General features: G+C 60.1%; 48 protein-coding genes and 1 pseudogene. 32 read left to right on the top strand and 17 right to left on the bottom strand.

Translation table 11 applies throughout. From position 1 onward, the window contains the following. The 6 genes from Mhypo_RS06835 to Mhypo_RS06870 form a co-directional block, all read left to right on the top strand. Positions 1 to 542 (top strand): prepilin peptidase (locus Mhypo_RS06835; protein WP_147371342.1); only part of this gene is annotated, 542 nt, incomplete at its 5' end. Between the two features lie 736 nt (positions 543 to 1,278). Then, positions 1,279 to 2,538: an ABC transporter substrate-binding protein gene (locus Mhypo_RS06850; RefSeq protein ID WP_119340552.1), complete on the top strand. Its 1,260-nt coding sequence runs from the start codon at positions 1,279 to 1,281 to the stop codon at positions 2,536 to 2,538. Positions 2,539 to 2,800: 262 nt separating this feature from the next. Beyond that, complete coding sequence (gene gap / locus Mhypo_RS06855) at positions 2,801 to 3,793, top strand: type I glyceraldehyde-3-phosphate dehydrogenase (RefSeq protein WP_119340553.1); 993 nt, start codon at positions 2,801 to 2,803, stop codon at positions 3,791 to 3,793. Between the two features lie 95 nt (positions 3,794 to 3,888). Next, the gene (locus Mhypo_RS06860; protein WP_119340554.1) at positions 3,889 to 5,076 is read left to right on the top strand and encodes a phosphoglycerate kinase; all 1,188 of its coding nucleotides are present in this window, start codon (positions 3,889 to 3,891) and stop codon (positions 5,074 to 5,076) included. 3 nt (positions 5,077 to 5,079) lie between these two features. Continuing rightward, positions 5,080 to 5,598 carry a GNAT family N-acetyltransferase gene (locus tag Mhypo_RS06865; protein ID WP_119340555.1) on the top strand — a complete coding sequence of 173 codons (519 nt, stop codon included), beginning with the start codon at positions 5,080 to 5,082 and terminating at the stop codon, positions 5,596 to 5,598. Further along, positions 5,595 to 6,548: a nitroreductase family protein gene (locus Mhypo_RS06870; RefSeq protein WP_119340556.1), complete on the top strand. Its 954-nt coding sequence runs from the start codon at positions 5,595 to 5,597 to the stop codon at positions 6,546 to 6,548. The genes Mhypo_RS06865 and Mhypo_RS06870 overlap by 4 nt, the downstream gene beginning before the upstream one ends. Before the next feature lie 79 nt (positions 6,549 to 6,627). Here Mhypo_RS06870 and Mhypo_RS06875 read toward each other — a convergent pair whose 3' ends face one another. The 4 genes from Mhypo_RS06875 to Mhypo_RS06890 form a co-directional block, all read right to left on the bottom strand. Beyond that, positions 6,628 to 6,999 carry a VOC family protein gene (locus Mhypo_RS06875; protein ID WP_119340557.1) on the bottom strand — a complete coding sequence of 124 codons (372 nt, stop codon included), beginning with the start codon at positions 6,997 to 6,999 and terminating at the stop codon, positions 6,628 to 6,630. 60 nt (positions 7,000 to 7,059) lie between these two features. Then, positions 7,060 to 7,956, bottom strand: coding sequence for a VOC family protein (locus Mhypo_RS06880; protein ID WP_119340558.1), 897 nt, complete (start codon positions 7,954 to 7,956; stop codon positions 7,060 to 7,062). Between the two features lie 87 nt (positions 7,957 to 8,043). Next, on the bottom strand, positions 8,044 to 8,424 hold the full coding sequence (locus Mhypo_RS06885; RefSeq protein WP_119340559.1) for an Lrp/AsnC ligand binding domain-containing protein: 381 nt from the start codon (positions 8,422 to 8,424) through the stop codon (positions 8,044 to 8,046). Positions 8,425 to 8,476: 52 nt separating this feature from the next. Continuing rightward, complete coding sequence (locus tag Mhypo_RS06890; RefSeq protein ID WP_119340560.1) at positions 8,477 to 8,773, bottom strand: hypothetical protein; 297 nt, start codon at positions 8,771 to 8,773, stop codon at positions 8,477 to 8,479. A gap of 108 nt (positions 8,774 to 8,881) precedes the next feature. Here Mhypo_RS06890 and Mhypo_RS06895 point away from each other — a divergent pair, with 108 nt between their 5' ends. The 6 genes from Mhypo_RS06895 to folE2 all read left to right on the top strand — a co-directional run bounded on the left by Mhypo_RS06895 (position 8,882) and on the right by folE2 (position 13,103). Beyond that, on the top strand, positions 8,882 to 9,274 hold the full coding sequence (locus Mhypo_RS06895) for a helix-turn-helix domain-containing protein (protein ID WP_119340561.1): 393 nt from the start codon (positions 8,882 to 8,884) through the stop codon (positions 9,272 to 9,274). Positions 9,275 to 9,401: 127 nt separating this feature from the next. Continuing rightward, on the top strand, positions 9,402 to 9,866 hold the full coding sequence (locus tag Mhypo_RS06900; protein ID WP_119340562.1) for a GyrI-like domain-containing protein: 465 nt from the start codon (positions 9,402 to 9,404) through the stop codon (positions 9,864 to 9,866). Positions 9,867 to 9,880: 14 nt separating this feature from the next. Then, positions 9,881 to 10,600, top strand: coding sequence for an ImmA/IrrE family metallo-endopeptidase (locus tag Mhypo_RS06905; RefSeq protein ID WP_119340563.1), 720 nt, complete (start codon positions 9,881 to 9,883; stop codon positions 10,598 to 10,600). A gap of 95 nt (positions 10,601 to 10,695) precedes the next feature. Further along, entirely contained in the window at positions 10,696 to 11,109 is a 414-nt protein-coding gene (locus tag Mhypo_RS06910) for an NUDIX domain-containing protein (protein WP_119340564.1), read from the top strand. Next, positions 11,106 to 11,819: a bifunctional dihydropteridine reductase/dihydrofolate reductase TmpR gene (gene tmpR / locus Mhypo_RS06915; protein ID WP_119340565.1), complete on the top strand. Its 714-nt coding sequence runs from the start codon at positions 11,106 to 11,108 to the stop codon at positions 11,817 to 11,819. The genes Mhypo_RS06910 and tmpR overlap by 4 nt, the downstream gene beginning before the upstream one ends. A gap of 228 nt (positions 11,820 to 12,047) precedes the next feature. Continuing rightward, on the top strand, positions 12,048 to 13,103 hold the full coding sequence (gene folE2, locus Mhypo_RS06920; protein ID WP_119340566.1) for a GTP cyclohydrolase FolE2: 1,056 nt from the start codon (positions 12,048 to 12,050) through the stop codon (positions 13,101 to 13,103). 430 nt (positions 13,104 to 13,533) lie between these two features. Here the strand turns inward: folE2 and sufU are convergent, their stop codons facing one another. After that, the gene (gene sufU, locus Mhypo_RS06925) at positions 13,534 to 13,983 is read right to left on the bottom strand and encodes a Fe-S cluster assembly sulfur transfer protein SufU (protein ID WP_119340595.1); all 450 of its coding nucleotides are present in this window, start codon (positions 13,981 to 13,983) and stop codon (positions 13,534 to 13,536) included. Positions 13,984 to 14,069: 86 nt separating this feature from the next. On the opposite strand from sufU, the gene Mhypo_RS06930 reads away from it, so the two are divergent. Beyond that, entirely contained in the window at positions 14,070 to 15,854 is a 1,785-nt protein-coding gene (locus tag Mhypo_RS06930) for an ABC transporter ATP-binding protein (protein WP_119340567.1), read from the top strand. Between the two features lie 241 nt (positions 15,855 to 16,095). Here Mhypo_RS06930 and Mhypo_RS06935 read toward each other — a convergent pair whose 3' ends face one another. Next, positions 16,096 to 17,340 (bottom strand): cysteine desulfurase, encoded by a 1,245-nt coding sequence (locus Mhypo_RS06935; RefSeq protein WP_119340568.1) that lies wholly within the window; start codon positions 17,338 to 17,340, stop codon positions 16,096 to 16,098. 389 nt (positions 17,341 to 17,729) lie between these two features. Between Mhypo_RS06935 and Mhypo_RS06940 the strand changes: the two genes are divergently transcribed. Beyond that, entirely contained in the window at positions 17,730 to 18,944 is a 1,215-nt protein-coding gene (locus Mhypo_RS06940; protein WP_119340569.1) for a class I SAM-dependent methyltransferase, read from the top strand. 94 nt (positions 18,945 to 19,038) lie between these two features. On the opposite strand, the gene Mhypo_RS06945 is transcribed toward Mhypo_RS06940, so the two are convergent. The 6 genes from Mhypo_RS06945 to Mhypo_RS06970 form a co-directional block, all read right to left on the bottom strand. After that, on the bottom strand, positions 19,039 to 20,907 hold the full coding sequence (locus Mhypo_RS06945; RefSeq protein ID WP_119340570.1) for a LamG domain-containing protein: 1,869 nt from the start codon (positions 20,905 to 20,907) through the stop codon (positions 19,039 to 19,041). Between the two features lie 291 nt (positions 20,908 to 21,198). Beyond that, positions 21,199 to 22,116: a hypothetical protein gene (locus Mhypo_RS06950; RefSeq protein ID WP_147075572.1), complete on the bottom strand. Its 918-nt coding sequence runs from the start codon at positions 22,114 to 22,116 to the stop codon at positions 21,199 to 21,201. 559 nt (positions 22,117 to 22,675) lie between these two features. After that, entirely contained in the window at positions 22,676 to 22,900 is a 225-nt protein-coding gene (locus Mhypo_RS06955; RefSeq protein ID WP_119340572.1) for a hypothetical protein, read from the bottom strand. Between the two features lie 134 nt (positions 22,901 to 23,034). Beyond that, the gene (mgsA, locus tag Mhypo_RS06960) at positions 23,035 to 23,436 is read right to left on the bottom strand and encodes a methylglyoxal synthase (protein ID WP_119340573.1); all 402 of its coding nucleotides are present in this window, start codon (positions 23,434 to 23,436) and stop codon (positions 23,035 to 23,037) included. A 62-nt stretch (positions 23,437 to 23,498) separates the two neighbouring features. Then, entirely contained in the window at positions 23,499 to 24,413 is a 915-nt protein-coding gene (locus tag Mhypo_RS06965) for a sugar phosphate isomerase/epimerase family protein (protein WP_119340596.1), read from the bottom strand. Between the two features lie 188 nt (positions 24,414 to 24,601). Then, on the bottom strand, positions 24,602 to 25,759 hold the full coding sequence (locus Mhypo_RS06970; RefSeq protein WP_119340574.1) for a Gfo/Idh/MocA family protein: 1,158 nt from the start codon (positions 25,757 to 25,759) through the stop codon (positions 24,602 to 24,604). A 150-nt stretch (positions 25,760 to 25,909) separates the two neighbouring features. Here Mhypo_RS06970 and Mhypo_RS06975 point away from each other — a divergent pair, with 150 nt between their 5' ends. Continuing rightward, positions 25,910 to 26,629, top strand: a complete 720-nt coding sequence (locus Mhypo_RS06975; RefSeq protein ID WP_119340575.1) for a ThuA domain-containing protein — start codon at positions 25,910 to 25,912, stop codon at positions 26,627 to 26,629. After that, on the top strand, positions 26,626 to 27,645 hold the full coding sequence (locus tag Mhypo_RS06980) for a Gfo/Idh/MocA family protein (RefSeq protein WP_119340576.1): 1,020 nt from the start codon (positions 26,626 to 26,628) through the stop codon (positions 27,643 to 27,645). The genes Mhypo_RS06975 and Mhypo_RS06980 overlap by 4 nt, the downstream gene beginning before the upstream one ends. 9 nt (positions 27,646 to 27,654) lie before the next feature. Here the strand turns inward: Mhypo_RS06980 and Mhypo_RS06985 are convergent, their stop codons facing one another. After that, positions 27,655 to 29,019, bottom strand: a complete 1,365-nt coding sequence (locus Mhypo_RS06985; protein ID WP_119340577.1) for a tetratricopeptide repeat protein — start codon at positions 29,017 to 29,019, stop codon at positions 27,655 to 27,657. Between the two features lie 560 nt (positions 29,020 to 29,579). Here Mhypo_RS06985 and ftsH point away from each other — a divergent pair. Next, a complete protein-coding gene (gene ftsH, locus Mhypo_RS06990) occupies positions 29,580 to 31,448 on the top strand; it encodes an ATP-dependent zinc metalloprotease FtsH (RefSeq protein WP_119340578.1) in 1,869 nt (622 codons plus the stop codon). Positions 31,449 to 31,818: 370 nt separating this feature from the next. Here the strand turns inward: ftsH and Mhypo_RS06995 are convergent, their stop codons facing one another. Together Mhypo_RS06995 and Mhypo_RS07000 are read right to left on the bottom strand one after the other, a co-directional pair. Then, complete coding sequence (locus Mhypo_RS06995; protein WP_119340579.1) at positions 31,819 to 32,205, bottom strand: winged helix-turn-helix domain-containing protein; 387 nt, start codon at positions 32,203 to 32,205, stop codon at positions 31,819 to 31,821. Positions 32,206 to 32,252: 47 nt separating this feature from the next. Then, complete coding sequence (locus tag Mhypo_RS07000) at positions 32,253 to 32,711, bottom strand: DinB family protein (RefSeq protein WP_170148236.1); 459 nt, start codon at positions 32,709 to 32,711, stop codon at positions 32,253 to 32,255. Positions 32,712 to 33,013: 302 nt separating this feature from the next. On the opposite strand from Mhypo_RS07000, the gene Mhypo_RS07005 reads away from it, so the two are divergent. Then, entirely contained in the window at positions 33,014 to 35,311 is a 2,298-nt protein-coding gene (locus Mhypo_RS07005; protein WP_119340581.1) for a bifunctional acetate--CoA ligase family protein/GNAT family N-acetyltransferase, read from the top strand. 56 nt (positions 35,312 to 35,367) lie between these two features. On the opposite strand, the gene Mhypo_RS07010 is transcribed toward Mhypo_RS07005, so the two are convergent. Then, positions 35,368 to 36,366 (bottom strand): TRM11 family SAM-dependent methyltransferase, encoded by a 999-nt coding sequence (locus Mhypo_RS07010; protein ID WP_119340582.1) that lies wholly within the window; start codon positions 36,364 to 36,366, stop codon positions 35,368 to 35,370. Positions 36,367 to 36,536: 170 nt separating this feature from the next. Next, entirely contained in the window at positions 36,537 to 37,340 is an 804-nt protein-coding gene (locus tag Mhypo_RS07015) for an AMP/ADP-polyphosphate phosphotransferase (RefSeq protein WP_119340583.1), read from the bottom strand. A 157-nt stretch (positions 37,341 to 37,497) separates the two neighbouring features. On the opposite strand from Mhypo_RS07015, the gene Mhypo_RS07020 reads away from it, so the two are divergent. The 14 genes and pseudogenes from Mhypo_RS07020 to Mhypo_RS18520 form a co-directional block, all read left to right on the top strand. Then, the gene (locus Mhypo_RS07020; protein WP_119340584.1) at positions 37,498 to 38,697 is read left to right on the top strand and encodes a DUF1800 domain-containing protein; all 1,200 of its coding nucleotides are present in this window, start codon (positions 37,498 to 37,500) and stop codon (positions 38,695 to 38,697) included. Between the two features lie 31 nt (positions 38,698 to 38,728). Continuing rightward, a complete protein-coding gene (locus Mhypo_RS07025) occupies positions 38,729 to 39,901 on the top strand; it encodes a DUF1501 domain-containing protein (protein WP_119340585.1) in 1,173 nt (390 codons plus the stop codon). Positions 39,902 to 40,179: 278 nt separating this feature from the next. Next, positions 40,180 to 42,600, top strand: a complete 2,421-nt coding sequence (gene gyrA / locus Mhypo_RS07030; RefSeq protein WP_119340586.1) for a DNA gyrase subunit A — start codon at positions 40,180 to 40,182, stop codon at positions 42,598 to 42,600. A 109-nt stretch (positions 42,601 to 42,709) separates the two neighbouring features. Further along, positions 42,710 to 43,222 carry a MogA/MoaB family molybdenum cofactor biosynthesis protein gene (locus Mhypo_RS07035; RefSeq protein ID WP_119340587.1) on the top strand — a complete coding sequence of 171 codons (513 nt, stop codon included), beginning with the start codon at positions 42,710 to 42,712 and terminating at the stop codon, positions 43,220 to 43,222. 67 nt (positions 43,223 to 43,289) lie between these two features. After that, a complete protein-coding gene (gene mutS, locus Mhypo_RS07040; protein ID WP_119340597.1) occupies positions 43,290 to 45,833 on the top strand; it encodes a DNA mismatch repair protein MutS in 2,544 nt (847 codons plus the stop codon). Positions 45,834 to 45,838: 5 nt separating this feature from the next. Further along, entirely contained in the window at positions 45,839 to 47,470 is a 1,632-nt protein-coding gene (gene mutL, locus Mhypo_RS07045) for a DNA mismatch repair endonuclease MutL (protein ID WP_119340588.1), read from the top strand. A gap of 378 nt (positions 47,471 to 47,848) precedes the next feature. Further along, positions 47,849 to 49,105, top strand: coding sequence for a sulfite oxidase (locus Mhypo_RS07050; protein ID WP_240637152.1), 1,257 nt, complete (start codon positions 47,849 to 47,851; stop codon positions 49,103 to 49,105). A gap of 154 nt (positions 49,106 to 49,259) precedes the next feature. Further along, positions 49,260 to 49,964: a c-type cytochrome gene (locus tag Mhypo_RS18730; protein ID WP_119340589.1), complete on the top strand. Its 705-nt coding sequence runs from the start codon at positions 49,260 to 49,262 to the stop codon at positions 49,962 to 49,964. Then, entirely contained in the window at positions 49,961 to 50,404 is a 444-nt protein-coding gene (locus Mhypo_RS07060; protein ID WP_119340590.1) for an MOSC domain-containing protein, read from the top strand. Before Mhypo_RS18730 ends, Mhypo_RS07060 begins: the two co-directional genes overlap by 4 nt. A gap of 133 nt (positions 50,405 to 50,537) precedes the next feature. After that, positions 50,538 to 51,434 carry a delta(1)-pyrroline-2-carboxylate reductase family protein gene (locus Mhypo_RS07065; RefSeq protein ID WP_119340591.1) on the top strand — a complete coding sequence of 299 codons (897 nt, stop codon included), beginning with the start codon at positions 50,538 to 50,540 and terminating at the stop codon, positions 51,432 to 51,434. A gap of 10 nt (positions 51,435 to 51,444) precedes the next feature. Continuing rightward, positions 51,445 to 51,753 carry a divalent-cation tolerance protein CutA gene (cutA, locus tag Mhypo_RS07070; protein ID WP_119340592.1) on the top strand — a complete coding sequence of 103 codons (309 nt, stop codon included), beginning with the start codon at positions 51,445 to 51,447 and terminating at the stop codon, positions 51,751 to 51,753. A 52-nt stretch (positions 51,754 to 51,805) separates the two neighbouring features. Then, positions 51,806 to 52,714, top strand: coding sequence for a magnesium transporter CorA family protein (locus Mhypo_RS07075; protein ID WP_119340593.1), 909 nt, complete (start codon positions 51,806 to 51,808; stop codon positions 52,712 to 52,714). A gap of 179 nt (positions 52,715 to 52,893) precedes the next feature. Next, positions 52,894 to 53,502, top strand: a complete 609-nt coding sequence (locus Mhypo_RS07080) for a helix-turn-helix domain-containing protein (RefSeq protein WP_119340594.1) — start codon at positions 52,894 to 52,896, stop codon at positions 53,500 to 53,502. Positions 53,503 to 53,770: 268 nt separating this feature from the next. Beyond that, positions 53,771 to 53,858, top strand: a pseudogene (locus tag Mhypo_RS18520) (transposase); the annotation flags it as partial.

Raw genomic sequence — 53,858 nt, forward strand, 5'->3', positions numbered from 1 at the left:
GTACGGTGGGGGGCGTTTGGCTGGGTGGGTTGGGCATTGTGGTGGGGCTCTTAAATGCCTCGCTCAACGCCCGCAGCGGGAAGGTATTCGCCCTGCACGACGGCCTGACCCTGGGGCTCGCCGCACTGGCGCCCCTATTGGCCTGGGTGCTGGGCCTTTCACCCCTGGAGAGCCTGCGGGGCATGCTGGTGAGCGCGGGCGGTATGGCCCTGGCCGGTATGCTCTACTGGTGGTTGCGCAACCCCACCGACAAGGTTGAGCCCGAGCCCGAAGCCGAAAACCCCACCGGCTACGTGACCGTAATGGGCTATGGCGATGTGGTACTGGCTGGCTTTCTGGGGGTCTGGCTGGGCTTCACCAACTTACTTGTAGGAGTTTTTGTTGCGGTGTTCGCGGGCGCCATCATTGGCCTGATCATGCGGCGGTTTGGCGGCGACAACCAGATTCCCTTTGGGCCGTACCTGGCCATTGGGGGGTTAATTGCCATGTTCTACGGTACAGCCATTGTGCAGTGGTATTTGAGCTACATTGGCCTCTCCTGATCCTGCTTTTCTGGCCTTTCGCTCCTTTTTATCCCAGTGCCACCAACAGCCAGTACGCACCGACGCACCCCGCAACGCCATGACCCCCCAGCGCAAAGAGGGTGTAGGAGGCCCTGACATCCATTCTTGGCACATCGGCCAGATAGAGAAAAACCAGGATAGCCGTAAACGGGATGGAGCCGCTCCCTTGAAAGCGGTCTCGCTCGCAAACCCAAAAAAATACCACCAAGCCCCCACCCCTGCGAAAACCGAAGCATACAGGCCAGATGTGATACCAGATTCGGTTAGTTCGTCACCTTTGGTGACGAACTAACCCGACCGAAGGGAGTGCTCTAGGATTCAAAAAGACAGCCTCTAGTGTTTTTGGTTTTGTAAACTGTCTTTTTGAATCCGGTATGACCAGGCACCACCGCCAGAGGACAAAGGGGCATAACCCAGCATACTGGCTGAAAGCCCGCCAGCCAGGCGGTCAGCATACCCTTGCCCACCTCGAGCACCCCACCCCTTTCCCGGTTGGCGGAAACTCCCGAAGTACTGGCCAGGTCACGCTTGCGCATGTCCCAACCACGCAAATGTTCTGTCAAAATGGGCAAGCATGAGTAGGAAATCCATAGGGAGCGTCCGGTGCACGCTATCAAACTTGGGGTCTGGACTTCAAAGCCAGGGTATAAATTTGGAGTCAAGCGGGCTCACATAGCCCTGACATTGGGGTTCAAAAGTGTCGTAGGAGGATGAGATGAAACAGTGGTTGCTCGGAATGTTGGTGCTCGCCGCTGGCCTGGGGTTAGCTCAGCAAAGACCAGAAGATATCATCAAAGCGCAGTGCGAAAAAGCCGAAGTGGTAGCCGAACTCTGGCATGGCTTCCGGGGTGGAGCGCCCAAGGATGCCCTGGACAATCTGGCTGTAGAGTTCAATCGCACCCAGGGGGGTAAGGTTTGTGTGCGCCCGGTCAGCCAGGGCAACTACCGCGACCTCTCCACCAAGATCAAGGCTTCGTTTGCCTCGGGCAAAATCCCGGTGATGGCCCAGGCTTTTGAGAACAACATGGCGCTGTATCTGGAAAGCGACGCCCTGCTGCCGATTCCAAGCCTGGGGGTGGATCTGAAGGGGGTCAACCCGCTGTTTGCCAACGCGGTCAAGATCAACGGCCAAATCTATGGGGTGCCCTTCAATAAGAGCATCCAGCTGCTCTACGTCAACCGTGACCTCTTGAAGAAATACAACGCTCGAGTGCCTTTGAGCATCCCCGAGTTTGTGGAGACCGCCAAGAAAATTTCCGAAGGCGAAAAACAGCCGGTGTACTGGTTTGTGCCCGATGCCTCGACCTATGCCTACTGGTTCTTCACCCTGGGGGGCAACTACCTGCAGAACGGCAAACTGGTGCTCAACTCGGCCAAAGGGCTGGAGGCCCTCGAGTTCCTGGTCAAGGCCGTTAAGGATGGCTGGGCCAAGCCCATCACCAACGGCTTCATCAACGAGAACTTCGGGTCGGGGGTTTTTGGCTTCTCTACCGATTCCTCGGCGGGCTACAGCTTCTATGCCCGGGCGGCCAAGTTCGACGTGGGCGTGGCCACCCTGCCGGGCCGCACCGACAAACAACCCGGTTTTGGTTTGGTGCAGGGCACCAACATCGTGGTGTTCAAGGGAGCCGACGACAAAGAAAAACGGGTGGCCGCCGACTTCCTGCGCTTTATCATCTCCCCCAAAGCTCAGGCGGTGTTTGGAGTGGCGGCCAACTATGTGCCGGTTAACCAGGGCTCAGGCGTAGACCCAGTAGTAACCCGCTTTGTCAAGGAGAACCCCGCCTTTGGTGTGGCCATCAGCCAGGCCCGCTTTGCCCGCTTCGAACCGGCCCTCTCGCAGTGGGAGCAGATTCGCTTCGACATTCTGGGCCAGGCCATCAAGGAAGCCGTGCTGGGACAGGCCACCCCCAAAGCCGCCCTCGACAAGGCCCAGAAAGCCGCCGAGGATCTATTGGCCGGCCGCACCCGCTAAACCCGCAGGGCACCCGTCTCCGCCTGAGGTTGTTCGGGCGGAGTATTTCTGCATCCGGACATCTCACGCAAGCAACTTCTGTGGGGAGTGGCTCGGCAGATGATCCCAACGGGTATTCAGCCACAAACCGCCGTAGATAAACCTGAAGTATTACTTATTGCAAAGGGGTATTCTTGTAACTGGGCGTCTTGGGATGGAGGGGTTATAGTGTCCTGCGGAACGCGGAAGTAATCCGGCGTTTAGCTCAAGTAGGAGGAATCTTATGAAAGTAGGCATCAACGGTTTCGGGCGCATTGGCCGTCAGGTGTTCCGGATTCTGCAGGAGCGCGGGGTGGAAGTGGTCGGCATCAACGACCTGTCGGATAACTCCATTCTGGCCCACCTGTTCAAATACGACTCCAACTATGGCCGCTTTCCCGGAAGCGTCAGCTACGACGAGAAGAACATCACCGTCAACGGTAAGACCATCCGGGTCTACGAGGAAAAAGACCCGGCCAACCTGCCCTGGGGCGAGATTGGGGCCGACATCGTGATTGAGTCCACCGGGCGCTTTACCAAGCTCGAGGCCGCCGAGGCCCACCTCAAGGCCGGGGCCAAGAAGGTGATCATCAGCGCCCCTGGCAAGGGCGACATGCTCACGGTGGTGATGGGCGTCAACGAACACATGTACGACCCCGCCAAGCATCATGTAATTTCCAATGCCAGTTGCACCACCAACGGCCTGGCCCCGGTGGCCAAGGTGCTCAACGACCACTTTGGTATCGAGAAGGGCATCCTAACCACCGTACACGCCTACACCGCCAGCCAGAGCCTGGTAGACGCCGTAAAAGACGACCCCCGCGACGCCCGGGCGGCTGCCCTCAACATTGTGCCCAGCGAGACCGGTGCAGCCAAGGCCGTGGGGCTGGTCATCCCCGAGCTCAAGGGCAAGTTTGGCGGCATGGCCTTCCGCGTGCCGACCAGCACGGTCTCGGTGGTGGACTTCACCGCTGTTTTGAACAAAGAAGCCAGCAAAGAAGAAATCAACGCGGCCATGAAAGCCGCTGCCGAAGGCCCCATGAAGGGCATCCTGGCCTACACCGAGGAACCCCTGGTTAGCAGCGACCTCAAGGGCGACCCCCACTCCTCCATCTTCAGCGCCCTGGACACCCTGGTGGTGGGCAACATGGTCAAGGTGGTGAGCTGGTACGACAACGAGTGGGGCTATAGCTGCCGCGTGGCCGACCTGGCGCAGTACATCGGCAAGAAGCTCTAGATGCTCCTCCCTCCTGATGGGGGAGGTTGGGAAGGGGATTTCCCTTACCCCATCCCCTCTCCCACAAGGAGAGGGGATTCTACTTGAGGTGCAGTATGCGAACTCTAAAAGACTTCGACGCGGCCGGTAAGCGGGTGCTGGTACGGGTAGATTTCAATGTGCCCATCAAAGAAGGCAAAGTTAAAGACGAAACCCGGATAACGGCGGCCATTCCCACCCTGAAGCATCTGTTACAGCAAGGCGCCACACTGGTGTTGTTCTCGCATCTGGGGCGCCCCAAGGGCGGCTACGAAGAGGCCAGCAGCCTAGCCCCGGTGGCTCCAGTGCTGGAAAAACACCTGGGCAGGCCGGTGATTTTCATTGGGGGCTCGCCCGAACTCACCCCGGCCAGCGAGGCCACCCTGGAGCGCGTGAAGGCTGCCCCCGCTGGCTCGGTGATTTTACTCGACAACGTGCGCTTCGAGGCCGGCGAGGAAAAGAACGACGAAGCCCTGGCGAAAAATTTCGCTCGCCTGGCCGATGCCTTTGTGTTGGATGCGTTTGGTTCGGCCCACCGGGCGCACGCCTCGGTTACGGGTGTGGCCCGGTTCCTGCCGAGCTACGCGGGCTTCCTGATGGAAAAGGAGGTCGAGAGCATCGGTAAGGTACTCCACAACCCCGAGAAGCCCTACTGGGTGGTGCTGGGCGGGGCCAAGGTCTCGGACAAGATCGGGGTGATCGAGAACCTGTTGCCTAGAGTAACCGGCATGGTGATTGGCGGCGCGATGGCCTTTACCTTCCTCAAGGCCCAGGGGGGACAGGTGGGCAAGAGCCTGGTAGAGGACGACAAGCTAGACCTGGCCCAGGGCCTGCTCAAAAAAGCCGCCAGTCTGGGGGTCAAGTTGCTGCTGCCCAGTGATGTGGTGGCGGCCCAGAAAATCGAGGCCGGAACCCCCACCCGGATTATGCCCGCCAACGCCATTGAGGAAGGCTGGATGGGCCTGGACATTGGCCCTGAGAGCGCCCGTACCTTTGCCGAGGCCCTGCAGGGGGCCAAGACGGTGCTATGGAATGGGCCTATGGGGGTCTTCGAGGTGGACGACTTTGCCAAGGGCACCCTGGCGGTGGGCGAGGCCATTGCCAAGCTGGAGGGGGCCTTTACGGTAATCGGCGGGGGTGACTCGGTAGCAGCAGCCAACAAACTGGGCATGGCCGATAAGTTTAGCCATGTCTCCACCGGCGGGGGAGCCAGCTTGGAACTCCTCGAGCTCGGCACCCTGCCCGGCATCGAAGCGCTCAGCTAAAGCATGCGGGTACTTATTCAACCCGAGCAGCCCGACAGCGCTGTTGCCAGGGAGCTCATTGCCGAGCTCGACGCTACGCTCAACCCCCACTACCCCCCCGAGAGCCGCCACGGCTACAGCGTGGAAAAGCTGATCGAGCGGGGCGTTGCCTTCTTCGTGGCGTACCTGGACGAGCAGGCGGTGGGCTGCGGCGGGGTGCAGATTGTTGGCAGCGAATACGCCGAGCTCAAGCGCATGTACGTGCGGCCTGGGTTTCGCGGGCGGGGTGTGGGGAAGCAACTGCTGGCCCATCTGGAAGCCTACGCTGCCGGGCAGGGTATCCGGGTACTGCGCCTCGAGACGGGCGTACACCAAAAAGAGGCCATCAGCTTGTATCAAGGCTTTGGCTTCCGACGCGTCCCCCCTTTCGGCCCTTACCTCGAGGATCCTCTGAGCCTTTGCTTGGAAAAAAGCTCTCGTAGAAATGCTCTACAACCGGCGCCACAGTTGGACGCGCACCCCGGCGATAGGCTAGCCCCGTGAGTGACCTCTACGAGCTATATCAGCGCCGCGCCAGCGTGCGCAAATTTAAGCCCGAACCCCTGCGGGAAGGCGACCTAGACAAGCTTCTGTTGGCTGCCCAGCGGGCCCCCACCGATGCCACCGCGCAGATGTACAGCCTGCTGCGTATCAGCAACCCGGCGCTCAGAAAGGAAATCTCGAGCCACTCCGGCCAGAACCCCCACATCGAGACCTGTGCCGAATTCTTCCTGATTCTGGCCGATGTTTACCGGCTGCGACGGTTGCTCGAGCGCCGGGGAGGCACCTTTGGGCGCTGGCCCCGCACCGCCCTACACTTTGCCATTACCGATGCGGTGCTGGCCGGAAGCGCTCTGGCCACCATGGCCGAGAGCCTGGGCTACGGCATTGTGTGGATTGGAGGGGTACTGAACGGCATTCGGGAGATTGTCCGGCTCTGCAAGCTGCCGCAGGGGGTGATACCGGTAGCCGGGCTGTGCGTTGGGGTGCCAGACGAAAGCCCCAGCCCGCGTCCTCGGCTGCCTAGAGGGCTGGTGGTGCACGAAAACCAGTACCACGATTACAGCCCAGAGGAACTCGAGCAAGCCTATACCGCCATGGCCCCTATCACCCGCAGTGGCGACTGGTACCGGGTGCTGGAGCGCTACTTTGCCCAGGGCGGTACCATGGAGGAGCGCGAGCCAGCCTATCAGGTGCTCACCGCCCGGCAAGGCTTCGAACCCGACCTACCCCCGGAACTGCTGGAAAAGCTAGAAGAAAAGGAAATCGAGGCCGGCTCGTTAGGTCAGCTCATCGAGGCGGCCTTTACCGGGGGCTTTCGCAGCCTGCAGTTTCATAGCAAGGGCTACGTCTGGGTCGAAAAAGAACCCGAAGCCTACCGAGGCGACGGCCCACCCGGCGAAGCCCTGGCAAAAGCCCTGCTACAATCCCCCAAAGAGCGGGTCATCCCATGAGTTCCTGTCGCGTTTCCCACCAATACGACACACACGGTGCGCCGTATTGTAGTCGGGACAGCAAAAACCGCCGTCCCGACTATTCATGGGAACCGCTCTGGTAGACCCGAATGGCCACACCGGAAGGATCCAGAACCGTAAACTCGCGTGTGGCCCAAGGCTTATTTTCCAGCTTGCCGTTGGGGTGTACGATGCCCGCGGCTTCGCAGCACACATAGAGCAAGTCCACCTCGTCTACCTCGAGCCGGAAGGCGTAGTTCTGGCCTACCTCTGGGTTGGGCTCGAGGTAGAAGTGCAGCCGCAGCCCATCCCGGCTGAGCCCGCCGTACTCAACCGGCTGCCCCCAGCTAAAGGGGTCTTCAAAGCCCAGATGGGTCTGATAGAAACGCAAGGACTCTTCTATATCACGGCTCGGAACCACGGGAATAATCGCCAACGTCTTTACCTGCATACATCACCTCAAAACCGGGGGCGACACTTCCACCGCCCGGGTTTACAAGCTTGCAAGCCATCAGGCATAGGCCCTTTGCAGTTCGGCCAGCTCGAGCTTTTTCATCTGAAGGATGGCCTGGTTGACCCGCTGTACCCGCTCCGGGTCGGGGTCATGCAGCATGGCCTCCATGGCCCGGGGCACCACCTGCCAGCTCAGGCCGTATTTGTCTTTGAGCCAGCCGCACTGCTCAGCCTCGGGCGCTGCCGAGAGCTTGGACCAGTAATAGTCGATCTCTTCCTGGTTATCGCAATACACCATGAACGAGATGGCTTCGTTGAAGCCAAAACCGTGCTCGAGGGCGCTCTCCGAAACCGAAAACCACTGGCCTTCCAGCATAAAATCGCTGTACATTAGCGTACCCTCTCGCTCGGGTTCCGATCCGGCCGGGTAGCGAAAGGTCACACCACTGCGGGCATCTTTGAAAATCGACAAATAGAAGTTCTGGGCTTCCTCGGCCTTGCCGTGCAAATCCCCCACAAATAAGAGTGACGGGATGACGAAAGGCAGCCTGGGTTCCATGTTGTCCGAGAGGATTAACTGCCAGTAGAGCCCGTAGCGATCTCGAAGGTAACCAAAAAGGGGCGCAAAAGGGTACGGACCCAGCGGCATTAGCTCCTCACCGCCGGACAAAAGGCTGTTCCATAGGGCCAGGAGGTCTTCTCTGGTGCGGCCCTGGGAGGGGTCAAAGTTGAGGATAAACGAGACCGAGGGGTTGAACTTGAACAACGGCCCCGCACTGATGGCCATGAAGGGCTGGCCCGCCAGCTCAAACGAGACCAGGTCGCAGTCGCCCGAGGGCGTATCGCGCAAAACAACGGTGCTGGTGATTTTAGAATCGGGAAATACGCTGCAATAGAACACAGCTGCTTCCCTGGCTTCCTGCTCGAACCACAAGTGGGGGACAATACCGGGCATAAAAGGCCCTCCTTTGCTGTATAGCGGTTTCAGTTTACTTTACACGTTTATGAGCGTTGGGGCGAGGCGGGCAAATGTCGCTCTACTTCAGGCCGCCAGCTTCACCGAAATCTTCTTGACCCCAGGGGTGGACTGTACCTCGGTCAGGAGGGATTGTAGCGCTTCAAAGTTGTGCTGCTCTACCACCAGCACCGCCTCGGAAGCGCCCAGCAGGGCATCGGCCTTGACCACCCCAGGCAGGCGGCTCAGGGCGTGCGCAAGGCGTTTGGGCTGAGCACAAGAAACGAACACATACGCCGAAACCCGACGAATATTTTCCACAACCGAAGCCTGGGCTTGCTGGGCGAGCTGCATCATGCGGGCCTCCTGAACTGCTTTTGCAATAGTGGGGCCAATCCCCACGGTTTCCTCGATCAGGCGTTGGTGCCGATACCGGGCCTCTACTTCCAGAAATAGGGTCGAAAACATACCCACCTCCACCCCTCACTATGCGGGGCCAGCATCCAGAAACAGTCATGCGCTAGCTTGCGATCGGAAGATGCTGACGTTCCAGCTGGGTGAAGCGGTGGAACAGCCTGGACAGACGGTCTTCTGGGTAGTAGGTGGTGCGGTAGAGGATGGTGGCCTCGAGCCAGGCCTGGGCCAGCGGCTGAACCATAGGGCGAAGCAGGGGTATTTTTTCGCGTAGTTCGTTTTCCAGGGCCCACAAACCAATCTGGCCCTTACGGTTGTCAAGCTCGATGAGGGTGTTGAGCACTTCACTGGGATGTGCGGTGCCGCGTCCAATGGTTCTCCAGACATTTTCGCTGATGTTCATATGCCTGCCTCCCATTATGATATTAGCATAATCTATCTGCATAACGCAATACCTACCCAAGGACATTACGTCTTGACCGTAGAAAGTTTTTATGCTAACGTCAGAACCATGACATTAGCCGAACGTCTTCGCGAACTGCGCACCCAGCAGGGTTGGCGCCTGAAGGATTTGTCCGAAAAGAGCGGGCTTTCCGTGCCCTATCTGTCCGACCTCGAGCGGGGCCGCACCAACCCCTCCCTCGACACCCTGCAAACCCTGGCCGGCTCCTACAACGTCACGGTCAACGACCTGCTGGCCCCGGTAGACTTCTACGGCGAGCGCACCGAAGCCTCGCTGCCCAGGGGCCTGGCCGAGCTGATTGCTGACCCCACCCTGGGGGCCGAAATCACCCCGGAGTGGCAGCGCACCCTGGCTCGCATCGAGCTGCGCGGCAAGCGCCCGGAGTCCAAGCGCGACTGGTACGAAATCTTCCTGCATCTGAAGCGGGTGCTGGAAGGGTAGCCGGGAACTAAAAGCCAAAAGCCTATGGCATACAAACATGCCATAGGCTTTTTTCTTGAACCGTCCATGGTCAAGTTTGCCAGGGATAAGCGCTGCTGAGTGCCAAGTCCTCAGTAAGATGATGGCTATGGATAAGCCCGTTCGTACCCGCGAGTCTGGTTTCTTTGTTGCGGGCTACGAGGTTCGCACCAGCCTGGCCCTGGAGCAAAATCCCCAGACTGCTAAAATCCCGGCTCTGTGGGAAAAAATCGAGCGCGGCGAGCTCGAGCTGCTGATACCCAAGCGCCTGGCCAAGGGTAAGCCCTTTGGGGTTTACTATAACTACGCCCCAGAGGGTTCATTCTCCGTGCTGCTGGGCTACCAGGTGATGGGGCAAGATGATGTTCCACCCGGCCTGAGCGGGCTAAACGTGCCGGGGGGCTGGTATTTGATGTTTACTGCGCAAGGCGCCAGTCCAGCCCGGGTCGCACAGACCTGGCAACACATCCGGACCTATTTTGCGCAGTCCGGCGCACCCCAGAGGGCCTATACCTTCGATTACGAGGTGTACGAAAACAGCCAGCGGGTCTCGATTTTTGTGGCCGTTAGATAGCTTTGCCAAGGATTATGAATCTAAGACCCAAGGTAATCGCACTGGCCCAGGGCTACCGCAAGGCCCATGCCCCCCTCACGCCCGAACGGCTGGCCGGGGGCATTGGGGCAAGCCTTTCTTATAGCAAGCTGCCGGAGGGCAAGTTTGGGGCGCTGGTGCCGGAACAAAATCATATTTTGGTTGATCAGGACTCCCCTCCCAAACGCCAGCGCTTTACCCTGGCCCACGAGGTGATGCACGTGCTAATCCAGCAGGACGACGACCTGCTCTCCGACCTGCACGAGGCCTACGAGGGCCAAGAGCTGGAAAAGGAGCTCGAGGCCCTGTGCAACCTGGGGGCCGCCGAGATGCTCCTGCCCGGCGAGGTGGTGGACGCAGCCCTGGCCAAGAAGGGCCAGAGCCCCCGGCTCATACCCGAGCTGGCCGAGCTGCACCAGGTCTCGGAAGAGGTGGTCATCATCGCCCTAGCCGAACGCGGCCCCACCCCTTCGATTGTGCTAATGGCCGGCAGCAAGCCGCTGCGGGTCTATTTCAGCGCCAAGCACCCCCGCATCCAGGGCCGAGTAAGCCGGGGCGCCGGTTTTCGCCGCAACGACCCCCTGGTAATAGCCTTCGAGACCGGCCTGCCGCAAAAAACCAAAACCGCCCTCCCCAACCACGCCGTGCTGTACAGCCTCGAGGCCTATCCCAAAGGCGGGCGGGTCTATGCGGTCTACAAGGAGTTGCAGAATTAGGCCGGGCTCGAGGTCTCCCGTTCCCTGGCCTTTGGCCTATGTTAACCTTCAGCACCTTTTCTTCGTGGATGCCCGCGTAGCCTGGAGGTCGCTGTATGGAGCCCAAATACCCCATTCCCACAGTTGGGGCCCTGGTCAAGGGGCCTTCGGGCCGGGTGCTTATCGTCAAGACCCCTAAGTGGCAGGGTTTGTGGGGGGTACCGGGGGGCAAGATTGAGTGGGGAGAGCCTCTCGAGGCCGCTTTGCAAAGGGAGTTCCGCGAGGAGGTGGGCCTCGAGCTTATCCGCATCCGCTACGCCTTGTTGCTGGAAGGGGTGTTCGACCCGCAGTTTTACAAGCCCATGCACTTTCTGTTCATCAACTACTTCGCCGAAAGCCTTGCTGAAACCATAGAACCCAATGAGGAAATCCTCGAGTGGGCCTGGGTGACCCCAGAAGAAGCCCTGGGGTACCCCCTGAACAACATCACCCGCACCCTGATTGAGAGGTACCTTCAGGGGGAAGCATGAGCAAGGTCGCCCTGGTAACGGGCTCGGCCAAAGGCATCGGGCGGGCTATCTTGCTTGCGCTGGCAGAAAAGGGCTTTGATGTGGCCGTTCACTATCGCAGCAGCGAGAGCGAAGCCGAGCAAACCCGCCAGGAGGCCCTGAAGCGAGGGGTGCAGGCCATCAAGGTAGCGGCGGATGTCACCCAGGTGCAGGAAGCAGAGCGCCTGATTCATAGCGTGTCCGAACAACTCGGCGGATTGCAGGTGCTCGTCAACAACGTGGGGAATTACCTCAAAAAACCCATTGAAACGTTGAGCCCCGAAGAGTGGCACGCCATGCTGGACTCCAACCTCAACGCACCTTTTTACCTGACCCAGGCGGCTCTCCCCTACCTGTGCAAATCCGGCTACGGGCGGGTGGTCAATATCAGCTTCGCGGGCGCACAAAACCTGCTGGCCCGACCGGATATCACCCCCTACGTGATTGCTAAAACCGGCCTCATCATCTACAGCAAGTCGCTGGCCCAGCGCCTGGCCGCTCTGGGGGTAACGGTAAACGTGGTCTCACCGGGGGTGGCTGAGAACTCCGTCTCCAAACCGCTAAAGGACATCCCCATGGGCCGCCTGGCCGAGCTCGAGGAGCTGGCTCGTGCAGTCTTGTTCTTTGTGGACGAGGCCAATGGCTATCTGACCGGACAGGTCATGGAGGTTGCCGGCGGATGGAATCTTTAGGGCTTGCTGCACCTGAAAACCAGGGCAGGGTTTTGCGCGGCAGTCATGGCCGCATATGCGTTTGAGAAAAACTAGTGTTCAGGTTACGTTTAGTTTTTGTATAAGATGGCATCCTGTATCAGGGCAGCTACAGACTGCCCATGGGGCCTGAACCAAGCGCAAGGGAGGTGGTTCAGCCCCCACTTACCAGGCTCCCTTGGCATTGATGAGCCGTCAGACTGCTCGAGGTTGCTGGCGGAAAAGGAGTCCCCCTTGCTTAGCTACGACAACAAGCAAATCCTCGATCTACCCCTTCCCAAACTGGACAAAAACGGCGGCAAAAAAGCCTATCTCTTCCGTAACACCGACGGTGCGGAGCCCATCATTTCCCGTTACTACGACCACCACTTCCAACCCGACGATGCCTACAAAGCCAGCCTGCCCGACATGACCGAGACCGTGGACTCGGTCGAGGGGGCCAATGTGGCCATCCAGCAGGTCGGTATTTCGGGCTTCAAGCTGCCGCTCAAGTTTGCCACGCCACGGGGCGAAGCCCTGACCCTCGAGGCCCGCGTGACCGGCACGGTCTCCCTCCAGGCCGACCTCAAGGGCATCAACATGAGCCGGATTATTCGTACCTTTTACAGCCGTAAAGAGGAGGTCTTCAGCCTCGACACCTTGGCCCAGGTAGTGCAGGACTACCGACGCGACCTGGATAGCCTGAGCGCGCGGGTCAAGGTGGCCTTTAGCTACCCCATGCTGGTTTCTGCCCTTCGCTCTGGGCTGGAAGGCTATCAGTACTACAGCGGTAGCTACGAAGCCCTGGTCGAAGAAAACGGCACCATTCGGCGCTTTGTGGAGCTCGACTTTGTCTATTCCTCGGCCTGCCCCTGCTCCGCCGAGCTGGCCGAACACGCCCGCGACAACCGGGGGGCCTATGCCATTCCCCACAGCCAGCGCTCCAAGGCCCGCATCAAGGTGGAAGTGGCCCCCGATACCTCGCTGCACCTGGAAGACCTGATCCAGCACGCTCGCGAGGCCCTCAAGACCGAGACCCAGGTCATGGTGAAGCGAGAAGACGAACAGGCCTTCGCCGAGCTAAACGGGGCTTACGTGAAGTTTGTGGAGGATGCTGCCCGGCTGGTCTACGAGCAACTCATAGCCGATCCACGCATTCTAGACTTCCAGGTGGCTTGCTCGCACCAGGAAAGCCTCCATTCCCACGACGCCGTCTCGGTAATCGCCCGGGGTGTACCCGGCGGATTCCGCGCCGATTTCAACGACTTCAGCACCCTTCTGTGTTAGAAGAAAAGTGGTGTGGGGGCAATAATCCCTCGGTTCTCGCCTTTCCCTGCCAAGACGACGGGGATACATGGACGCCCCACGTCCGAAAGAGCACATCGCCTGGTGAGCGGCAGATGTGAGCTATAACCCTCTTGGGGACAGCGTTCCCCATGCACCTTGAAATCTGGAGTAGGGAGTTCCAAGCGCCGCGCCGTAGCGCGGCGCGGTCCGATGGGTAAAACTCCAAACGAACACCTGTGGCATTCGCCCCGCCAAGGCGGCTCGGAAAGCATTGCGCTCGCCTACCGATACGGCGGCGCTTCTTTCACCACGAAGCGGGGTGTCAAGGTTATTTCTGGGCTCGGATGGAGCCTTCGGGGATGGGCACTGTACAAACAGTTCCATGATGCCCGAGAAGCCTTGGACTTCAGCCCGAGGAGTCGTCACAGGGCTACTCCCTTACTTCGCGTGGCAACGCACCTGCCCGGGAGGCCGCTTGTTCCAGGGCGTTCCAGGCTAAGGTCGCACACTTGACCCGGGCCGCCAGTTTGTGTACCCCGGACAGTGCCGCCAGATCGCCCAGTTCTGGCGTAGGGGCCGCGCCATCGACGACCATGGCCTTAAACTGCTGTTCCAGGGCCAGCGCCTCGAGCCAGGATTTACCCTTGACCAGATCGGTCATGAGCGAGGCCGAGGCCTGGGAGATGGCACAGCCCTGTCCGCGAAAGCGCAGGTCTGCGATGCGCTCCCCGTCGGTCAAAACCATTAGTTCAATCTGGTCGCCGCAGGAGGGGTTGTCGCCCATCACCCGCACATTGGCCGAGTCTAAGGGGCCATAGTTGTGGGGCGATTTGTAGTGGCGCAGGATAATCTCTTTGTACAGCTCCTCCAGAAGGCTCATAAGCACCATTGTAAGACGGTTGAACGGGGCATTAAGACCCAGCCCACAATGCCAGCCCTATGGCTGCATCAGACTATCAGCCAGACATGCGACCTGCATTACAAACATCTTCATCGGCCTCGAGGCGCGATTTCCGCCAGCTTGGCCGCCTATTGGGCTACACCCGCCCCTACCGCCTGGGCCTGCTGCTGGCTGGCCTGTCGAGCCTCATCTCCACCGGTTTTTTTCTGGCCTTCCCGCAGCTGGTCAGCCGGATGCTGGACGCCTCGATTTTCCAGCAGGGCAACCTGGCCCAGATTGACCGCTACACCCTGCTGCTGGTGATGGTTTTTGCCGGCCAGGCCCTATTCTCTGGCTTACAAAACTACCTTTTTGCTCGCTCGGGCGAGGGGGTAGTGGCCGACCTGCGCCGCCACCTGTTTAGCCATCTGCTAAGCCTCTCACCGCGTTTTTTCGAGAACCACAAAACCGGCGACATCACCAGCCGCTTGACCTCGGACGTGGCCACGGTGCAGGGCGTGGTCTCCAACGCCCTGGTTCAGCTTTTCACCACCCCGCTGATGTTTGCCGCCACCTTGAGCATATTGTTCTGGACCAACTGGAAGCTCTCGAGCTTTATCCTGGCGGTAGTTCCCCTGGTCATTCTGGTGGCCATCGTACTGGGGCGCATCATCCGGCGGCTCAGCAAGGCCTTCCAGGACAAAGTAGCCGAGGCCAACGCCCGCGCCGAGGAGTCCATTAGCGGCATCCGGGTCGTGCAGTCGTTTACCGCTGAGAAGCTCGAGGCCGAGCGCTACAGCCAGCTCATCGGCGAGTCGTACCGCACCGCCCTACGGCGGGCGTTAGTTTCTTCCGGCCTCAGCGGGGTAGTATTTTTTACCATTTTCAGCGCGCTGGGCCTCATCTTCTGGTACGGCGGACGGCTGGTCTCGCTGGGCGAAATTACCCCGGGGCAGCTGGTCTCCTTCATTCTGTATGCCTTTAACGTGGCGGCCAGCGTGGGTACCCTGGCGGGCATCTGGAGCCAGGTACAAAGCGCCCTGGGGGCCAGCAGCCGAATTTTCGAGCTACTGGATACCCCGCCCGACCTGAAAGAACCCGAAAACCCCATTCCCCTAACCGCGGTGCGGGGCGAGGTGCGGCTGGAGAACGTGCACTTTGCCTACGACGACCGAGGCAAGGTCTTGCGCGGGGTCAGCCTGACTGCTCCCCCAGGCCAGGTGGTGGCCCTGGTAGGCCCCAGCGGAGCCGGTAAAAGCAGCCTGATTGCCCTGATCCCGCGCTTTTACGATGTGACCGAGGGCCGCATTACCCTGGACGGAGTGGACATCCGCCAGCTACGGCTTCAGGACTTGCGCCGGCACATTGCGCTGGTGCCCCAGGAAACCCTGCTCTTTTCAGGTTCCATCGAGGACAACATCCGCTACGGCAACCCCCAGGCCAGCCAGGCCGAGGTCATCGAAGCCGCCAAAGCCGCCAATGCCCACACTTTTATCCAGGAATTCCCCCAGGGCTACCAAACCCTGGTGGGCGAGCGCGGGGTCAAACTTTCGGGCGGACAGCGCCAGCGTATCGCCATTGCCCGGGCCTTGCTGAAAAACCCCCGCATCTTGATTCTGGACGAGGCCACCAGCTCGCTCGACTCGGAGTCCGAGGCCCTGGTGCAAGAAGCCCTGGACAAGCTTATGCAGGGCCGCACCACTTTTGTGATTGCACACCGCCTTTCTACCGTGCGCAATGCCGACCGGATTGTAGTACTGGACAAAGGTCAGGTGGTGCAGCAGGGCACCCACGAAGAGTTGCTGGCCCAGGGGGGGCTTTACAAAGACCTCTACGAGTTACAGTTCCGCGAGGAAGCGCCCATTGTTTGATACCAGATTCGGTTGATTCGCTACTGTTCGGTAACGAATCAACCCGAGCGAAGTTATCCGCGTAGCGGAGGGCGATACCGCCCCTTGGAAGTTATCCGCGTAGCGGAGGGCGATACCGCCCCTTGGAAAACGAGACGCTTTTTCGCCGACCGTTCGGGAGGGGTGTGCTCCAGGATTCAAAAAGATAACCTAATGGGTTTTTGGTTTTGTGAACTGTCTTCTTGAATCCGGTATGAATCCCTCACAGCCAGTCTTTGAAGAAGTCTCGTACCTTCTTCAGAGCCTCGATGAAGCGGTCTATGTCTTCCAGGGTGGTGTAGACATAAAAACTGGCCCGCACTGTCGCGGGTACGCCCAGCTTGCGGTGCAGGGGCTGGGCGCAGTGGTGCCCGGCCCGCACGGCAATGCCGTACTGGTCGAGGGCTGTAGCCACGTCGTGGGCGTGAATGTCGCCCAGCACAAAAGGAATCACCCCGCCCCGGCCGGGGCCCCTTGGACCGAAGGTGCGCACCTCAGGCAGCTCTTCGTCCAGGCGCTTTAGGGCGTAGGCGGCCAGCTCGAGTTCGTGCTGCCATACCCTGTCCATGCCCAGGTTCATCAGGTACTCTGCAGCCGCCGCCAGCCCGATGGCCTCGGCTACCGCCGGGGTTCCGGCCTCGAAGCGCTGGGGAGGTGCTGCATAGGTGGAGCGCTCTACGTATACCTCTCGAATCATGCTGCCACCCCCTAAAAAGGGGGCCAGGGTTTCCAGTGCCTCGTAGCGGCCCCACAGCACCCCAACCCCAGTGGGCCCCAGCATCTTATGCCCGGAAAAAGCGTAGAAATCGGCTCCTAGTGCCCGCACATCTATGGGCATATGGGGGGCGGACTGGGCCCCATCTACTACCACCAGGGCTCCCACGGCTTTGGCCGCCTGAGCAATTTCGGCCACCGGATTGACCGTACCCAGCACATTGGACACGTGCATTACACTCACCAGCTTGACCCGCTGGGTGAGGAGGGTATGCAGAGCCTCGAGCTCCAGACGGCCATCCGGCCCCAGTGGAATGGCCTTGATGCGGGCCCCTGTACGCTCACAGATCAGATGCCAGGGTACCAGGTTGGCGTGGTGCTCCATCTCGGTCAGGAGAATCTCGTCGCCGGGACGCAAGTTGCGAAGCCCCCAGGCATAGGCCACCAGGTTGAGGGCCTCGGTGGTGTTGCGCACAAAAATAACCTCGCGCTCATCGGCCCCAATAAAGCGGGCCAGGGTATGGCGGGCCTGCTCATAGGCTTCACTGGCTTGCACCGACAGGGTGTAGGCTCCCCGGTGGATACTGGCATTGAGCTCCCGGTAGTAGCGCGAGATCGTTTCGATAACGACTTCGGGTTTCTGGCTGGTAGCCGCTGAGTTGAGATAGACCAGGTCGGGACGCTGCATCAGAAGCGGAAAATCCTGGCGAATAGCTTGGGGTGTGACAATGGCCATAAATTTAGGGTAGCCCATTTCCAACAGGACGTTTAGGGCAGAAGGTTCATTTGTCCATTTTGGTTCAAAACCCCCTGCTGTAGCACAAAACCGAATGTCTGGCCGCCTGCGGATGTCCAGAAGCGCGTGTCATAGAAGGACCAGAAATTAACAACATTTATCAATAATTAAAACAACAAGTGGCTTTATATCGCTTTAGATCAGCATTCAAGTAAGATTAACAGTCCGCTGTTGGCTCGTTAAAGAACGCGTTACACTTACGTTGTTCATAAAAAAGCGCATTTTAGACCCCTTAACGAAGCGATACAACCCGCTACCCATGCGGGTAAACCTCGATAACGGAAGGATTACGGCCTGGTTTGTACCCTCTACACAGTGATGCCGCAGTTGCGGCCCAGGGGAGTTCGATGAAGAAAGTCAAGACGTGTCGCTCGTGCGGGTCGGGAGAACTGGTGCCCTTTCTAAGTTTGGGTAGGCTTCCCCTCTCCAGCACTCTGGGCGCCGATCAGCTTGCCAGCCCCGAAGAACGGCGCAGCCTCGAGGTGGGCTTTTGCAAGCGCTGCAGCCTGGTTCAGCTCATGGGCGACGCTGCTGAGGATTCTCCGGCCCCTGCTCAGCCGGAGCAGGAGGGGTTGCTCGAGCGGCTAATGCACGACTATCGGCTGGGCTCGCACCACCTGGTACTGGCCCTGGAGGGCAGCAGCCAGCAGCTAATGCGCCAGTTGATGCAGGCGGGTGTGCGGGTGGTGTATCTCGAGCCACATCCAGAGCGCAGCAAAGCGGCTTCCAGCAAAGGCATTCTCACCCGACATGAGCGATTTGATCGCCACTATGCCCACCTGCTGCGCGAGGAAGGCCTGCAAGCCGATGTGGTGCTGGTCAATCAAATGCTTACTTATAGCAGCGACCTCAACGGGCTGCTCGAAAGCCTCGCGGAGGTGCTCAAGGATACGGGCTCGGTGGTGATGGAACTGCCCTATGTGCGGGCGTTGCTCGAGGCCCGGCAGTTCGAGCACTTTACCCACCAACAGCAACACTATTTCTCGGTCGGTGCCTTGCACGAACTGGTGCGCCGCCACGGCTTGTGGCTCCAGCGGGTTGAACCGCTCTCAGAGGGCTATCTGCGCTACTACCTGGGCAAGTCCCGTCAGGTTGAATCTTCGGTGGGCTGGTATCTGGAGGAAGAGCAAAAGCTGGGCCTGACCGATGCCGCCTATTACCTCGAGTTTGCCTCCCGCATCGCCGCTGTGCGCGAAGCCTTGATGGCTCTACTGACCGAACTTCGAGCCCGTGGCCGAAGGGTGGCCGCCTACGGGGCCAATCTCCAGGGCACGGTCCTCCTCAACTATGTTGGGCTTGGTCGCGAGGTAATTGATTTTGTAGTAGATAGCGATGCCAGCAAACAGGGACGCTATATGGCTGGGGTGCATGTCCCCATCTATGGGGATCACAAGCTGCTCGAAGAACAACCCGACTATCTGCTCCTGCTCAGCCATCAACCCAGCGGGATGGCCCGCCAATACCCTGAGTATTTAAAACGGGGGGGCAAGTTTATCGTAGCCTTACCCTACCCCGACATTCTGAACACGCCCCTCGGGCATAAAATTCAAATTGGTACTTGAAGCAATCCGCAATGGGTTTCACCAGGATAGTTCTTAGCATTTCTTCTCTGGACTATTTACGCTATTGATCCAATGGTTGAGGAAACTTGGGCGTCTACTTGTGCGCGACCCAGGAACGGAAAATACTACCGGTATCTTCTCCATAGCCACTCAAAGCAAGCCCTACCCGCCGGATGTACAGGCGGTCGGCTCCGGGGTAAATGTCGCTCAGCGCCCGGTACAGTACAGGTTCGTCGTCAAGGTAGACCTGAAACCGTTCACCATCACAAACCACCCGAAGACGCACCGGTACGCCGTGGTAAAGCAGATCGGGTACGCGACTCCAAACCATGTCGAAAGGGTCTTCATAACCGGCAAAACGCAGCATTGCCGCCACCGAGCTTTCGCTATCATCCAGGCGCAAGGCTACCACCAGATGATGCCTGGCATCCTGCCAGAAACAGACTCCGGCTCGGCTTTGCTGGCTTTGCCCCTTACTCTGGCCTGGAGGAAGAATTTCGACTTCCAGATCGGCCAGATGGGTACTATCCCAGGGCATGGTATAGACGGCGCGTTCTCCCGCAGCCGCTTCGATACGTAGGCCCCCCTCCGCAGGCATCAAATTTGCACGTCCCAGGGTGGGCTCCCAGGATAGCAGCAAATCTTCGGCGGGATGGTTCAGATAGGGGGCGAACACTGTGGTCTGACCCCTGGCCTGCCAGGGTTGTCCCAGATCGAGCTCCGGCGGGAGTTCCACTTCGCGTGGGTGCACCTCGAGGTCGGCAGCCTGTCCAACCAGTCCAACCCCAGTTTCGTTGGCCAGACGATGCTCGAGGATGGGGTGCTCGGAAAAGAGGGGCTGGCCGTCCAGGGTAATGATGAGGGCTTTTCCATCGTCCAGCACCTGCACCCAGTGGGGTTGCTGAGCTGCACCGGTATAGGGCTGGACAGCCAGCACATACTGCTGGAGGCCATACTGCAAGCGCAAGCGGACTTCCTGAGCTTTCAGCTCCAGGGCCAGAAAATGCCCTGGGTCGTGGTAACGCCAGATCAGGCTGGCAGGTGCGGTCAGGCGCACATGAAACAGCCCTCCGGCTTCTCGCGCTTGCAAAAGCATGCCGGGGCCGTGCAGTTGCCACACCCCACCCTGAGCCGCCTTGCGCCCCAGTTGTGGCTGGGGATCGACCAGCAGGGCTGTACCGTACCCCTGCCAAGCAGGCACATCGGCTACCCGCACCCCATACACACGGGTGTCTACCCGGTGCCCCATTTCCCCCAGGATGGACTGGTAAACCCCGGCGTATAAGTCCTTTGCCGTCAGGCTATAAGGGTCTATCGCCAAAGGCCGCAGCCTGGGCAGGGCTGGGAGGTGGCGGCTGCCCTCGAGCGAACCGGCATAAAAAGCCACCCCCTTCTCGCGCAGTACCGAAAGCAGATAGATTGGGTTGTTCTGAACACCCAGAAGCAGGTGATGTAAACCCCGCACCTTCGCTGCGCACAGCCGGCCATTCTCACGGGGATGCCCCTGCATAACCAGGGCCTGACCGGACTCGAGGGGGTTGGTGGGCACAGGCTGATCAAACCAGCCTACCGCCAGATTTTCCCGGATGGGCTGGGGCCAGAAATGCGCCTTGAACGGAATTCGAGCGGTAGCGTTCTCCTGGCCGCCAACAAGCTGTAGCGGCGGGGTGCTCAGGGGTTCGGCATAGGTTTGTGAGTTGTTGTGTCCGTTGAGCATCAAGACCCCAAAGGCCAGTCCGGCTCTCCGGGCAAAGGGGCCATAGGCAATTCCCTGACGGCCCCAGCCTGGCGTGTCCAGGGGGGCAAAGCGCAAAACCCCTTTCTCCACCGAGATTTTGGCTTCTACATCTATCCCCAGACGTACACTTCCACAATCACTGGCGCTGCCAATAACATCGCCATACAACACTTCCCGCGTAAAGCGATCCAGGATTTCGGCAGGAGAAGTCTTGGGGTGTTTCATGCGCAGTTACAACGTTTGAATTTACACTATGCAAGCGTTCGTAACCCCGCCGTGAAGAAAAAACCCGCAGCAATCAGGAATAAAAACTTCGGAACGTTACCATCTAATCTTGGGTCGGCTTGACGCGACACGATTGCATAACGGCTGGGGATAACGGGTAACCCGAACGACCCGTACTCAGATAACCCCCCAACAATAAGCTGCGCCTTCGTTGGCCCTGCAAGCAGGAAGTAAAACACTCCACCAGATGGTGGAGTGTTTGTGGAGAACAGGAGCAGGGGATGGAAAGTATCAGCGGCAGGTATCGCTCTCGACACGAAACCAGCGCTGTCCATTGAGAAAAGTCTTGTCGCCGTCATATTCGACCCGCAGGCGCTCTACCCCACCCCCATCCACATTGAGCAGCAATACGGCGCTGTTTTGGGTGGCTGATTCAATACGCCAGCGTCCCAGAGCCCGACCATTGCCCCCGCTCGAGGCCGTCGCACCCGGCACATTGATGGTGGTCAGGCTTTCGTCAAGGTAGGCAAAGCGGCCGTCGGAGCACAGGTGCAGGGTGCGCTGTTCGGAAATCCCCCCGCCACCGCCGCCCGAGTTATAGCTGGAGAAATACTTGAGCATCTTGCCAGCCAGAAACTGCGTCCACTGCCGCGCCACGCCGGTTGGGGCTGGGGGTGCCGGCTGGGGCCGAGCCGCCACAGGGGCCTGGAACCTGGTGGAGCCTGCAAGCCCTTCCAGCAGTTGCCCATAGAGGGCTTCGTTTTTTTGCGGACCAGCATAGAAATAGATCACATGGTTTCTCGAGCCCAGCAGGGCCAACGCCCGCCCTACGTACTGGCTGTTAAGATAACGGGCCGTCACCCTCGAGCCTTGTGTCCTGACCGAGCCCACCAGTTCCAATACCACCCCCGCCCCCAGGTCTTGCGCTTCGTTCAAACCGGCCACCACCTGGGCGGGGGTCTGGTCTTTCATAAAAATCACCAGTCCAACGCCCTCCACGCTGTTGGATCCCAGCACCAGCACGGCCTGTCCACCCTCTTCTTTGTAGGCTCCTAGCCAGCCTTTGGGCAAGGTAAAACTGATACCGAGCGTCGAGGACTTGACCTGCACACCACCTTGATATTGCTGATCAGGTCTGAGCTCGGCCTGGGCCACTGCGATTCCACAAATCGTTGAAGCCACCCACAAAGCGTGTCTTAAGTGTTTCATTCCTGGCCTCCTGTTCCCCAGTATTTACCCCATGCGTCTCACCAGCATCTCAGTGCGGGGTTGTATTGGGCTAAGCTGGACACAGAAGGCGACCCCGCGTGCGCCAAATGCGCAAATTTCCACTACAAAGGCCCCCAACCGGATAGCCCAGGAGCACGAATAAGCCGGTTTCGCCAACTATACCGGATTCAAAAAGACAGTTTACAAAACCAAAAACACCAGAGGCTGTCTTTTTGAATCCTAGAGCACTCCCTTCGGTCGGGTTAGTTCGTCACCCTTTGGTGACGAACTAACCGAATCTGGTATTTTACCCTACAGGCCATGTAGAGCACTAAACACGGTTGGGCCCACCCAGCCTTGTTTCTAAGCTGGATATATTTTTCGCATCCGGCTCACCGATGGGCTCGAGCCAGGTTTTCTCCGAGCATCTTCCTCTGCTAGGGAAATACCAGCAGCGGGATGATGACCTTAGAAATTACGTTAGATTATTCAACCGTCGAGGGTGGGTATTTTTGGGCGCTCTACAAGCGTCCGGTACACTGCTTTTTCAGTTGTTCACCTAAGCCTGAATGCGGTTGGGGGGAGGGGCAGGGGTCTCGTGGCTTCGCGCGCCTTGCTGGATGCCGATCAGAAAACTCATCTTCATCAGGGCGATGATCTGCTCCGTCTGCCCCGACTTAACCAGCTCGTCCACATATTCCGCTAGACCTGGGGGGAAAGGCATTTGCTGTAAGGCTTCGCGGTTAGCTTCAACCATTTGTTGAATCCACTCGAGAGGTGTCATATCTACTTGCTAATATAGCACTCAACTTTTCTAACATTCGGGTTTTTGACACTATCGCGGGTATCCAGGTACAGGCCTGACCAGAGGCCCTATTGCCCAACTACACACTCTCACCGTTTGGTGGACACCTTTTCCTACTGACCGACCAGCCGCTCATTGGCCGATAAATCGCTCTGGAGCCAGGCCAGCACGGCCTCGGCGGCTGTCAGGTTGGTCGCCAGGGGAACATTATGAACATCACAGACACGCATCAGAGCCTGCACATCGGGTTCATGGGGCTGAGCCTGGAGGGGATCACGCAAGAAAATAACCGCCAGCACCTTGTCCTCTGCAATCATGGCCCCGATCTGCTGGTCGCCACCCAGCGGCCCCGAGAGCATCCGGGTCACGTTCAGGCCAGCTTTTTCCTGCAAGAGTCGTCCGGTTGTACCGGTAGCAACCAGGGGAAAGCGCGAAAGCAGGTCTTTGTGGTCTTTGGCAAAAGACACCATGTCGGTTTTCTTGCCATCGTGAGCAATGAGGGCCAGTACCTTCATGGGCTCTATTGTATGGTTCTGTCCTTAGCTCAAAATCCGGTTGGAACCATGTAAAAAGCAGTTCAGACGACAAAATTTCGTAAGAACCGTCCTGATTGTACGACGGCCCGCTTGCGGTCTTCCAGGCTGCCCTCGTAGGCCCGGTCTTCAACCTCGATGCAGACCGGCCCATTGTAGCTGGCCTCGGTGAGGCTGGCGAAGAACTGGGTCCAGTTCACATCGCCCAGGCCCGGCAGTTTGGGGCTGTGGTATTCCAGCGGGGTAGCCAGGATGCCGACCTGGCGAAGCTTGTCTCGGTCTACCCGCACGTCCTTGGCGTGGACGTGGAAGAGCTTATCTTTGAACTCCAGGAGGGGCCAAGCCGGATCCATCATCTGCCAGACCAGGTGGCTGGGGTCGTAGTTGAGGCCGAAGTAATCGGAGCGGATGCGACTGAACATCTCGCGCCAGATCACCGGGTTGATGGCCATGTTTTTACCCCCCGGCCACTCATCCCACGTGAAATACATGGGGCAGTTCTCGATGCCGACCTTCACCTTTTGCTGCTCAGCATGCTTAATAATCTCGGGCCAGCGCTCCTCGAACAAAGCCCAGTTATCCTTGAGGCTTCGGGTAGGGTCACGGCCAATAAAGGTATTCATACGGCCAATTCCGAGTTTTGCCGAGGCCGTGATGACCTTTTTGATGTGCTCAATATAGACCCTGGCCTCCTTTTCATCGGCTACCAGGGGGTTGGGGTAGTAGCCAAGCCCCGAGATCGAGACCCCATACTGCTGGGTCAGGGCTTTGATTTTCTTGATTTCGGCTTCGGACAGGCTGGCCACGTCAATATGGGTCACGCCTGCATAACGACGCTCGGCTTTGCCTTTGGGCCAGCACATCACTTCTACCGTATCGAAGCCCTGCTCGCTGGCGAACTCGAGCACCTGTTCCAACGAGAGGTCAGCGAGAATCGCACTTACAAAACCTAGTTCCATGAGCATCTCCTCTTAAGGTCGCAAAAACCGGTATATCTGGGTTACGATACCCTCTCCCAAAATGGGTTCGCCAAAGTATCGAGCCAGGGGGCTCGGGCATCTGGTGCTTTTAGCCGCAGGCTCAGGGCAATCAGCTAATCGAAAACGAAGCATTGGCGGTACATCGAACATAGCCATTCCTGGTCTCCTCAATACTTCACTTTGGTCCACTTACCCGCCTTGCTGCTCGCCAGAATCGCCTCACACAAAGCCAGTGCCTTGTGACCATCCACGAAGGTAGCGTATAGCGGGTTTTTGCTGGGTCTGCCTGCCCCGATATCGGCATAGATGGCTTTGTAGAGTTGCTTGAAGGTATCGGGAAAACCCTCAGCATGGCCGCCGGGGTAGCTGGTGTAGGCAGCAGCGACCTCGCTGAGCAGCCCTGGGTCGCGCAACAGGATGCGGTTGGCCTCGTTGCGCCCCCCAATCCAGAGCTCCTCCGGGCGTTCGCCCTGCCATGCCAGGGCCTGTTTGCTTCCGGCAATCTCGTACTCAATCGCGTTCTTGCGCCCGGCGGTCACCTGCGAGACCGTCAGCACCCCCCGCTGCCCGCCCTTGAAGCGCAGCAACACGCTGGCGTAGTCCTCGGTGTCAATCTTGACCGGGGTGGCGGCCGGTTTCTTGCGGCCCTTTTGCCTGCTAAAGGTTTCCAGTGAGCTCTGGGGTGGTTGCTGCCGTACCGGATGAACGGTGTAGAGGTCGGCCATCACGCTCTCAACCTCGAGGCCGGTGATGAAGGTAATCAGGTCGAGCCAGTGGGTGCCGATATCGCCAACAGCCCGCAGCTCACCCCCTTGTGAGGCCAGTACCCGCCAGTTAAAGTCGGTGGGGTACAAAAGCCAGTCCTGCATGTAGCTGCCCCGAATATGCAGCACTTCACCAACGGCCCCTGAGCGCACCATGCTGCGGGCCTGGAGGTTGTGTGGATAAAAACGGAGGTTGTAGTTGATCGCCGTAACCTGTTTGGGGTGTCGCTTCGCGGCTGCAACCAGTTGCCGGGTTTCCTGGGTGTTCATACCCAGGGGCTTTTCACAGATCACATGCTTGCCTGCCTCGAGCGCCGCCAGCACCTGCCCCAGGTGAAACCGGTTGGGGCTGGCCAGGTGCACTACCGTAATTTCAGTATCGGAGAGCATCTCGGCATAGCTGGCATAGCCTTTGGGAAGTCCCAATTTCTGGGCGGCCGCGTCGGATTTAGACGGCGACGAACCCAGCACGCCCCCGACCTCCACCCCCAGCCGCCGAAGCGCCTCCACATGCACCGGGCCGATAAATCCGGTTCCCACTACCCCTACTTTTTGCCCCATGTCTTCCTCCTGTAGCGTACTGACAAACTGCTTGCGGGTGTTGGGCTACAGGATATCCCGCTTCGTGCTCCACACCCCACTGCCGAGCCCTGGACCTCCCCTAGCCTGCGATATAGTGACGCAGGAAGCAGAGAGGAACCCGGCAACCCTATGACCAAAGTGACCATCTGGAACGAATACCTGCATGAGCGCAGGAACGAAGCCGTTCGCCACATCTACCCTCAGGGAATTCACGGCGCCATTGCGCAAGGCTTGCAGGGCCTGGGCGACTTTAAGGTGCGTACAGCTACCCTCGAGGAGCCTGAGCATGGGCTGAGCCAGGCCGTTCTGGACGACACCGAGGTGTTGCTGTGGTGGGGGCATCTGGCCCACGACCAGGTAAGTGAGGCCGTGGTGGAGCGGGTACAGTTGCGGGTACTGTCGGGCATGGGCCTGATCGTGCTGCACTCAGGCCACTACGCCAGGGTATTCAAGCGCCTGATGGGCACTTTTTGCAGCCTCAAGTGGCGCGAGGCCGGCGAACGCGAGCGCCTGTGGAACCTGCGCCCCGACCACCCCATCCTGCAGGGCATTCCCGAGTACTTTGAGTTGCCCCAGGAGGAGATGTACAGCGAACGCTTCGACATCCCCGAGCCCGAGGAACTCTTGATGATCTCCTGGTTTCAAGGGGGCGAGGTATTCCGCAGCGCTTGCACCTGGAGGCGGGGCCACGGGCGCGTTTTCTACTTCCGCCCCGGCCACGAAACCTTTCCCACTTACCACCACCCCCACATCCTGCGCATCCTGGCCAATGCCTGCGTCTGGGCCCGGCAGCGGGTCAACCTGGACGTGACCCAAGCCCCCAATCAGGCCCCGCTGGAGCCCCTATGAAGGTGGGCATTATCGGTGCGGGCGGTATAGCGCTGTCGCACTACAAAGGCTACGTGGCCGGCGGCGCCGAGGTGGTGGCGCTGGCCGACATCAATCCTGCTGCCCTCGAGGCCCGCCAACGCGAATGGAATATCCCCCAGGTTTTTAGCGATTACCGCGACCTGCTGAAGCTAAAGGAGATTGAAGCCGTTTCGGTCTGTACCCCCAATGCGCTCCACTACCCCGTCACCCTCGCGGCGGTCAGGGTCGGCAAGCACGTCCTGTGCGAAAAGCCCATCTCGCTGTCCATTCGCGAGGCCAGGGCCATGATCCGGGCCGCTGCCAGAGCCGGCGTGACGCTGCAAATCAACCACCACCTGCGCTCCAACGGAGCTGCCTTCAAGGCCAAGCAAATCCTGGATAGTGGTGCGCTGGGCCGCGTTACCTTCATCCGCTTGCGTCAGGCCCACGACTGGGGCGGAAGCCCCCAGGTACGGGATTCCTTTGGCAAGAAGGCCCTGGCTGGCGGCGGAACGCTGCTCGACAACGGCTGCCACATGTTCGACCTGGCCCGTTATTTTGGCGGCCCGGTAGAGGAAATCTTCGCCCGCGTTGCCTCGCTCAAGTTCCCCATCGAGGTAGAAGACACCGCCCACGCCTCGCTGCGCTTTACCAGCGGAGCTATCGGTGAGGTGGAGGCTTCCTGGTCGGCCACGGGATGGGAAGAGGGTTTTTGGATTTACGGCACCGAAGGCGCGCTCGAGTACACCAACCGCTTGGGTAAGTCGGTTTTACGCCATAGCTTCCGCACCTCACCGGGCACGACCTGGGCCGAACCAGACGTAGCCCTCTATGACTTTGCCGGGGCTTCCAATCACACACGGCACATAGATAACTTCCTCGCTGCTATCAGGGGCGAACGCCCGGTCATTTGCAGCGGCGAGGACGGCCTGGAAGCTGTGCGGTTGGTGCTGGCTGCCTACGAGAGCGCCCGGCTTAACCAGCCCATCAGACTAAGCGGGTTTCGGGGCGACTGAAGACCGGTATCAGTTGAGCGTTCGACTCCCACCCATCAGGCTTCTGGCCCGCTCGAGGTAGTTGCTGAGGGTCTGGTGCCATTCGTCCGCCGGGTGCAAGTAAGACAACACCGCTTCGCTACGCGAAACGATCTCGTCAGGGCGACGAAACCCCAACTGCACCAGGGTATCCACCACCATTTGCTGGGCCGTGACCCAGTCGCGGCTGCCTTCGGGGGCTTCTTCACAGGCTTTGGTGTAGTGCTCGAGGGCCTCCTCCAGGTGCAGCAGGTCGTAAGCCAGGTTGCCCAGAATCAGATACCCCGCACTCGGACTGCCTAGTCGGATGGCCTGTTGGGCGGCCTGAGAAGCCTCCTCGTAGCGGCCCAGGCGGTAGAGAATCTCGGCCAGATCGCCATAGGCTTCACCCAGGTAGCCATACTCGGGGTCACGCATGACCTCACGTAGGGCCGACTCTGCTTCGGCCAACTCACCCGCCTCCAGGCAGGCGACCGCCAGTTCGTGCAGGGCATAGCTTTTGTCGGAGTCTTCGGCCCGCCGTACGGCCTCGCGGAAAGCTTCGATGGCTTCGCGGGGGTAGCCCAGTTGCATGAGGGCCTGTCCGTGTACGAGGGGGGTGCCGTGGGCCGCTTCGGCTCCTTCTCGCTCTTTGGCCAAAGCGCGCTGGATGGCCTCGAGGGCCAGGCTGGGGTTACCCAACAAAAGCTGGCTGCGGGCCTCGAGGTAGTAGCGGGTGGCCGCATCTTCCGGGTCCTCGATCTCGGGGGCGTCGGGCTCTGCTTCCCGCAGGGCCTCCAGGGCTTCCTGGCCCATTCCGGCCTCCACGAACATTGCCGCTGCATCTATCAGGTTCCAGTAGTGTTCCAGCCCCACCGCCAGCCGTGCGGCGTCCTTGTAGGCAGCAGCCGCCTCAGCGGCCTGGCCCAGGCGCTCCAGGGCCTTGCCCCGCAAAGTGTGGGCCCGCCAGGCCAGGAAAGCGGGTAGCTCGAGGGGCCGGTTCAGAATCTCCAGCGCCTCTTCTGGCAAGCCCAGGTACATCAGGGCCTGGGCCCGATGGTAGAGCGCACGTGGATCGGTGGTCTGGGGCAAAATTTGCCGCACATCTTCTTCCGAGGCCCCTTCCAGGGCCCGCATCTCGCCCAAAATGGCACGGTAACGGGGGTGGGCCTCGAGGGTGGGTACACTGCCCAGACCTTCTTCCAGGGCCCGGTTGGCCCCCTCGATACCCCCTTCCCCATACAGCGAATATGCCTCCGCCAGCAGCAAGGCCGCCTCGGCTGCATCCTGCCCCTGCGCCAGCGCCAATGTGCGTACCAGCGTCTCAAACGCCGTGTCGTAGTCGCCTTGGTAGAGGGCCTCGAGAACCGCTTGCATTGCTACCCATCATAAGGCGGAAAGCTGAAAGCAATGAGTGCTGCAGGATAAGCAACAGGCTACAAGCTCAAATCAATGAAACTCGCTACCAAAACGCCAGCCCTCTCCAGCTTATCTATCCTGCGAGGTCGCTTAGGGGCGATTTTCTCTATTCATACTCGATTCGGTTGATTCATTACTGAACGTTGACCAAATCAACCCAACCGAAAGGAGTTTCAATAAGACAACCTCTGGGGTTTCTTAAACTGTCCTTATAATGTTCGATATCAGGTGGGGTTGCTGACCAGCACCTTCTTGCAGCCTGCCGATTCAGGGCCTGGCCAAAGGATTCGCTCACAAGCCACCAGGTATTGCCGGGAGCGGTGTGGTTTTGCCAACGTGCCATGCGGATTTGCAAACTGGATGTAGCTTAAAGCCTCTCCCCGAACCGCTTTACACCCTAGGACTCATTCCTCACAGCGGGATTGAGTACCATATACTCAGTTAAGGTGCGTCAGTTCGCCGCTCAGTCGGTGGATTATGCATCGCCCGCCTGGCGGGCACCCAATGGAGGTTACGTTTTGCCTACGCGCATCAATCCCTGGAGCTTGATAGTTGTCGTCATCCTGGCCTATTGGCTCTTTACCCTATTTGGCGGCAGCAACAACACCCGCACCACCGTGTCGTATAGCGATTTTATAGCCTATGTCGAGCAAGGCAAGGTCGCCCGGGTGGTGTTGCAAGAGGGCCGTATCAACGGCTTTTTCAAAGCCCCTGAGCGCATTCAGGTTGGCAACGCCACCGAAACCACCGATCGCTTTACCGTCATCGCGCTCCCTCCGGGCTTCAGCGACCCGCAGTTCACCAACCTGCTGCGCCAGAATGGGGTCGAGATTACCAACCGCCCCCCCAGCGTGTGGGGACAGTTGCTGTTTACCCTCTTGCCGATTCTGCTCCTGATTGGCTTCTGGTGGTTCTTCTTCATGCGTTCGCAGGGGGGAGCAGGTCAGGTCATGCAGTTTGGGCAGAGCCGGGCCCGGCAGTATGGCAAGGAGCGAAGGGTCAGTACCACCTTCAAGGATGTGGCCGGGCATAACGAAGCCAAGCGAGAACTGATGGAAGTGGTGGACTTCCTCAAGAACCCGCAGAAGTACATTGCCATTGGGGCCGAGATTCCCAAGGGTGTGCTGCTGGTCGGGCCGCCTGGCACCGGTAAAACCCTCCTGACCCGCGCCGTAGCCGGGGAAGCGGGTGTGCCTTTCTTCTCGGTTTCGGCCTCGGAGTTCATGGAGATGTTTGTGGGGGTGGGGGCCAGCCGGGTGCGCACCTTGTTTGAGGAAGCCCGCCGCAACGCCCCGGCCATCATCTTTATCGATGAGCTCGACTCGATTGGACGCAAGCGCGGTGCTGGCATTGGCGGCGGCCACGACGAGCGGGAACAGACCCTCAACCAGATTCTTTCCGAGATGGACGGCTTCGAGAAGGACACCAGTGTCATCGTGCTGGCGGCGACCAACCGCCCGGACATTCTGGATCCGGCCCTGTTGCGCCCGGGGCGCTTTGACCGCCAGGTGGTTATTGGGCTCCCCACCCTGGAAGAACGCAAGGAGATTTTGCAGGTACACATGCGGGGCAAGAAGTTCGCCCCCGATGTGGACGTGAACAACCTGGCCCGCCTCACCCCGCAGTTCAGCGGAGCCGACCTGAAAAACCTGGTCAACGAAGCCGCCTTGCAAGCCGCTCGCGAAAACGCCACCGAGATTACCAACGCACACTTCCAGACCGCGCTCGACAAAATTATGCTGGGTCTGGAACGGGGAACCCTGAAGCTCAGCGAGCAGGAGAAGCGGGCCGTGGCCTACCACGAAGCGGGTCACGCGATTGCGGGTGAGGTGCTGCCCTATGCCGACAAGACCGAGAAGGTCTCGATTGTGCCCAGAGGTATGGCCCTGGGGGTACGCTGGAGCAAGCCCGAGGAACGCATCCTGATGAGCAAGGAACACCTCGAGGATACCCTGGCTATGACCCTGGCAGGCCGGGCTGCAGAAGAATTATTTGTCGGTACCATCACCACCGGGGCCTCCAACGATTTCAAACAAGCCACCAGTCTGGCCAAGCAAATGGTGCTGGACTGGGGCATGGGCGACCACTTCAAAAACGTGGCCTGGGGCTCCAACACAGGGCCTATCTTCTTGGGTGAGGAAATTGCTAAGAAACAGGACCACTCCGAAGAGACCAGTCGCCTTATCGACGCTGATATACGCGCTATTCTGGACCGGGCCTACGAAAAAGCCAAACAGGTATTATCCGACAACGCCAAGGCCGTACACCAACTCTCCGAGGAACTTCTGGAGTCGGAAATTGTACAGGGTGAGCGCGTGCGCGAGATTATTGCCCAGGCCAAGCGCCCCGAAGCAGTAGCTCCAGCGGCCTTCAATCCGGAAATCTGAAACTCCATATAGCTTTTGATACCGGATTCAAAAAGACAGTTTACAAAACCAAAAAAACTGTAGGTTGTCTTTTTGAATCCTAGAGCACACCCCTCCCTGTCGGTTGGCGAAGAAAGCGTCTCCCCTTACTACGGACGGCATCGCCCTCCGCTACTCGGATAACTTCGCTCGGTGCCACCCTTTGTGACGAACCGACCGAATCTGGTATTACGTATCAATGCGCCCTTTACCAAAAGGAGGACTCCCCGGTCTGGCAACCGGGGAGAGTTACATGAAGCGTCTGGCATCTGAATACTAACATATAGCATTTTTTGTGTCAACACTTTGCGTAAAATATCTTGTATTGTGCAAAATGTATAATCAAAAACTATCATTTGTTTCTTTTTACATTTACGTTCTGCAAAACATCGGTATCTTTACGCCAGTCGGCAAAAGCCACGGCAAAACGGGCCTCGAGTTCTGCTTCTGATTCCTGAGCAAAACGCCGGTACCGCTCGACCAGCTCCAGGGCATCTGTGGTAAGCGTGCTGCCCCCGCCGCCTTCTCCCCCGGAGTGGCGCTCCAAAAGTGGAAAGCCCAGCCCTTCCTCGGCTTTTTTAAGCCTGTCCCAAGCGCCGCGGTAGCTCAGTCCGATGGCTTTAGCCCCGGCCTTGAGGCTGCCGCGCTCGGCTACCGCTACGAGTAAGCGTAAAGTACCCGGCCCCAGCAAAAAATTGCCCGTGTCGGACTCGAGCCAAAACTTCGTCTTTAGCCGCATGTTTTCAGAGTACAGCCAATCGCAACTGATTCCAAATGGAACCAGGGCTAGCGCAACCGGCGGCTTTCTAGATCGGCATGAAGATTAAGGTAAAACAGCCAGCCCTTGACCGAGAGGGGCCCCAGGCTGTTGTGGGGGATTTTTTCGCCGACAGGAAGGTCTTCCAAGCGCTTGACCAGGGCCAAAGTCTGCTGGCGGGTGGCCTGGAACTCCTCGGCCAGTCTATCGTGGGTGAGGCCCTCGGGCGGCTTGTAGGGGTGGTGCCCATCCATCAGCAAAGGTTCACCCAGCGCAACCCGCAACCGCCGCTGACCCCAGCGTTCGATGCCGATAATGTGGCGGATGGTTTTTCCCGTCTGGGACGACCTGGACTTACGGATACGAGCAACAATTTGTGGGCCGCTCTGTTCCAGCGCGCGGTACAGTTGAACATAGCTGCGGCGCGAGGCAGGCCCTTCCACAAACCACGGTACCCCCAGTCGCATGACCTGATCTCGAAGTTTCATATGCCCAACATACGCCATTGGGTCTGAGTTCGTCAGCGTTCTGAAAAGCAATTGGATGTTCACCCATAGCTGCTTTTCCCGGCGCTTACACAGTCCGGCTTGTTTGTGGAAAATCCGACAAATCCTCATCCGAGCGGTCTTGTAACCAATAGCTCGGTATGCACTACTTTCCTCTTCAATAAGCCGCACATCGCAATTTTGGGCAATCAACATGCTTCAAAACGTACCGCGAAATAAGTTACCGGTGCACGAGGACAGTCTTCCCAGGCGAATGTCGCTATCCTGTTAGTCAGGACGGTTCTATGCCCCAACGCTACATTCCACCCCCCACCCCGCAATATGCCCTCGAGTCCGGTCCCATCCTGCTCAAGGATGGCCGCACCGCCACCCTGAGGCCCGCTAAACCCGAAGACCGGCCTTTGTTTGTGGAGTTCCTCGAGCGCCTCTCGCCCCAGGCCCGCACCTTCCGGTTTTTCTCGGAAGTCCGCCCCGAAACTGCCGCCGACCTGCTGCTTCGCAAGCCTCCAGACGAGGACAAGGTCACCCTGGTGGTACTCTCGGGCGACCCCGAGCGCATTATTGCCACCGGGGAGTATGTGCAGGAGGGGCCGGGTTCTACCTCCGCCGAAGTGGCTTTTCTGGTAGACGACTGGTATCAGGGCAAAGGTCTGGGTTCGCTCTTGCTCGAGCGACTGGCCTTGATTGGCGTTCAGCGGGGCATCCGGCGTTTTCATGCTTTCACCCTGGCCGAGAACAAACAGATGCTGGATGTGTTCAAAGCCAGCGGCTTTAAAGTAGAGTCCCACACCGACTCCGGTGAGGTCGAGGTCAGCTTTGAGATTGAACCCAGCCCGGAAATGGTCGCCAGGTTCGAGCTGCGAGAGCGGGTGGCTACCGTGGCCTCGCTGATGCCGGTCTTGCGTCCAAAGGGGGTAGCGGTGGTGGGGGCCTCCCGCGACCCCAAGAGCGTAGGCTACCAGGTTCTGGAACACCTCATACTGAACCGTTTTCAAGGCCCGGTCTATCCGGTGAATCCCGCGGCTACCCCTGCGGCGGGCGACGTGCCGGTGGTGGGCTCGATGCTGGCCTACACCTCCATCAAAGCCGTGCCGGGGCCGGTTGACCTGGCCATTGTGACCACCCCCCGCGACAAGGTACTCGAGGCCGCCGAAGCCTGTGGACAGCGAGGGGTACGGGCCCTGATGGTGGTGACTACCGACATGGAGACACCCCAGATCAAAACCCTGTTACAGACCTGTCGCCACTACGGGATGCGGCTCCTGGGGCCGGGTTCGCTGGCCCTCATGAGCACCAGCCCGGAAGTGCAGCTTTGCGCCGGGCTGACCTCCCGGCTACCGCCTAAAGGACGCATCGCCATGTCCAGCCAGAGCGGCGCGGTAGGGCTGGCCGTGCTGGAATACGCCCGCGAGATGGGGTTGGGGTTCTCCAACTTTGTGTCGCTGGGGGCCAAGGTTGACATCTCCTCCAACGACCTGATCCAGTACTGGGAAGAAGACCCCGATACCGGACTGATCCTGCTGTATGTGGAGTCGTTTGGCAACCCCCGGCGGTTTGCCCGCTTGGCCAGGCGGGTAGGGCGCAAAAAGCCCATCCTGGCGGTGCGACCCGGACGTGACCCGGTGGTGGAGGCCCTTTTCCAGCAAACCGGGGTGGTGCGGGCCGAAAATCTGGAAGAGATGTTCGACATTGCGGCCATGCTGGCCCACCAACCCCTGCCGGAAGGCCCCAAGGTGGCCATGCTTACCAATGCCTCGGGGCCCGCTTATCTGGCCAAAGACGCCCTCGAGGCCGAAGGGCTTGTTGCCGAGGTGCGCGACCTGGGCTCCCGTGCCTCCGCCGAGCAGTACCTGGCGGCAGCGCGCGAACTCCTGTCCAGCGGTTATAACGCTGCTATTGCTTTGTTTGTACCCCTGGGTTATGCCACCCTGGATGAAGTAGGCGAGGCTCTACGTACCGCCCTGAAAGAAGCCCGTGAACAGGGCGTGAGCATCCCAGTCCTGACCTGCTTCATGACTTCTGGGCGGCCCCGGGTGCGGCTGGGAGAAGAGCTGGTTCCTTCGTACCGCTTCCCTGAGTCGGCAGGGAAAGCCCTGGCGGCCGCTTACGCCTACGCCCAGTGGCGCAAGAAACCGCCTGGGGAAATTCCCGACCACGGGGTACAAGAAGATGAAGCCCGGGCGCTGGTGGGTACAGCCAAAGGCCTCCTGAGCGCAGCACATACCAAGCAACTGCTGGGCTACTTTGGCCTAAAAGTGTCGGATTCCAGCGAGGGCATCGCCCTGACCCTGCGGGTCGTGAGCGACCCCCTGTTTGGCCCGGTTTTGACGCTGGCACTCACGGGTCTGCCGTTGGGCGAGCAACAACTGGGCATCCGCATCACCCCCCTTACCGATATCGAAGCACTAGAGATGCTGGCCCCCCTATCGGGCAAGGCCCACCTGGAAAGCCTGCAAGATGTGCTGCTGCGGGTCTCGAGGCTGCTGGAAGAGCTGCCGGAAGTAGAGGGTCTGGAGTTAGGTATGCTGGCTGCCCCACAAAGCACTTCCATCTGCCAGGCTCAGGTTCGGCTCAGGAGCTAGACCAAGCGTAATCTGCAAAGGGTGGGTTTCTTGCTCCGCTTGCAGGGGCCCCACCGTCAGCCGTTTGCTGTCGGTTTCCGGCCCACAAAAATGCTCCAGTCCTCCTCGCCATCCTCTGAAACAGCCAGGTGGTAGTGCTGGGGCTCGATATCCTGCTCGCTCAACAGGTTTTCCACAGGGGCCACAAACGCCCACCGCAGCAGCCCGTCCCTGCGGATCAGCCCGCGCGGCTTATGGTCGGGCCGCACAATCAGCACCAGCCGCCCCCCGGGTTTGAGCACCGGCAGGGCATGCTCGAGGTGCCCCGAGAGCCAGTTGGCGTAATCGGTCTCGGGGTGCTCGTGTATTTTGGGGTCGAAGACGTTTTGGGCAAACCAGGCAAAGGTAGGCGGGTGCAGTACCAGCAAATCGGCCACCTCTTCGCCCAGGGCTTTGGCCAGGTCGGCAATGTCGAGCCGCTTCACCAGGCAGTCGTCTCCGTTCAGATCGCTCCCCCAGGCCTGGCGGCCCAGCTCGAGGGCTTTTTGCACTACCGTCCCCTCGCCGGCCATGGGGTCTACCACCCACTCCCCCGGCCGGCTGTACCGTTCCACCAGCACCTCGGCTATCGCAGGGTTCAGACCCTCGAGCCGACGCAACCGTACATCGGTGGGAAAAATCCAGACCGGCCTGGTCGCCCAGTTGGGCAGCGCCCGCCGCTTGACCAGCAGGCTGCGCCAGGCCCGTGCTTTGGCTGCTTCCTGGAGCTGGGCTATTTCCAGTTCATGCCTGCGATAGCGGCTTTGCAGCTTGTGCAGCTCGGCAAAGCTGGCCCCCGCGGCCAGCATCTCGCGCAGGACGGGGCCCAGGGGCGGCCTGGCACAGGCCAGGGGCAGCACCGTGTAGCGCAGGTGCTTGGTGCTGCCCAGCCCGAGCCGGTGTGTAAAAGCCGCAAAGGAAGCCTGATCCAGCCCCAGCAGGGCCTCTGCGGTCTCCGGGTCGCTGGCTTTGGGCCGGCCCAGATAGTCCCGGCCCACCTCCAACACCCTCTGATAAACCTGGTAAGCCTTTGGCATACAGCTTCATTTTGCCGCTCGAGCGATTTCTGTTCGACGGAAATTACGACCCGACTAGAGCGCTCTTCACATAGAATCTCCCGAGAACGACCCCGAGCAGGTACGCAAAGCCCAGCAAACCTGGCAGGAGTGGGTCTACTCGGCGCCCAATCCCTGGTAGGGACGCCCGCTCACTCGATCACGATTTTCTCGAGGCCAATCTCCGGCTTGGGGTACTGCATCTTGAGGCTTTCCAGGGTTTCGACCAGGATGCTACTCACCAACCAGTTGCGATACCAGTTCTTGTTAGCCGGTATCACGTACCAGGGGGCGTACGCGGTGCTGGTCTCGCGCAGGGCGTCCTCGAAGGCTTCCTGGTACTGGTCCCATAGTTTGCGGTCGTCGAGATCGCCCTTGCGAAACTTCCAGCGCTTCTCGGGGTTGTCCAGGCGCTCTTGCAGGCGTTCACGCTGCTCGTCTTTGGAGATGTGCAAAAAGAACTTGAGGATGGTAGTGCCCTCGTCGGCTAACATTCGTTCGAACTCCCGGATGTGGTGGTAACGCTTTTGCCAGACCTCTTTGGGCACCAGGTTCTTGACCCGTACTACCAGCACGTCTTCGTAGTGCGAGCGATTGAAGATGACCAACTCGCCCTTGCGGGGCACCTGCTGATGCACGCGCCAGAGGTAATCGCGGGCCAGCTCATGCTCGGTGGGTACGCCAAAGCTGGCCACCCGCACCCCGCTGGGGTCTACCCCGTCGAAGACCACCCGGATGGTGCCATCCTTGCCGCCAGCGTCCATAGCCTGCAACACCACCAGCACCTTATGCTTGCCTTCGGCAAAGAGCAGTTCTTGTAGCCTTTCCAACTTTTTGTTAAGCGCTTCCAGCGCCACCAGGGCTTCCTGTTTACCTCCCTTGAAGGCGCTGGTGTCGTCGGGGTCAAAATCCTCGAGGCGAAATGACCTGCCGGATTCAACACGATACTTTTTCATAACGCTCCTTTGTCGCGGATTTTATGCCAGATCATGCGGGCACCGCAAAGGCGAGGGCTCCATACCCCTGATGATCTCTGACCTCTAGCCGTTCGTAATCTTCCTTAAGGCTGATTTCAGGTAGGTGGGCTATTTTCTAGCCAAGAGGAAATTCACGATGGCTCGAGCACTGACCTACCCCCAAGCCACCCACCTGCTGCGCCGGGCCGCCGCAAGAGGGCGAAAGCAGGAGGCCCAACAACTTGTGGAGATGGGCCTCGAGGCCGCCGTAGACCACCTGCTGCGCGACCCGGCCCCGGCCCCCATCTACACCACCGCCGCCACCCGCAACGAACGCGGCCAGCAGCACCGCGAAATCAGCCAACTCTGGCTGAACCACTGGCTCACCACCCCTACCCCCGCCGCCGAGCGGATGGTGCTCTTCTGGCATGGCCACCTGACCTCGGAGTTCCGCGAGACCATGGGGGCCCAGGGCATAGACTTCTGGAACCAGTTTGCCACCTTCCGGCAACTGGGCTACGGGCCCTATGGCGAACTTCTGAAGGCCATCGCCCGTAATCCGGTAATGCTCCTCTACCTCAACAACGCCCAAAGCAGAAAGGAACACCCCAACCAGAACTGGGCGCGGGAACTGCTCGAGCTTTACACCATCGGGCCCGGCCACTATACCGAGCAGGACATCCTGGAAGCAGCGCGGGCTTTCACCGGCTGGACGGTGCGGCTTCCCGGCAACCAGCGGCCCCGCGAGGCCAGCGCCAATGTGGCCTACGAGTTTTTTTTCAACCGCAACTGGCACGACACGGGCGAGAAAACCTTCCTGGGCAAGCGCATCAGATCTGGCGAGGAGGTGCTGGAAATCCTGATTGCCCACCCCAAGACCTACGAATTCGTGGGGCGTAAACTGCTGAAGTTTTATCTATGCCCCGACCCCCCCGAGCCGCTGGTGCAGGAGGGAGCGCGGGTCTTCCGCAGCAGCGGAACGAAAGAGTTTTTGCGCTGGCTCTTCACCCACGAAGCCTTCTACAACCCGGAGTACCGCAATGCCCTCATCAAAAGCCCGCTGGAGTACCTGGTGGGGCTGTGGTATGCCGCCGGGGTTAGCAGGGTGGATTTTGAGGAGCGACCCGGGCGGGGGCTTTACCAGGCTTTAGCAGCCATGGGACAAATTCCTTTCGACCCGCCCAATGTGGCGGGGTGGGACGGGGGCCTGGCCTGGCTGGCCGAGTCGCCCTTCCTCACGCGGCTCAATGTGCTGGCGGGTTTTGCGGGTCGGGAGCGCGGCCTCGACCTCGAGGTATTCATGGACAACGCCGGGGGTGCTTTGGCCCTGGTTAAGCCGGAGGCCCAGCTCCTGTAACGTCAGCTTTAGAACCCTTGACGAGGTTTACATGAACCGACGCGACTTTATCCAAAAATCCCTACTGACCCTGGCCCTGGGACAGGGCGCACCCTCGCTGCTCTCCAGAACGGCTCTGGCGGCGCAGTCCAGGGACAAAATCCTGGTGGTCATCAACCTGTTTGGCGGCAACGACCAGCTCAACACCCTGATTCCCTACCGTAACGAACTGTATTACCGCCTGCGCCCCAACATCGCCATCAAACGTGAGGAAGTCCTGGATTTGGGAGCCAATGGGCAAAAACTGGGCTTTCACCCCGAACTCAGACCACTGATGTCGATGTGGAACAACGGTGAGCTGGCCATCATCCCGCAGGTGGGCTACCCCAACCCCAACCGCAGTCACTTTATTTCCACTTCCATCTGGCACACCGCCGACCCCAGCCGCAGGCAAGAAACCGGCTGGCTGGGCCGCTGGGGCGATCTCCAGGACGACCCTTTCTGCGACACCTTCCTGGGCGGAGCCACCCCCCAGGCCCAGATGGGCGAGCGGCGCAGCGCACCTGCTATTAGCAGCATTGATGCCTTCAGTATTCGGCTGCCTCGGCAGTTCGAGGAAGCGTTCAACAAGGAGGCCCGCCTAGCCCGCAGCGGTACCGCCGAGCAGGTGCGGCAGGCTATGCTCTCGCTGAAGGGGGCCCTGGACAAAATCGGGCGGCTGCGCGAGGTGAAAAACCGCGCCCAGTACCCCGACAACGCCTTTGGCCGAAGCATGGGCGACATCGCCCGCATGATTGCCGGGGGGCTGGGCAGCAGCGTCTACTACACCACCCTAGGCGGCTGGGACACCCACGCTGGTCAACCCCCGCGCCAGGCTGAGCTCCTGGGCTATGTGGCCCAGGCTACCGCCGCCTTTCGTGCGGATATGAAGGCCATTGGTCGGGATAGGGACGTAATGATTATGGTTTTCAGCGAGTTTGGGCGACAGGTCGCCGAAAACGCCTCCTTTGGCACCGACCACGGAGAGGGTGGGCTGATGTTGGTACTCGGAGGTGGCGTGAAGGGCGGGTTGTTTGGCAGTGAACCCGACTTAGAAGACCTCGAGCTCAACGCTCTCAAATACCAGACCGATTTCCGCAACGTCTACGCCACCGCCCTGAACTGGATTGCGGCCAACCCCAAAGAGGTGCTGGGGGCGGATTTCAGCCCGGTGGCCTTGTGGTGAGCCTACCGGGCAGGTGCTTCAAACCAAAGAGAGTGGCCAATACCTCCTTTACGCCTACCGTGCACTAGGAGGTGGCTGGTAGGGAGTAGGGTGCAGTCGTTGAAAACTACCGCCTACCACCTACCCCCATCTCGCGCGTCGGTAATGTGCTCAACAATAGCCCAAAGCGGCAATTTATGTTTTTGACGTAAAAGCCCAGATAAGGTATAATATTTTGTTGGATAGAAAGCGCGTCCAAGGCGCTTTTTTTGTGCCGAAAACGAAACAGGAGATATTGAATGTCCCAAGTCCTACCGATTGAAATCACCGACGAAGTCAAACAAAGCTTCATCAACTACGCCATGTCGGTCATAGTGGATCGGGCCTTGCCCGACGTGCGCGACGGCCTTAAGCCGGTGCAGCGGCGCATCCTCTACGGCGCCTATCAGGACGGCGTACTCCCCAACCGCAAACACGTCAAGAGCGCCAAAATCGTGGGTGAGGTAATGGGGAAGTACCACCCCCACGGCGATGCAGCCATCTACGACACCATGGTACGCATGGCCCAGGATTGGAGCCTGCGCTATCCCCTCATCGACGGGCAAGGGAACTTTGGCTCGATTGACAACGACCCCCCCGCGGCCCCGCGCTACACCGAGGCCCGCCTCTCCAACCTGGGCTACGAGATGCTGCAGGACCTCGACAAGGAGACCGTGCCCATGGTGCCCAACTACGACGGCACCCAGGAGCAGCCCGAGGTCTTGCCTTCTGCCCTACCCAACATGCTGGTTAATGGTGCTGCCGGCATCGCCGTCGGGATGGCGACCAGCCTCCCGCCGCACAACCTCTCCGAGACCATTGATGCCCTGGCCCTGATGATTGACAACCCCGACGTGACCCTGGATGAAATCATGAAGGTGCTACCAGGGCCGGATTTCCCGACGGGGGCCAAGCTCTCCCGACGCGGCATCAAGGAAGCCTACGCTACCGGGCGCGGCAGCCTCAAGGTACGGGCCAGGGTGCGCAACGAAGACAAAAACGGGCGGGCCATGCTGGTCTTCACCGAGATTCCCTACCAGGTTAACAAGGCCGACCTCATTACCCAGATCGCCGCCCTGGTGCGCAACAAGGTGATTGACGAGATCTCGGCCCTGCGCGATGAGTCCGACCGTCAGGGCATGCGTATCGCCATCGAACTCAAGCGGGGGGCCAACCCCCAGGTGGTGCTCAACAAGCTGTACAAGCACTCGCGTCTGCAAACCAGCTTCACCGTCAACCTGCTGGCCATTGTGAACGGCGAACCCAAGGTGCTTACCCTGCTGCAGATGATGCGCCACTACCTCGACCACCGGGGCGAGGTGGTGCGTAAGCGCACCGAGTACGAGCTGCGCAAGGCCAAAGAGCGCGCTCATGTGCTGGAAGGGCTGCTGATCGCCCTCGACCACATTGACGAGGTCATCGCCTTGATTCGCGCCTCGCAGGATGCCGCCGAAGCCCGCACCGGGCTGATCAGCCGCTTCAGCCTGACCGAGATTCAGGCCCAGGCCATTCTGGACATGCGCCTGCAGCGGTTGGTGGGTCTGGAGCGCGACAAGCTGCAAGAAGAGTACCGTGAACTGATGGAGGAAATTGGTCGCCTCGAGGCCATTTTAGGTGACCAGAAGCGGCTGTGGCGGGTGGTCAAGAACGAACTCCTCGAGATCAAGAAGAAATATGGCGACCAGCGCCGCACCCAGATCACTGAGTTCGAGGAAGGCTTCAGCATCGAAGACCTGATCGAAGACGAAGAAATGGTGATCACCCTGACCAGCCAGGGCTTCATAAAGCGTACCCCGCTCGAGGCCTACCGCGCACAGGGGCGTGGGGGTATGGGAGCCCAGGCCGGCAAAACCAAGGAGGAAGACGAGGCCATCTCGGTGTTTGTGGCCTCTATGCACGACACCCTGTTGATCTTCACCAACCGGGGCCGGGTCTACGGCGAGAAGGTACACGAACTCCCCGAGGCCAGCCGCCAGGCCCGGGGAACCCACGTGGTCAGTCTGCTTCCCTTGCAAGAAGGCGAAGAGGTAGCAGCTCTCCTGAACGTGCGCGACCTGACCCAGGAAGGCTACTTTGTATTTGCTACCAAGAACGGCCTGATCAAGCGCACCGAGATCAAGGAGTACCAGAACCTCAGCAGCGCCGGCCTCATCGCCATCAATTTGGTCGAGAACGATGCCCTGATTGGTGTGGCCATCGCCCAGGAGGGCGACCAGGCCATGCTGGCCACCCTCAGTGGTCAGGCCATCCGCTTCGAACTTTCCGATGTACGCGCTACCGGGCGGGCCAGCCAGGGCGTAACAGGCATCCGCTTCAAAGAAGGCCGCGACGACCGGGTGGTTTCGCTGGTTATTCTGCCCAAAGGCGAGGAAGGTGAGGTGCTGGCGGTGGGCACCTACGGCTACGGCAAGCGCACCCCCGTCTCCGAATATCCCCTGCAAGGCCGGGGTGGTATGGGCGTCATCACCTTCAACACCAACGACAAGGTGGGGCAGTTGGCGGCCCTTATTCGTGTACAGGGCAACGAAGACCTGCTGGTGCTCTCGCGTCGCGGCATAGCCATCCGCACCAAGGTTTCCAGCATCTCGCAGTACGGACGGGCTACCAGCGGCGTGAAAGTGATGAACCTGAGCGATAAGGATGAGCTGGCCTCGGCCTTCGTGATTGCGCCACAAGATTAAGCTTCGCCACAGTGAATAACTCGAAGGTCAAAAGTCAAAGCGCAGAGAAGAAGCAAAATCCTTTTTGTCCCACGCTCATCTGACCCTGCAACAGCGTAGAATTCCGACCATGTCCGAGAGTACCGAAAAGCATAAGGAAATCGCCAGGGCCAGGGGCCCGGTAAACATCGCCATCGTTACGGCCTCCGACACCCGCACCCCCGAGACCGATACCAACTACCACTACCTGAAGCCCGAAATCGAGGCCCTGGGTCACCGCATCGTGGGCTACCGCATCATCAAGGACGAGCCCGACCAGGTAGCGCAGGCGCTGGATGACATGGTGAATGCCGGGGCGCAAATTATCCTGTTCAACGGCGGCACCGGCATTGCCCCGCGCGACACCACCTACGACGTGCTGGCCCGCAAGATCGAGAAGCCCATGCCGGGTTTTGGCGAGCTGTTTCGGATGCTTTCCTATAGCGAAGTGGGCGCTGCCGCCATGCTCTCACGTGCTACGGCCGGAACCTACCGCAAGAAAGTAGTGATCTCCACCCCAGGCTCGCCTAACGCGGTAATGGTGGCCTGGACCAAGCTAATCAAGCCCGAGCTGGAGCATCTGGCCTGGGAAGTGGCCCGCTAGGCCACCGATTACACCCGCAAAGCACACTTATTCTTTACTACTGGACATCAGGGGTATCATGTTGAACATGACCCTCAAGGGCCAGGGGCCGGGCCCCTTACCGCCTTTGCTCGAGCAGTACGTCGAACTGCGGGATGCCTATCCCGACTATTTGCTGCTCTTTCAGGTAGGCGACTTTTACGAGACCTTTGGCGAGGATGCCGAGCGGTTTTCACGAGCCCTGAACCTGACCCTGACCCACAAAACCGCCAAGGATTTCACCACCCCCATGGCGGGTATTCCGGTACGCTCGGTGGATGTGCACCTGGAAAAACTCCTCAAGCTGGGCTTCCGGGTGGCCGTAGCCGACCAGGTTGAGCTGGCCGAAGAAGCCGACAAACTGGTGCGCCGCGAGGTGACCCAACTGCTCACGCCCGGCACGGTGATGCGCGAGAACCTTTTGAAGCCGGAGGCCAACTACCTGGCCGCCATCAGCACCGGCGACGGCTACGGTCTGGCCCTGCTGGATATCTCCACTGGCGAGTTTCGTGGCAGCGTTCTGTATGGCAAAAGCACCCTTTATGACGAGCTTTTTCGCTTCCGGCCTGCCGAGGTGCTGCTGGCTCCGGAGCTGTACCATAACCAGGCCTTCTTACAAGAGTTCCAGCGGCGTTTCCCGGTGATGTTGTCGGAAGAGGGCTTTCAGGGGGAGGTTGGGAAGGCTGCCCTGCAATCGCAATTCGACCCTTTGCCCGCGGGGTTGGAGCACCCAGCCTTGCTGCGCTCGGCGGGGGCGGTGCTGGCCTACGCGCTGCGGGTGCAGGAGAATGGGCTGCCCCAGGTGCGCAGCTTTGTACGCTACGACCCCAGCGCCTTCATGCAGCTAAGCGAGGCCACCCTGCGCACCCTGGAAATCTACGAGCCCAGTTTTGTGGGGGACCGAAGCGAGGAGCGCACCCTGCTGGGGGTGCTGGGCCTGACCCGCACTGCACCCGGACGGCGCTTGCTGCGGGCCTGGTTGCGGCATCCGCTGGTGGAGGAAGCTCCCTTGCAAGCCCGGCTGGATGCGGTCGAGACACTGGTACGCGACGGGGTAATGCGAAGCGAAGTGCGGAAAATTCTATACCGCATGCACGACCTCGAGCGTCTGGCAGCCCGCTTGCTGGCCGGGCGAGCCAGCCCCCGCGACATTTCGGCCCTGGGGCGTAGCTTGTCGCTGTTGCCCGAGCTGTCCGAGCGGCTAGTCGGGGCGGGGCCGCTCTCGAGCGTAGCCGAGCGTCTGCCCTGCCCGGTTGCCATAACTGAGCGCATAGCCGCCGCCCTGGTAGAAGACCCGCCGCTCAAGCTAACCGATGGCGGCCTCATTCGAGAAGGCTTCGACCCAGAGCTGGACGAACTGCGTCGACGGGCCGAGGAAGGGCGGGCCTGGATTGCCCGGCTGGAAACCGAAGAGCGTGATAGAACCGGCATATCCAACCTGAAGGTGGGCTACAACGCGGTGTTTGGGTACTACCTCGAGGTCACCCGCCCCCACTACGCCCTGGTGCCCAAAGATTGGCGGGCCCTCCAGACCCTCAAAGACCGCATGCGCTTCAGCACCCCCGAGCTCAAGGAGCAAGAGCGCAAAATCCTGCAAGCCGAAACCGAGGCCATCAAGCGCGAGTATGCGGTGTTTTTACAGTTGCGCGAGCAGATAACCCAGGCTGCCGATGAGATACGCCAGGCCGCGCAGGTGCTGGCCGAACTCGACGTATACACTGCGCTGGCCGAGGCCGCCGTGGAATACGGTTACAGCCGTCCGCGCTTCTCACACAACGGCACCCTCGACATTGTGGCTGGGCGGCATCCAGTGGTGGAGCGAAGCACCCCCTTTATTCCCAACGACCTTTCCATGAGCCCTTCGGCCCGGCTTTTGATTCTGACCGGGCCCAACATGGCCGGGAAGTCTACCTATCTGCGCCAGACGGCCCTGATTGCCCTGCTGGCCCAGATTGGCTCCTTTGTGCCTGCCGAGTCGGCCACGCTGCCCCTTTTTGACCGCATCTATACCCGCATTGGCGCTTCGGACGACATTGCCGGCGGACGCAGCACCTTCATGGTAGAGATGGAAGAGCTGGCCACCATTCTGCACAACGCAACCGCCCAAAGCCTGGTGCTGCTGGACGAGATCGGGCGAGGCACCAGTACCTACGACGGCCTGGCCCTGGCCTGGGCGGCCTGTGAACACCTGCACGACCGGGTACAGGCCTATACCCTGTTTGCCACACACTATTTCGAACTCACCGCCCTGCCCGAGCGTATGGCCGCAGCACGCAACGCCCATGTAGCCGCTAAAGAGGAGGCGGGTGGGCTGGTGTTTTATCATCAAGTGCTGCCAGGGCCGGCCAGCAAGAGCTACGGGTTGGAAGTGGCCCGGCTAGCAGGCCTTCCCGTAGAGGTCTTGCTGCGGGCTAAAACCGTCATGAGCGGGCTGGAAGCCAGCCAGAAAGGGTTGTCCAGGGAAGTGCTGGAAGAACTTCTGGAGCTCGACCTGGCTCGCACCAGTCCCTTAGACGCCCTTCTCTTCCTGCGAAAATTGCAAGCGATGCTCAAGGGCCTCTCCCAGGAGGTCGTCGAAGCCCCTGGTGCCTGACTGCCATGATTCGCAAACTGCCTCCCGACCTGATCCGCGAGATTGCGGCGGGGGAGGTGGTGTCGGGCCCTGCTGATGTGGTACGCGAACTGCTCGAGAACGCCCTAGACGCAGGCGCAACCCGGCTCCTGATCGAGCTTTTGGGCGGGGGCCTGGATAGGATTGTGGTCAGCGATAACGGCGCGGGCATCCCCAGAGAAGAACTGCCGCTGGCTTTGGAACACCACACCACCAGCAAGCTCAGCGACCTGCAACATATCCGCACGCTGGGCTTCAGGGGCGAAGGTCTGTGGGCCATCCGGCAAGCCGCCCGGGTACGGCTGACCTCGAGGCCACCCCATCAACTGGGGGGGGCTACCCTGACAGCATTTCAAGACCTGGTAGAACTCCACGAACACCCCGCCCCTGCCGGTACCCGGGTCGAGGTGACCGCCCTGTTCAGCCACCTGCCTGCCCGTCGGAACGCACTCGAGGCCCCCGCCGCCGAGGGCCGTAAGGTGGTGCAACTGGTTTCGCGCTACCTGCTGCACCGCCCGAAAGTGGCTTTGCGGCTGTTGGTAGACGGCGATGAGAAAATTGCCCATGCTGGCGGGGGCTTCGCCGAGGTGGCCAAGCTGCTGTGGGGTTCGGTGGTCGCCAACCGGCTCTTAGCGCTCGAGGCCACCGAAGGGGCTTTCCGGCTGAGCGGTCTGCTTTCGCGCCCGGAGCTCTCGCGCCCCCGCCGCGACCGGCTGCTGCTGGCCCTGAATGGCCGCCCGGTAGAATGGCCCGAGCCCCTGCTCCAGGCTGTGCTGGCCGCTTACAAGGAGCTATTGCCCGCGGGTCAGTTTCCGGTGGGGGTGCTGAACCTGGACGTTCCTGCCGAACACCTGCTGGTCAACACCTCACCCGACAAATCCAGGGTCAAACTCATCCGGTCCGAGGCCATTCTGAGCTTTGTCTCCCAGGCCGTGCAAAACCTGCTATCGGCCCACCCCCTGGCCCGTGCTTTACCCGAGCCCACCCCCCTGACCGGGCCGGTGCCGGTGCAGCGCGCCCGTTTTCCCCGCCTGCGCTACCTGGGTAGCTTTCGCGAGTTGTACCTTCTGGCCGAGTCGGGCGACGAGCTGTATGTGGTAGATCAGCACGCTGCCCACGAACGCATCCTCTACGAGGAGCTGTCCCGCCGCTACCGCAAAGAGCCACCCCTCGAGCTTCCTCACGCCGAGCTGGTCTCGCTATCGCTGGGTGAAGAGCTGAACTTTGCCGAGCGGGCGGAGGAACTCGAGCAAGCCGGGCTGCACCTGGAGCCGTTTGGCCCTGGCAAATACCGCATCCGTAGTGTTCCGGCTTTTCTGGCTGGCCATCCCTCCCTCATTCCCGAGGTGGTTAGGGGAAGCCTGGGCGCTGCCAGCTTTGCCGAAGCCTGGCGCAACGTGCTGGCCCGGCTGGCCTGCCTGCCCGCCGTCAAGGCCGGGCATCCGCTGGCGGGCGCTGCCGCCCAGGCGCTGCTGGATGCTCTGGCCGAATGCGAGTTGCCCTGGGTCTGTCCCCATGGGCGGCCCACGGTGCTGGTAATGGGCGAACTGGAGCTGGCCCGGCGTTTTGGGCGGCGCGGTCTGCGCGCGGTGGAGCGCTTCAGGCTCGAGAAAACCTGAATGAACCGCAGCATTGGTGGCGCAAAGGCATAGAGAGCGCCTGGTACAGCCGCATTTATACCAGATTCGGTTAGTTCGTCACCCTTTGGTGACGAACTAACCCAACCGAAGTTATCCGCGTAGCGGAGGGCGATACCGCCCCTTGGAAAGGAGACGCTTTTTTCGCCGACCGAGCCGACCGAAAGGGAGGGGTGTACCCTGGGATTCAAAAAGACAACCTATGGGTTTTTTGGTCTTGTGAACTGTCTTGTTGAATCCGGGGTTATACCCCAGTTGAGTATGCCATGGTTCTGTTGTAACATTACGCTGTCTATAAAAGACTCAAACTAAAGCAGTTTCAATAACTCAATCACTTCTACTGTTTGGGAGGAGGCTCAGATGGATGAGCAGAAAAAAGTATCTTTTGAACAGGCTGAAATGAACCGCCGCGCTTTCTTAAAGAAGACGGCTGCGGCTGGGGCCGCCGTGGGCATGATGGGGCTGGGGATGGCCCAGCAACAACCCACCGCCGACCAGGTGGTGCGCGGCAAGAACCCCAAGCTGGTGGTGCTCTCCTCGCGCCCGGTGGTGATGGAGTCCACCCTGGAGCTGCTGGGCACCGAGCGCATTACCAGCAAGGCCAACCTGTTCGTGCGCAACAACATCGATCTACCGGGCCTCAACACCACCGAGCCCAACGTGCAGCCGGGCTGGGTGGTGGAGATTGGAGGGCTCATAAGCGCTCCTTTCCGCATTACCGTTGAGGAGCTTTCGCGGCTACCCCAAACCGAGGTCACCAGCGTACTCCAGTGCTCGGGCAACGGGCGCGCCAACTTTAACCCCCGCCCCTCGGGGAACCCCTGGACCTATGGCGGGGTGGGCCAAGTCACCTGGCGGGGCGTACTCCTCAAGACCCTGCTCGAGGCCAAGGAGGTCAAGCTCAACGAAAACGCCCGTTTCATCACCATGAACGCCTCGACCCAGGGCGGTGCCCAGCCCTACGAGAAGAGTTTCCCCATCAGCGTGCTGGACTACAACAGCGCCATGCTGGCCCTGGGCATGAACGGCGAGCCCCTGCCCGCTGTTCACGGAGGCCCGGTGCGGCTGGTGGCGGCTGGCACTTTTGGGACCGCCAACGTGAAGTGGCTGGCGAAGCTCGAGTTCACCGCCAGTGAAAGCTCTGGCAACGAGCAAGTGCCCCGCTACCGGGTGCCGGTGTTGCCGGGTTGGAACACCCCCATCCTGCCTACCCAGCCGGGCAGCCGTTATCCTTATGCCCTCAACAACTCGCGTTCCAACTGGGGCGCCAACATCAACTCCTTTATCCTATCGCCCCTGGCAGGCAGCAGCGTCAAGGGTCGCCTGGTCGAGGTTCGCGGGGTTGCCTGGAACGACGGTCTGGCCCCGGTGGAGAGCGTCGAGGTCTCGGTCAACGGCGGCACCAGCTGGCGTAAGGCCATCATCGAAGGCAACGAGGGCAAGTTTGGCTGGTACCGCTGGGTCTCGCCGCAACTGCTGGCCCCCGGCGAGTACGAAGTGATGGCCCGTGCCACCGACACCCTGGGCCGCACCCAGCCCCTGAATGGCAACGTCTGGTGGAACGAGCGCGGCTACGAGTGGAACGGGGTGATGCGGGTCAAGTTTAAGGTCACCTGAAGCCCCACAGATTCATCTCCTTCGGCCGGTAACCCTATACCCCTAGTTGCCGGTCGAATTTTTATCGTTTTCTTAGCCTGGGACCAGGTGTGGCCACCACACAAAACCGCCTCTAGAAGCATGCTATTGTTTGGTATCAGGGAGGAAGATAGTAATGAAAGTCAGATACCTGGTATGGGTAATCCTGCTGGCCCTCGCAGCTCTCTGGGTGGGTCTAGGTCAAAATGCACTGCCAGAAGGGCCTGGGCGGGAACTCGTTTTGCAGAAATGTCAGACCTGCCACGAGATCGGCTTCGTAACCCGGGAGCGGCAAACCCGTGAGCGCTGGGACAGCCTGATTTCGGAAATGCAGGGCTACGGTCTCAAGGTCACCCCGGAAGAGCGTGCCACCATCCTGGACTACCTGGCCACGCGGCTGGCCCCGGGCGCAGCAGCCCCTGCGCCCGCCCAGCCCCAGGCCACCACCCCCACCGCGGGTGCATCGGTCTACAACAACTGCATCGGCTGTCATCAGGCCACCGGCGCGGGCATTCCTGGGGCTTTCCCACCCCTGGCCGGGCATGTGCCCGAGATTTTGGCGGCCCGGGGCGGGCGCGAATGGCTAATTCAGGTGATGCTCTACGGCCTGCAGGGCCAGATTAGCGTCAAGGGCGCTAGCTACAACGGCATCATGCCTGGGTACGGCCAGCTCAGCAATGCCGAAATTGCTGCCGTACTCACCCACATTGCCACCCAGTGGGGCAATGCCCTGCCCGCAGGCCAGGCTGCTTTTACCGAGGCCGAGGTGCAGGCCCAGCGCGGCAAGAACCTAACCGCTCAACAAGTGCTCTCGACCCGCCAACAACTTGGTTTGCGATGAATAGGGTCTTGTCCCTGCACGCAGGGCAGGGCACCACCCTGCCCAAGCCCCCCATCCCTCAAGCAGTGCTGGTGGCTGGCAAAGGCGTTGAAGGGGATCGGCATTTCGGCAAGCACCCCGACCGTGCGGTGCTAATTGCAGGGCGTGCAACCTATGACCTGGCTGCCCGAGCGGGCATCCTGCTACCTTCTGGGGCGCTGGGCGAGAACATTCTGGTGGATTTTGACCCCCACCGGTTGGGGCCTGGGGCCCACCTTCAGATCGGAACGGCATTGCTGGAACTGACCACCGTCTGCACTGTATGCAGCTCCCTCTCAGTGTTCGACCTGCGCTTGCCCAAGGTGCTTCTGGGTCAGCGCGGCCTCTACGCCAGGGTGCTCGAGGGTGGCGTGGTTCAGGTCGGCAATGTGGTGCAGGTTCTCTCAAGGCAACCTGCATAGGGCGGTTCAGGCGACCCCCTCCGGCTGATGCGGGAGGTGACGCCATCGGAGAGGTGGACTGCCGCCTTTCTCTCCCGTCGAAATCAAACCGCAAACCACTCCGCAAGCGCAGTTTTCGGGGTAGGCTAGACAGATGCGAATTCTTTCAGCGGAGGAAACCGCTGCTCTTCTTCCGTACCCCGTGCTGGCCGAATCCATTGCGCGGGTGCTGGCTGACCACGCCAGGGGTCAGATAACCGCTCCCGAACGCCTGGTGGTGCCGCTCGCAGGCGGTGCAACCCTGTTGCTAATGCCCGCTGCCGACCCCACCATCACCGTGACCAAGCTGGTGACGGTGCACCCCCAGCAGCACCCCAGCGTGCGGGCCGAGGTCTGGGTGATGCGCACCGACACCGGCGAGCGGTTGGCCTTGCTGGAGGGTTCAGTGGTGACGGCCCGCCGCACGGCTGCGGTATCCCTCCTGGCGGCCCAGGCCCTGGCGCCCAACCCCTCGGGACCGCTCCTCATCCTGGGGGCAGGAACCCAGGGCAAAAGCCACCTGGAAGCCTTCCAGGAGGGCCTGGGAACGGACAAGGTGTATGTGTATTCGCGCAGCTTTGAGCACGCCGAAGCGCTGGCCTCCTATGCCCGCCAGCGCCGAATGCTGGCCCAGGCTATTTCTGCCCTCGAGCCTGCCCTGCATGAAGCCAGCCTGATTGTCTGTGCCACCACCAGCCAGACACCGCTGTTATTCAAGGTCCCTCCCGGTGGCTTTATTGCAGCGGTGGGCGCTTATCGGCCCGATATGGCCGAGGTAGCCCCGCAGGTGGTGCGACAGGCCCGGGTCTATGTGGATACCCTCGAGGGCGCCTGCTCTGAAGCGGGCGATCTGCTGCAAGCCCAGGTGGACTGGAACCAGGTGAAGCCTCTGGAAATCGCCCTGCAGCAGCCTAGACCCACCGACGGCCCGGTGCTTTTCAAGAGCGTGGGTCACGCCCTGTGGGACCTGGCAGCGGCCCGTCTGGCGGTACAGAGGCTGGGCATGCAGTAAGCTGGTAAGCATGTACCTGACGGTTTTCTGCACCGTACCCGACCTGGACAGCGGTCAAAGAATAGCACAAACCCTGGTGCATGAAGGGCTGGCTGCCTGCGTAAACCTGCTACCGGGGATCACCTCGGTCTACCGCTGGCAGGGCGAGGTTCAGGAGAACCACGAGCTTTTGCTCATCATCAAAACCCGTCAAGCCCGCTACCAAACCCTGGAAGCCCGCATCAAAGAACTGCACCCTTACCAAGTGCCCGAGATCATCGCCCACAAAATTGAGTCAGGCCTGCAAAGCTATCTCGAGTGGATCGGACAAAGCACCTAGCAAGCCGTGCGTTTTTTTGTGAGCCGCTCTCTCGAGCGGTAAGCTAAAGGGCGTGATTCGGGCCAAGCAACTTTCCGACGGTGGAACCTGTGGCCTGCTGGAAGCCCAGGTCTGGGTGGATGTCGAGACCCCCACCCCAGAGGAAATTGCCCTGATTCAAAAGCAATATCCCCTCAACCCCCTGGCTCTGGCCGACGCCCAGGAGATTGGCCACTGGAGCCGCTTCGAAGAGTACCCCAGGCACCTCTTCCTAATTTTTCGCACCCTCGAGACCCCCCAAAACGCCCATAGCCGTACCGAGCGGGTCTCGTACTTTTACTTTCCCGAAACCCAGGTGCTGCTCACCTACCGCAACGAGCCGGTAGACTACCTCGAGCAAATCTGGAACAGCTTTCGCGGGGGCTCGTGCCTGCGGGTATGGCAGCGCCTGCTCGACCAGGGCGTCCAAACCTTTTTCGAGTACACCGATGCCCTCACCGACCGGGTCGAAGACCTGGAGGAGCTGGCCATGAACGGCGACAACACCCCCGAGACCCCCCGCCGGGTCTTTGCCGCCCGGCGCGAGGTTCTGCGCACCCGGCGCCTGGTCTCGCAGGCCCGCGAAGCCTTGCTGCACCTCGAGCGCCTCCCCTTGCTGGGCGCTGAGGCCTACCTGTTCCGCGATCTTACCGACCGCATGGGCCGGGTCTACGAGGGCTTAGATGCGGCCAGGGACGAACTATCCAACGTACTGGAAGTCCACCTTTCGGCCCAGAACAACCGGCTCAACCGGGTGGTGCAGGCCCTCACGGTCATCTCGGTGCTGTTTTTACCCATGACCCTGTGGGCCGGGATTTACGGCACCAATTTCGAGGCCTTTACCGAGTACAAGTGGGCCAGTGGACGAGCCTTTTTCTGGGGGGGGCTGCTCTTCATCGGGGGGGGGTTGGCCCTCTGGATGAAACGCCGGGGTTGGTGGTAACAGGGTTATTTGTTGCCCAACCATGGCTACATCCAGCGCACCTGTTCTTCACGCGCACACATCAAGCCCACATTCACACATCTTTCAAAATGTGTCCTCACTCACTTCAAATAAATCAACATAAATGTTTACAAAATCACCCAAGCCTGATATAGTCGGTGATGAGGAGTGATGAACCCATGCAAACCAGCATCCTAGACACCCTAACCTTCGATCCTGGCGAGATCATTCTCTATCCCGGAGTGCCCAGCCCCAAGGATCAGCTCTACCGGGTTCGGGAGGGTCTGGTAAGGCTCCAGAGCGTAGACGACGAGGGCAATGCCCTGACTCTACGTTTTGTACGTCCTGGTGAGTATTTCGGCGAAGAGGTCATTTCCGCCGCCGAGCGCACCTACTTTGCCGAGGCGGTCACCGAAACCAAGGTGGATGCCCTGGCCCCAGCCCAGCTATCCGCCCAGGAAATGGCCAGCCTGGTGCAAGGCCTAGTCAAGGCCCTGGCCCAGACTTACCAGACTATCCAGCGCATCTCCGGACAGCGCCTCAAGAACCGTATTGCCGCCACTCTACTCGACCTCTCCCGCACCCCCGTGGCCTACACCGAGAAGAACGGGCGGGTGGGGGTTAAGGCCACCCACGACGAGATCGCCTCGGCAGTGGGCTCGGTTCGCGAGACCGTCACCAAGGTGATCGGCGAACTCACCCGCGAGGGTTACATCCGCTCCGGCTACGGCAAGCTGGTGCTGGAAAACCCTGGTGGCCTGGAACGCCTCTCCAAGGAAGCCGCCTAAATCAACCTGTCACACTCAAACAATAAACCTCTGCGTTGCGGAGGTTTATTGTTTGGCCCCATCGAAATAGGAAAAAAGCATTCCTCTGGAACTAGACTTCGGATTACCCGGAGGTCTCCATCCAGCGAAAATCGGGGGCCTGTACCTGGCAAAAGACTGCTCCCCCTGCGTACAGGGGGAGGTTTGGAAGGAGCTTTGGTTGGCTCAAGCCAAACAATCTTTGCAGTTTATAAGAACTCCCCCTAGGTTTTTCCCTTAAGATGAGGACATGCACCTGGCCAAACACCAACGCCGCCCCCGGCTGGAGCTCAAGCTGCGGCACCACCCGGACAACCTGCACGCCCTCTACCGGGAAA

This window comes from Meiothermus hypogaeus (genome assembly GCF_003574035.1).
GTDB classification, from domain to species: Bacteria; Deinococcota; Deinococci; order Deinococcales; family Thermaceae; genus Meiothermus; species Meiothermus hypogaeus.

Bases quoted from the DNA above. Each gene is read 5' to 3' on its own strand.
- Mhypo_RS06850 (WP_119340552.1), top strand. From the start codon at position 1,279: ATGAAACAGTGGTTGCTCGGAATGTTGGTGCTCGCCGCTGGCCTGGGG.
- gap (WP_119340553.1), top strand. From the start codon at position 2,801: ATGAAAGTAGGCATCAACGGTTTCGGGCGCATTGGCCGTCAGGTGTTC.
- Mhypo_RS06860 (WP_119340554.1), top strand. From the start codon at position 3,889: ATGCGAACTCTAAAAGACTTCGACGCGGCCGGTAAGCGGGTGCTGGTA.
- Mhypo_RS06865 (WP_119340555.1), top strand. From the start codon at position 5,080: ATGCGGGTACTTATTCAACCCGAGCAGCCCGACAGCGCTGTTGCCAGG.
- Mhypo_RS06875 (WP_119340557.1), bottom strand. From the start codon at position 6,999: ATGCAGGTAAAGACGTTGGCGATTATTCCCGTGGTTCCGAGCCGTGAT.
- Mhypo_RS06880 (WP_119340558.1), bottom strand. From the start codon at position 7,956: ATGCCCGGTATTGTCCCCCACTTGTGGTTCGAGCAGGAAGCCAGGGAA.
- Mhypo_RS06885 (WP_119340559.1), bottom strand. From the start codon at position 8,424: ATGTTTTCGACCCTATTTCTGGAAGTAGAGGCCCGGTATCGGCACCAA.
- Mhypo_RS06890 (WP_119340560.1), bottom strand. From the start codon at position 8,773: ATGAACATCAGCGAAAATGTCTGGAGAACCATTGGACGCGGCACCGCA.
- Mhypo_RS06895 (WP_119340561.1), top strand. From the start codon at position 8,882: ATGACATTAGCCGAACGTCTTCGCGAACTGCGCACCCAGCAGGGTTGG.
- Mhypo_RS06900 (WP_119340562.1), top strand. From the start codon at position 9,402: ATGGATAAGCCCGTTCGTACCCGCGAGTCTGGTTTCTTTGTTGCGGGC.
- Mhypo_RS06905 (WP_119340563.1), top strand. From the start codon at position 9,881: ATGAATCTAAGACCCAAGGTAATCGCACTGGCCCAGGGCTACCGCAAG.
- Mhypo_RS06910 (WP_119340564.1), top strand. From the start codon at position 10,696: ATGGAGCCCAAATACCCCATTCCCACAGTTGGGGCCCTGGTCAAGGGG.
- tmpR (WP_119340565.1), top strand. From the start codon at position 11,106: ATGAGCAAGGTCGCCCTGGTAACGGGCTCGGCCAAAGGCATCGGGCGG.
- sufU (WP_119340595.1), bottom strand. From the start codon at position 13,983: ATGAGCCTTCTGGAGGAGCTGTACAAAGAGATTATCCTGCGCCACTAC.
- Mhypo_RS06930 (WP_119340567.1), top strand. From the start codon at position 14,070: ATGCGACCTGCATTACAAACATCTTCATCGGCCTCGAGGCGCGATTTC.
- Mhypo_RS06935 (WP_119340568.1), bottom strand. From the start codon at position 17,340: ATGGGCTACCCTAAATTTATGGCCATTGTCACACCCCAAGCTATTCGC.
- Mhypo_RS06940 (WP_119340569.1), top strand. From the start codon at position 17,730: ATGAAGAAAGTCAAGACGTGTCGCTCGTGCGGGTCGGGAGAACTGGTG.
- Mhypo_RS06945 (WP_119340570.1), bottom strand. From the start codon at position 20,907: ATGAAACACCCCAAGACTTCTCCTGCCGAAATCCTGGATCGCTTTACG.
- Mhypo_RS06950 (WP_147075572.1), bottom strand. From the start codon at position 22,116: ATGAAACACTTAAGACACGCTTTGTGGGTGGCTTCAACGATTTGTGGA.
- Mhypo_RS06955 (WP_119340572.1), bottom strand. From the start codon at position 22,900: ATGACACCTCTCGAGTGGATTCAACAAATGGTTGAAGCTAACCGCGAA.
- mgsA (WP_119340573.1), bottom strand. From the start codon at position 23,436: ATGAAGGTACTGGCCCTCATTGCTCACGATGGCAAGAAAACCGACATG.
- Mhypo_RS06965 (WP_119340596.1), bottom strand. From the start codon at position 24,413: ATGGAACTAGGTTTTGTAAGTGCGATTCTCGCTGACCTCTCGTTGGAA.
- Mhypo_RS06970 (WP_119340574.1), bottom strand. From the start codon at position 25,759: ATGGGGCAAAAAGTAGGGGTAGTGGGAACCGGATTTATCGGCCCGGTG.
- Mhypo_RS06975 (WP_119340575.1), top strand. From the start codon at position 25,910: ATGACCAAAGTGACCATCTGGAACGAATACCTGCATGAGCGCAGGAAC.
- Mhypo_RS06980 (WP_119340576.1), top strand. From the start codon at position 26,626: ATGAAGGTGGGCATTATCGGTGCGGGCGGTATAGCGCTGTCGCACTAC.
- Mhypo_RS06985 (WP_119340577.1), bottom strand. From the start codon at position 29,019: ATGCAAGCGGTTCTCGAGGCCCTCTACCAAGGCGACTACGACACGGCG.
- Mhypo_RS06995 (WP_119340579.1), bottom strand. From the start codon at position 32,205: ATGCGGCTAAAGACGAAGTTTTGGCTCGAGTCCGACACGGGCAATTTT.
- Mhypo_RS07000 (WP_170148236.1), bottom strand. From the start codon at position 32,711: ATGAAACTTCGAGATCAGGTCATGCGACTGGGGGTACCGTGGTTTGTG.
- Mhypo_RS07005 (WP_119340581.1), top strand. From the start codon at position 33,014: ATGCCCCAACGCTACATTCCACCCCCCACCCCGCAATATGCCCTCGAG.
- Mhypo_RS07010 (WP_119340582.1), bottom strand. From the start codon at position 36,366: ATGCCAAAGGCTTACCAGGTTTATCAGAGGGTGTTGGAGGTGGGCCGG.
- Mhypo_RS07015 (WP_119340583.1), bottom strand. From the start codon at position 37,340: ATGAAAAAGTATCGTGTTGAATCCGGCAGGTCATTTCGCCTCGAGGAT.
- Mhypo_RS07020 (WP_119340584.1), top strand. From the start codon at position 37,498: ATGGCTCGAGCACTGACCTACCCCCAAGCCACCCACCTGCTGCGCCGG.
- Mhypo_RS07025 (WP_119340585.1), top strand. From the start codon at position 38,729: ATGAACCGACGCGACTTTATCCAAAAATCCCTACTGACCCTGGCCCTG.
- gyrA (WP_119340586.1), top strand. From the start codon at position 40,180: ATGTCCCAAGTCCTACCGATTGAAATCACCGACGAAGTCAAACAAAGC.
- Mhypo_RS07035 (WP_119340587.1), top strand. From the start codon at position 42,710: ATGTCCGAGAGTACCGAAAAGCATAAGGAAATCGCCAGGGCCAGGGGC.
- mutS (WP_119340597.1), top strand. From the start codon at position 43,290: ATGACCCTCAAGGGCCAGGGGCCGGGCCCCTTACCGCCTTTGCTCGAG.
- mutL (WP_119340588.1), top strand. From the start codon at position 45,839: ATGATTCGCAAACTGCCTCCCGACCTGATCCGCGAGATTGCGGCGGGG.
- Mhypo_RS07050 (WP_240637152.1), top strand. From the start codon at position 47,849: ATGGATGAGCAGAAAAAAGTATCTTTTGAACAGGCTGAAATGAACCGC.
- Mhypo_RS18730 (WP_119340589.1), top strand. From the start codon at position 49,260: ATGAAAGTCAGATACCTGGTATGGGTAATCCTGCTGGCCCTCGCAGCT.
- Mhypo_RS07060 (WP_119340590.1), top strand. From the start codon at position 49,961: ATGAATAGGGTCTTGTCCCTGCACGCAGGGCAGGGCACCACCCTGCCC.
- Mhypo_RS07065 (WP_119340591.1), top strand. From the start codon at position 50,538: ATGCGAATTCTTTCAGCGGAGGAAACCGCTGCTCTTCTTCCGTACCCC.
- cutA (WP_119340592.1), top strand. From the start codon at position 51,445: ATGTACCTGACGGTTTTCTGCACCGTACCCGACCTGGACAGCGGTCAA.
- Mhypo_RS07080 (WP_119340594.1), top strand. From the start codon at position 52,894: ATGCAAACCAGCATCCTAGACACCCTAACCTTCGATCCTGGCGAGATC.